The sequence below is a fragment of the Nostoc sp. FACHB-280 genome (assembly GCF_014697615.1).
Taxonomy (GTDB): Bacteria; Cyanobacteriota; Cyanobacteriia; order Cyanobacteriales; family Nostocaceae; genus Nostoc_B.
On sequence record NZ_JACJSD010000034.1, the window covers coordinates 1 to 57,671 of the forward strand.

Below are 57,671 nucleotides of genomic sequence, written 5' to 3' on the forward strand. Positions count from 1 at the left end.
TTTTGACAAATACTCAGCACTTTCTTGAACTTCTAGATTGAAAGGGCGTGCCATTGCTTCCTCATGAGTCTTTTTCTTCCATGTTCTTTATTCTACAGTTCTATGCACGCTCATTTAGACTTGGTATTAGCTGCTAAATTTGCTATCCATAAAAGTACATCATGTAAAGTTACTAACCATTGTTGTTCTAGGGTTAGTTGGTTCGATATGGTTTCACGTCCGGTTTCAGGAACCCTACTATGTCCTCCTCCATACATTGCTAAACGTGTTTGCCAATTTTGACTAGAACTATTATTTTGCTTGAGCAAAGCACCCCAATTTGTATTACTCAGATGATCAATGTGCGACCATTGTGATGGTTGATATTCATCTTGAATAAATTTGATGATTCCATCATAGAAAGCCTTGAGCAATTCGCAACGTTCAACCGTAATGTTGAGGCGTGTTGTAGTATTTCTAGCAGACATCCACGGCTCAATCCGAAATTGCACAAGTAAATCGCTCAAACTCTCAGCTATCAGCTCTACTTCACGACCTTCTTCATCTATGATCATTTTTGCGGGTAGTTGAAAATCTCGAATTTGCCCCAACCAAATGTACAATTCTTGATATGGATCGAATGTAGATGATGTCCAAATTTGAGTGCAAATATCATCAGTTTCTATACGGAGTAAAATCCATCCTCTGAGAACTTGATTATTCAAGGATTGGGTAAAAGTCACTCTCATTTTTACAACCAAGCTATTATCTTGGCATTTTCTGGTAATTTGGCGTTTTTCTGCCCAGCAACACGGGCTTGGATCACAAACACAGTCAGGGGAGTATTTAATAAATCTACGAGACTGACTTTACCTGCGATCGCCTTCACAGTATTTTTGGGTAATTCTTTGAACATCCAACGTCCTAATCGATGTCCATATTCTGCCAGCTTCAATTCTGGCATCAGTTCTATCCCATGTAATTCATGCAAATAGCGATTTGAACGTCCATAACGTCGCCACTGACTAGCCAGTTCTTTAAGTGTAGAACGATGGCGGTGCTGTACAGTTGCTTGGGGTGCAAACTCTAAACGCCCAAGATTTTGCCGCAAAATCCGCCAGCAGATATCTGCATCACCACCAGTAGTTAAATAAGGACGAAATAAGCCGGCTTTTTCTAAAGCGGTGCGGCGAATTGCTAAATTGGCAGTTTGTCCGTAAGCGCAAAAAGGGTGAGCTAATGTATGCTTTTGCGATAAGATATCCTGAAGTTCGGCGTATTGTTCTAATAAACTGTTACCAGGGAGTGCTGTAATTTCCCCAGCGACAATTACCACATCAGAATTTACAAATGGTTGAATGAGTGATTCTAGCCACTGGGGTTGGGGATGACAATCAGCATCGGTAAAAGCGATAATTTCGCCTGTTGCAGCACGAATTCCTGTATTCCTGGCAGCGTAGGAACTTTGAATTTGATTTTCGCTTAACGCACTAATTTTAATTGGAGAATTTACCGCCGCTTCTTGGAGTAAGTCTAAGGTGCGATCGCTACTGTTATTGTCTACCAACAAGTATTCTACTCGGTCTTGGGGGTAGGTTTGCGCCGACAAACAAGCAATCAACCCTGCTAAATCTGCTTCAGCATTATAAATAGGAACAACCACCGAAACCATTGGCAAAAATTTGGCGGCGGTGGTTGTATCAATTGACTGATGATTCATAAAAATTAGGGATTTTGGCAATCAGATTACTCATTATTATTCCCAATTCCCAAATTCTATGAAGGTTTCATCAGGTAGTTTTTTCACTCCAGCAATCTAGATTCACGAACCCTCATACATAAACCCACAACAAGAAAGAATTCAGAAGTCAGGAATTAGAATTCAGAATTGAGCTTTTGGTAAATGCTTAGAAGCCTTTATCCTACTTCACCTCATACTTTTATTCTGACTCCTGAATTCTTCAATCACTAGTACTTCAAGCTTTCAGCACTAGCACTCACAGGTGGAATGTTTTGAATCACAGAAGACTGAGCAAAACTGTTACTAGACAAAGCTGCGATCGCTCTTGCATACTGTGGATCGCTAGAAGTGCCGATTAAACCAGGGTTAGATGCTAACTGACGCTCTTGCGCTTCCGTTAAATCAATCTTGATATCGGGAGTAATACCCTTATGGTTAATATCAGTTCCCAGTGGGGTGTAGTAATGGGCAATAGTCACCGCTAAACCAGAACCATCAGATAGTTCATGTACTGATTGGACTAAAGCCTTACCAAAGGTTTGACTACCAATAACTACTGCGCGTTTATTATCTTTGAGCGCCCCTGTCAAAATTTCGCTGGCACTAGCAGAATTACCATCTACTAAAATTGCCAAGGGGAGTTTTGTTAAAGCAGTGCGATTTGCTCTGGTTTGTTCGCTGCTACCTTGACGATCAACTGTGCGGACAATCGAACCATTATCCATCCACATCCGCGCAATCTCAATACTAGCTTGCAACAAACCACCAGGATTGCCACGCAAATCTAAGACAAAAGCATCAACTTTCTTACCATTTAAATCTCGAATGGCTCGACGCATTTGATCGGCGGCGTGACCACTGAACTCTCTTAAGCGAATATAACCTACACGGCGATTACCTTCTTGCTTGAGGTTATAACTAACTGTTGGTACTTCAATGGTTGCTCTTGTCAACTTCAAATCAAAAGCACCTTGTCCACTTCTTTCCAAACGTAATGTGATGGGTGTACCTGCTTGACCACGAATTAGTTTAGAAGCATCATCCACCTTCAGCTTCAAAGTGGGTTTGCCATCAATTGCTAATATCTCATCCCCAGCTTTAATCCCTGCTTTCAACGCTGGCGAATTCTCTATGGCTTCGACAACCGTCAGCCGTTGAGTTTTTTCGTTCACTTCCATCCGAATACCAATACCAGAGACTTCCCCAGAAGTTTGACTGGTGAGAGCTTCATACTGTTTAGGGTCCATGAATCTTGTATATGGATCGCCCAATTTTTGTAAAGCTTCGCGGATAGCGGTGTAAGCTTCTTGTTTAGAAGCGTAATCTTTACTTAATAAGCTCTGCCTAGTTGCTTGCCAATCTTGTTGATTAAAATTACCATCAACATACTCACGATTTACCAGTTGCCACACTTGGTCAACTAAGGCTTTGGGGCTATCTTGTAGGGCGGCACGAACGCAGCGAGTCCAAGCAGGGCCGAATACGGACACGGTAGCGGTTGTGGCGATCGCTCCACCAATCATAGCTAGTTGGAGGGGCGAGTAACGTTTCGCAGATTGGTTCATGTATATTAACTGGAATGGTTGTTTTGTTGAAAGTTTAGCAATCAGACTTTTCAGAGATTTTTAAGTTTTTATAATCTATTTTCAGTTAAGCTTTCTTCATCATTTTCCCCTTGGAATTATCTTGATAATTTTGCCTTATTTACCGTTAGTGTCATCGCCATACTTCTGCTAAATAACTTAGCAGTCTTATCTCGCCCTATACAACTATTGTGACACTTTTAACCGTGTCATATTTACACCCTATATTAATTTTATAAGATAGCATTTTGTTGGCTGGGCTGCTGGCATTTTGGATATTATTTAACTCAGCTTTTTTTAGCTATCACATGAGACATAAATTTACTCGTATTTCATCATTTTTTTACCAGAGAAAAATACGACAATGGTTGCAATTGTTACAAAAAATATTACGTAGTTTATGCTTAATTTTGGGCTGCTGGCTAATTTTCATAACTATAACCTTAGTTCCGGCATCCTCCAAGCCAGTGGATGCTTTTTTTGTCCTTGGTGGTAGTATTCGCCGTGAAATCTATGTTGCCCAACAAGCCAAACAAAATCCCAAAATTCCAATTTTAATTTCTCGCGGTTCTCTCGACCCTTGTATAAAGCTGATTTTTCAAAGGGAGGCAGCAGATTTACAAAACGTGTGGTTAGAAAACTGCGCCAATTCTACCTTTGATAACTTCTATTACGGAATTCCGATTCTCAAACGCTGGAAAGTACATAAAGTTAAGTTAATTAGCTCACCAAGTCACTTTCCTAGAGCTAAATGGATGGCACAGATTCTTTTAGGGGCGCATGGTATTTGGGTAGAACCAGAAGTAGTCAAAGAAAAAGGTCGACCAGCAAATCAGGAATATTGGTGGAAAACTGGAGTTGACATCACACGCAGTTTATTTTGGGCTGTGATCAGTCAATTTGTTCAACCACAATGCTCATCTGTAACTGAACTAACACAAGTAGATATGCAGCTTTGGCAACGCCAAAATTTTGCCTGTGAACGACAAGGCGATTTGGGTGGGAGAGGGCGAGGCGGTGTTGGGGAAGAGAGGAGGGACAAGGGAGACAGGGAGGACAAGGTAGACAAGGGAAGGAATGGCCTTTGACTCAGCAAGTTGGTGCAACAGGAGTTAGGCATAAAGATAGTCTATGAAGAATGGGTGTGAGGGTGTAAGGGTTGTGGAAACCTACACTCTTACCCCCTGCCTTCTTCCTTGACTATCGTCCTAACAAATTGGGAATACCTTCACAACCGCCGGGAATGCTTGCTCTAGTTGCTTCTCCACCCCAAGCACAGCAGTAGTAACGGTTAGTTTCAGACATTCTTTGGGCGTTGGTGAAGTCGGCATTTTCAATGACAGCGCCTGTGTGTTCACCAGTTTCGTAGTTGGGTGGTTCTGTGCGGCTACGGGGTGAGGCTTTTTCTAAGGAGCCATAAAATAGCCGCACTCCATTGAGGTCTGCGCCCCTAAGATTGGCATCATATAAAATGGTGCGTGAGAGATTGGCTTTTACCAAGTCGCAATCACTCAGGTTGACACGGACTAAATTCGCTTCACTTAAGTCAGTCCAGCGTAAATCGGTTGCGGAAAGGTCTGCGGCGGCTAACATTACACCTAAGTCAATTACACGCACACCTTCTAGGCGGTCTTCTTCATAACCACCCATACCATTGAGAATGGCTCGACCTAAGCGCCGATCGCGTTTTAAGGGTGTGAGCAACTTAGAACGGGATAAAAAGCGGAGAATTTTGGCTTTACCACTACCATCAACACTACTAAAAATGGCGGCTGTGCGACCTTCTGCGATCGCTCTTTCTTGCGGCCAGTCTTCTAGTAAGCCTTCTTCATCTAACACCAAGTCAGAAACGCCCTGGAAATAAGAATCAATTGTCTGCTGTTGAGTAATGATATTTTGTTGAACTGTCAGCAAATTTTGTTGAATGGTCAGGTCTTTGGAAATTACATACTGTCGCCACGCTACATAAACAGCAATGATGGCGATTAAAATTTGCCCCAACGCCCCAAACCATTCTGCTAATGTGCCAGAAGCTTCCCAGTTGATTTTTCGCCCTAACATCAATAAGCGATCGCCTGTACCAGAAAATTTGATCAAGCCGACCAATGCGGCGATTAATCCTAAAAAACCCACAAACAAGGTTCTGTCTTCTGGTGTAAACCATTCTTTGAGGACATATTGCAACCAAGGCAAAAGCATCGCTAGAGATAATACCAAAGTCGCCAAAGTTCCCAAAATTCCGATTATCCAGTTATTGATGATTACTCCTAGCAAAGTCATAGCGATCGCTGCTACTGTGACAATTAACGCCCTGGGTTTAACTGTAAATTGCGGGGTAGAGCGTTGCTGCACCTGAGAACGGGCTTGCTGCATAACGGCGGTATTTTGCGATGATTGCAAAGATGAAATCGCCGCTAAAGCTTGTTGTGCCGTCAGTGCTTCTGGATTGACATGATTATCAATCAAGCCATGATCGAAATCATTTGGCTCTTCTTCGGGTAAATTTTCTGGGGTTTGGGGTTTGGGTGAGTTAGATTCAATGGACATGCTTTCTATTCTGCCCCAGTAGACTCTGTTCAACAGCTGTTTTATGTTAACTGCTAACTGGTAGAATTCGGCACAGGGCGATCGCTAGTATAACCACTACAATTTATTAAATCGGTGCAATCCCCTGCCAAATTGCCTCTATCAAACCCTGTACAAATGAAAACTCTAATTTTGGTTGCTGTTTTAAATCAAAGGCGTGAACAGCTTCAGTTTGGCAGCTATTTGGCGAGAACTGTATTTGCTCTGCAAGGACATAGTTCATCAAAGTTCCTACTAAAACATGAGCAATTATTTTGGCATTAACCGGACGCAATCTACTGAGACTAATTTCTTGTTCTAGAAAATCAGTTAGCACTTTCACATCTTGTACTGGCCCTTGTTCTTTGATCATGCAATTTTCTGGAATAGCATTGCCACGAGAACGCAACATCATAAACCTGGGCATGACTTCACTGTAAAATTCCAGAATCGCAAAACAGACTTGAATCAGATTTTCCTTGATATCCCCCTTACCGCATAAGTTTTCCAATTCTTTCATCCACACAGCTTTTTCGGGAAGTCCCATCGCTGCCAAAAACAATTCTTCCTTTGTAGAAAAACGTTTGAAAATTAAAGCCTCAGAAATACCAGCCAGTTGAGCAATTTCGATTGTGGAACCACCAAAACCTTGCTGAAGGAAAATTTCACGGGCAGCTTCTAAAATTTGCTGATTAGTAATTTTAGGTTTACGAGCCATAAATTAGTAACTACACACTGATGAATTTATGCTTGGTTCATGCGGATGTCAATACTGGGGAGATAGGAGGCAGAGACTAGGGGCTAGAGGCTAGGGACTAGGTAATTCTCAGCACTCAGCGAGAAGTTGCGTGCGCGGGTTCCCCGCGTTGAGTAAACTTCGGTGACTCAGCACTTTCTACTCAATTAAGCTAAGGTGATGAATACAGCCATTGCTAACGACTGTAAACTTGGCCTGTCAGCTAAAGTAGAGATCGTTTAAGCTAACTGACAGATTATTCGATTTGTGGTAAGAGGCGGTAGTGTGCCTAAACACGTTGGTTTGATTTCATTTCTGGTTGCCTGTAGTTTGTTGAGTTTACCCCAAGTGGCTCATGCACAGGCACTCGTTCCCCATACCCTGCAACTAGATCCAGCAAAACTGGAGAAGCAAGGGTTGGCTTTAGCTCAAGAAGCAGCGCAACTCGCTCAGTTTCAGCAGATTGATTTAGCTTTACCACGGGCGCGGTTGGCCAGCCAACTGGCTCCCAAAAATGATAAAGTTTGGTTTTTGTTGGGTGGTTTGCATTTACAAAATCGGGAATTTGAGCAGGCACTTGCGGCTTTGAAAAAAGCACAATCGCTCAACCCCAAAAATGCCGATGTTTTTTTTGCGATAGGGTCGGCTAATTTTCAACAGAAAAAGTATGATGCGGCAATTGCTAATTATCAAGCAGGTTTAAAACTCAAACCCAATGACCCAGAAGCTTTGTTTGATTTAGGTAATGCCTACTATATGCAGGGCAAATTACCAGAGGCGATCGCCCAATATAATCAAGCCGTTGCCCAAAATAAAAAATTCTGGGCAGCCATTAATAACATTGGCTTAATTCAATACGAACAGGGTAATACTGATGCCGCCATTAAGCAATGGCAAACGGCTGTATCTATCGATAAGCAAGCGGCTGAACCTTTATTAGCTTTAGCAGTTGCACTATATACTAAAGGCGATCGTCAACAAAGTTTGACATTGGGAGAAAATGCTTTACGTATCGATCAGCGTTATGCTGATTTAGATTTTTTGAAAGAAAATCTTTGGGGTGAACGTTTACTAACTGATACTAAGAAATTTTTAGAACTGCCTCGCATTCAAGCAGCTCTACAGCAACAGCCAACGCAGTAATGAGTGCTGAGTGCTGAGTAAGAAGACCGCTACGCGGTTTAAGGCATTTACCAAATATGATGGTTCTGATGATTAATCTCGATTCTTACTCAGCACTTAGCACTTTTTTCTCACTAGTACTTGCGGAAAACAGTATCTTATAGTACATCTATACTAAACAGCGTGAAAATATTCGCCCAAAAACAAAATAATTTCGGGCGAATATTCTTCACAGAGTTTAGTTAATTCCTAGCGGTCATGAATGGGGAAGCAGTGCCATGATTTGCTCAACAAATTGTTGGTGGTCAACAACAGGCTTAGAGATGTAACCGTCAGCGCCGCTTTGCTTGAGGAAGTTCTCGCGATCGCCTTCCATCGCGTGTGCAGTCACTAAAATTATCGGTAAGTTGGCTGTTTGTGGATCAGCCTTTAACATTTGGGTAATTTTGATGCCATCAACAGACTTACCTTGGTAGACACTTCTAGACAAAGAAACATCCATTAAAATTAAGTCCGCTTCCTTAGACTGAGCTATTTGGATTACTTCTTCGACATTTTCGGTATGTTTTACATCTAGTCCACCACGCTTAGTCAAAATTTTGGAAAAAACACGAGCATTAATTAGATCGTCCTCAACAATTAAAACTGTTTTCATGAGAATTTTATTAATAGAGGTTAAGGGAAGAATGCACTGAGCAGCAAAGTTGTCTAGCTCTTTTTTAATCACTAATGTATGTTCCCGTCATCAAGGATAATACTATTGCCGTTTATCCTGCGACTAACAAGATTGTGTTAGGAATGTCTTTCCATCCGTTATGCTGTGTTTGCTGCATTGTTCAGTTATAGAGATTTTTGTGTAGTTAACTTTCAGGGAAAAAACTCATGGCAAAACAGTTAAACCTTCTCTCAACGGGACAGGTAATTACAACAGCCTTGCACACCGAGATGCAAAGGTCTTACCTAGAATATGCCATGAGTGTGATTGTTGGGCGAGCTTTGCCAGATGTCCGCGATGGCTTAAAGCCTGTACATCGGCGCATTTTATATGCCATGCACGAACTAGGCTTAACACCAGATAGACCATATCGTAAATGTGCGCGTGTAGTGGGTGATGTACTAGGTAAATACCACCCCCACGGTGATCAAGCAGTTTATGATGCTTTGGTGAGGTTGGTACAAGATTTTTCCAGCCGTTATCCTTTACTAGCAGGACATGGCAATTTTGGCAGCGTGGATAATGACCCACCCGCCGCTATGCGTTACACCGAAACTCGTTTAGCACCCATTAGCCATGAGGGGATGCTGACAGAAATCGGTGAAGAAACTGTTGAATTTATCGGCAACTTTGATAATTCCCAGCAAGAACCCACAGTATTACCTGCACAGTTACCCTTTTTGTTACTCAATGGTTGTGCGGGAATTGCTGTGGGTATGGCCACGAATATTCCGCCGCACAATTTGGGGGAAATTGTGGATGGCTTAATTGCTTTAATCGACCAGCCAGATTTATCGGATGAAAAGTTATTAGAGTTAATTCCAGGGCCAGACTTTCCTACTGGTGGGGAAATTGTGGGTGATGCAGGAATTAGAGAAGCATACACCACAGGTAAAGGTGGAATTGTGCTGCGGGGAGTTGCCCAAATTGAAGAAGTTGCTGGCGGGAAGGGAACCAAACGCCGGACAGCCATTGTAATTACGGAATTGCCTTACCAAGTGAATAAGGCGGGCTGGATTGAAAAGGTCGCAGAGTTAGTTAACCAAAGTCGTTTACAGGGAATTTCTGATATTCGTGATGAAAGCGATCGCGAAGGAATGCGGGTAGTAATTGAACTCAAACGCGACACAAATCCCCAAGAAGTATTGCAACATTTGTATCATCAAACTGCTTTACAAACTAATTTTGGGGCAATTCTACTGGCAATTGTCGAAGGACAACCCCGGCAATTAAGCCTACGTCAATTGTTACAAGAGTTTCTCAATTTCCGAGAAGCAACCCTCAACCGTCGCTATAGTTACGAATTAGGTAAAGCTGAAAGTCGCTTGCATATAGTTGAGGGTTTACTCAAAGCCTTATCTCAAGTCGATGAAGTGATTAGTATTTTGCGCCAAGCTGCTGACGGTAGTACAGCCAAAATGAATTTGAGTAGCCAGTTAAATTTAAGTGAGACACAAGCAGATGCAATTTTAGCTATGCCTTTGCGTCGTCTCACTAGTTTAGAACAACAGAACTTGCAGCAGGAATTTGAGCAACTCACTTCACAAATTGCCTTATTGCAAAACTTACTTAGCGATCGCCGGGAATTGTTAAAGTCTTTGAAAAAAGATTTGCGATCGCTCAAGCGCAAGTATGGTGATTCGCGACGTACTAAGTTAGCCCCCAGCGTAGCCGAAGAATTGCCCAAAAGCAAAACAGCAGAAGGTTCTAGAAGTCGCAAAACCGAAGAAATTGAAGAAATTTCCACCGCCGAACAGCCTGCGGAAGAAGCAATTCTGGAGTTTACCCACCGGGGTTATGTGCGTCGCCTAGCAACCACAGGGAAAAAATCAAAAGTAGAAAACGGTCTTCCTGATAATGATTTCCTCATCCAAACTGAATTAACCGATACAAACCAAGATTTACTCATTCTGACCAGTGGTGGCAAAGTGTATCCTGTGCGAGTCGGCGAAATTCCCTTAACTACTGGCCGTTCTCCACGGGGAACGCCGTTGATTACCACACTCACCACTACAGCTCAAGGCAGTCAAGAACCTGTTGTCAGCCGCTTTTTATTACCAGCAGATTTCGACTCTAAGCAAATGATTCTCCTCACAAAACAAGGCAGAATCAAGCGGTTATCTTTGGCAGAATTTACCAACCTGACTCGTCGCGGAATTACAATTGTCAAACTCAAAGACGATGATGAATTGTTATTTACTCAATTCACCACTACAGGAGAGCATTTAATTTTAGCTAGTTCCGGTGGGCGGTTATTGCGGTTTGCAGTCAATGACGAACAGTTAACAGTTATGGGTAGAACCGCGATGGGTTTACAAGCTTTTCGATTGTTGCGAAATCAGCAGATGGTTGGCTGTGCAACTGTGGGTAAAGATGACCAATTGCTGTTAGTGACTCAACAAGGATACGCCAAGCGGATGCCCGCAAGTCAATTAAGAGCCGCAAACCGTGGCGATTTAGGTACACAAGCACTGAAGTTTGCGAGTAAAACCGACAACTTAGCCAGTATGGTGAAGGCAACTACCCCAGAAGTTGCACTAATCACAAATAAAGAGCGTGTAGTCCGGCTAACTGTAGATACAGTCCCGATTTTGACTAGAGACACAACTGGTGAAAGCATTCTGCAACTCAATCGAGATGAGAAAATTATTGCTGTCGTTGATGTGCGCTCTCATCTGACTCAGTCTTGATTTGCCAGAATTCATAATTCCGAACAAGAGTATGTAGCAAAATTTTGATTGCGTAACTTTTATCAAATTTATAGATAAATGATCAACCGGAAGAGAGATTTTTCCGGTTATTTGTTTTGTTAACCAATACATAATCTGCCCTATACCTTCATTGTTTATCAGAGCAAACAGTTGTTTGTCTCTACACAATTTATTGGTATGAAAATAGTTCGCTGCGATCGCACTCTCATAAATATCAACAAATGTTGCGTTTCTTAAAAAAGTTGTTATATTAGTTTACATAAGGCAATAAATCTTGAGTAAATCCAGTTTGGAGTTTTAACAATGACTAATACAACCACAAAAATCACCGCCCCTGTAGTGGAAGATCGCAATGCTTGGCGTTGGGGTTTTACTCCACAAGCAGAAATTTGGAACGGTCGTTTAGCAATGATTGGCTTTTTGGCTGCTGCATTGATTGAATTATTTTCTGGTCAAGGCTTCCTGCATTTCTGGGGCATTCTTTAAGTTTTAAGTAACGTAACTCACTTTTCTGAGAATATGAAAAATAAAAACCTGGTAGCGTTGAATAACTACCAGGTTGTTTATTTTCGTTATTTGTCCTTAGTTAATAGTCATTTGTCAACAACTTATGACTATTAATTGTTGAATCTCCAAATTTTAGATTTTAAATTTTGGACTTTTGATCATTAGTTCAGACCCCTTTTTTGGAGTTGCAGTAAATCTAAAATCCAAAATCTAAAATTGGTTGACTACCGAATATATTCTTTCAGGACGCTATTACGGTTGGGGTGGCGTAATTTGCGGAGGGCTTTGGCTTCAATTTGACGAATACGTTCGCGGGTAACGTTGAAAATTTGGCCAATTTCTTCCAGGGTTTTCATCCGTCCATCATCCAAGCCGTAACGGAGTCTGAGAACATCGCGTTCACGGGGGCTGAGGCTATCCAGAACTTTTTCTAAATCTTCACGCAACAAATTCTTAGAAACTTGATCTTCTGGGGTTTCACCATCAGATTCAATAAAATCACCCAAGCGAGAATCTTCTTCTTTACCAATGGGGGTTTCTAAGGAAATTGGTAGTTGTGCAGATTTAGCAATAAACCGCAGTTTCTCGATGGTCATTTCCATCCGAGTCGCAATTTCTTCTTCTGTGGGTTTGCGACCCATTTCTTGAGAAAGTAGCTTGGTGGTTTTCTTAATCCGGGATATGGTTTCGTAAAGGTGAACCGGTAGGCGGATAGTACGAGATTGATCTGCGATCGCTCTGGTGATGGCCTGACGAATCCACCATGTAGCGTAGGTGGAGAATTTGTAACCTTTTTCGTGGTCGAATTTTTCCGCAGCCCGAATCAAACCAAGGCTACCTTCTTGAATTAAGTCTTGGAATGATAAACCACGATTCATGTATTTCTTGGCAATAGAAACCACCAACCGGAGGTTCGACTGCACCATTTTATCTTTTGCTCTCCGGCCAATGTGCAGGCGATAACGAAAAGCTGGCAACGGCAATTGTACTGCTTCTGCCCATTCACTATCACGAGGATCGCGATCTAACTGTTCTGAAAGTCTTTCTCTGACTCTTTCTAATTCCAGTAAATCTGCGATTTTCCGTGCTAATTCAATTTCTTCATCAGCCCGCAATAAACGAATTCGCCCAATTTCTTGCAAGTAAAGACGAATAGAATCTTCGGTGTAATGCTTTTTCTTGCTTTGTGTGCGACGACGCGATTTAGCGGCTTTTCCAGACTTTGCGTCGTCCTCATCAGACTGAGGCTCTAAAAATTCATCCATGTCGCCGTCATCAACGAGAAGCAAGTCTTCCTCTTCTTCAATTAAGAGGTCTTCTAACTCCTCAAAATCAGGCTGATTTATTATTTCTAGGTCAGGCTGATAATTGCTTTCGAGTACGTTGTTAGCCTGGTTCATGCCGCGTTCCTCATGCTCCTTGCAGAATCAATTACTTCAATTACTCAAGATGTATTTAGCACTCTTTTGATGAGGGCTATTTAACAACCGAAAAATCGGGTTTTAGGCTGTTTTCCCTGAAAGCTTTTCGGTAGTTTTACTCCATTTTGGAGGAGTTTTTTATTGAAGTGTGAAAAGTCGCATTGACTGCTGACTTACTCACTTTATTAACAGTCGCGTGTTGCTGTCGCACACAACTTTTAACTTGTTTGTTTAAAACAGGGCTTGTCTTTGTCTTGATCAAAAATTCACCACTTCATATAAACAATTATGATTGCTGGCATATTTTCTTACAAAGACTGTTCCGATTGTAGCCTGTTTCACAAAAATTGCACTCTTTTTGTGTGTTAATCATGAAGTCATTAAGTAAGTTAAAGCCACTATTATCAAAAAGATATAAAAAAGGGTAGGTATTCCCTTAAATTTTCTTTAAACCTTTTTGGAATTACAGTGGACTTATCTTTACATTCAAAGGAAATTACTCTCACCTTCACACAATTTTAGGTATTAACTACAACATTAATTACCGAGAAACATTGTGCTTTATATTAACTTAGGCAAGAAGTCTTGAGAGGCATATTTTTACATTTCCTTTATAAATGACTCATCCCAAACAATTATGCAGTCAGTCCTGTTAGATAGAGCAGCTAGAAAGATGCTGCTAATATCAAGACACTAAACTTTGGTTGATGCCAGCTACCTTAACTGAGGAGTTGAGGTTAAGACAGATTCTGCCAGATGGCATTCAATAAAGTTTTAACTGAGTTGGTCTTATTCACACATTAGCGCACAGATGAGATTTCAACCCTATGAATCTTGACAAACTGCTCCTATTGTATACAAAGATATTTTAATCAATTTATAAAGAATTTGACAGTTGCTAATTTAGATATTTATCTGTTCATGGCAAAAGTTTATTAGATACAGACAAACTGGCTATGTTCGCTAAGACAACATCAAGATGTTTGGATATATATATTCCACAAATTTCTGCCGCTAGTAACTGGTGAGTTGAACATAAGTGAATTTAGCGCCTTGGTGGATAATCTAGTTCGTTAATTTTGCTCACGTACGCATATGTTAAATATACTACTGGTTTATGAAGAAAATAATGGCTTTGTGTAATCTTCAACATCCTTAGACACTTAACCAATTTTTTTGGTATACAAGATGAAGCTTCGCACCTCAAGGATAACAAATGCTTTTCTGGCTGGGATGAAATTTGAATACACAAATTCTTAATTAGAGATTTTTAATTTTGGCTAAATGTCAATGAAATTGACACTTAGGTATTAAACCCTCATTGTTCAATAGCTTGACAAAAAAAAGTTTTTATGCAGTTCTTGACAAAATGAAAACTAATAACCTTAGTAATTAATAATTATGTATTTTATCAAACAACTTTCAGAACCAGGAAATAATACTTATCAGAAATTTACGTAGAGACGGGAGATAGGGTGATATCTGGTTCGTAAAAGACTGGCAATTAAAGACCGCAGGGTTCAGGAGGCAGGAAGAGAAAGAGTTTGAGTCTTGTTTACCTTTCTTTACACAGGTTGGTTTTATTGCTCCGACTTACTTCATAGCCAGAATTTGATTAGACGTAAAAAAAGGTAACGAGCGATCGCCCATTACCTACCATTACTGCACATCAGGATAATTGATATTAGCTTGATATTATATATCAAGTTCTGCTAAATTGAGTTTAGAACCGTAAGTTTCGATAAACTCGCGTCGAGGTGCAACGCGATCGCCCATTAAAATGGTAAAAATGCGATCGGCTTCGGCTGCGTCTTCAATTTCCACTTGCTTGAGGGTGCGGGTTTCTGGGTTCATTGTGGTTGTCCAGAGTTGTTCGGGCATCATTTCACCCAAACCTTTGAAGCGTTGAATGGTATAGTTCGCATTAGCCGGGAACTTAGCAATGACTTCTTGCAGTTCTCTATCGCTATAGCAGTACTCGTGATTTTTGCCGCGTTCTACTTTATATAAAGGAGGACAAGCGATATATATGAAACCTTGCTCGATGAGCGATCGCTGATATCTGTAGAAGAATGTTAACAGTAATGTGCGGATGTGCGCCCCGTCTACGTCCGCGTCGGTCATGATGATAATGCGGTGGTAGCGCAGTTGGGTAGAGTCGAATTCTTCACCCTTTACCCCCAAACCCAACGCTGTGATTAGCGCCTGAATTTCGTTGTTTTTATAGATTTTAGAATCGTCAGTTTTTTCGATGTTCAGGATTTTACCACGCAGGGGAAGGATGGCTTGAGTGCGGCGATCGCGTCCTTGCTTGGCACTACCACCCGCAGAATCACCTTCTACAATATAAATTTCAGATTCGCCAGGATCACGAGAACTACAATCAGCTAATTTCCCTGGTAATGGCGAAGATTCTAAAACTGATTTGCGTCTGACTAATTCTCTGGCGTGACGTGCGGCTTCTGCGGCTTTAAAAGCCTGAATAGCTTTATCGAGGATAGAATCAGCAATGCTGGGGTGAAATTCCAAATACTCAGTTAATACTTCCCCGACGAGAGAATCAACAATTCCGCGTACTTCAGTATTACCGAGCTTGGTTTTGGTTTGTCCTTCAAATTCAGGATCAGGGACTTTTACAGATATTACTGCGGTTAAACCTTCACGGACGTGTTCACCACTGAGGTTCGGTTCATTTTCTTTGATTTTATTGCGTTTACGAGCGATCGCATTCAAGGTTCTCGTTAAGACTGCCTTTAAACCTTCTAAATGCGTCCCGCCATCAACTGTGCGGATATTATTGGCAAAACCTAGAACGTTATCTGTGTAAGCATCGGTACACCACTGCAACGCCACTTCGATTTGAACGTTACTACGTTCTCCCTGGACATAAATAATTTCTTCATGGAGTGGCTGCTTTTCCCGGTTCAGATAAGCGATATATTCTTTAATCCCACCCTTGTATTCATAAGTTTCGACCTTGGGTGTATCGCTTTTGAGAATTTCTAAACGATTGTCTGAAAAGGTAATTTTCACCCCAGCATTCAGATAAGCCAACTCTCGCAGACGGCCTGCTAGGGTGATGTAATCAAACTCAATACCAGTTGTAAAGATTTGAATATCGGGTTTGAAAGTTACAGAAGTCCCGGTTCTCGCTTCTTTATATGGCTTGGCTACCAATTCAGTTACCGGAATACCCCGTTCATAACGTTGGGTGTGAACCTTTTTATCCCGCCAAACTGTAACTTCGACAATTTCTGACAAAGCATTTACTACAGAAATCCCAACCCCGTGCAACCCTCCAGAAACTTTGTAGCCGCCACCGCCAAATTTACCGCCAGCGTGCAGCACTGTCATTACGGTTTCCAAAGCCGATTTCCCAGTCCGCGAATGAGTATCCGTAGGAATACCCCGACCGTCATCTGTTACAGTCACAGAACCATCCGCATTAATCTCTATCTCTATATGCGTGCAGTATCCTGCTAATGCTTCATCAACAGAGTTATCTACCACCTCATAAACTAAATGGTGGAGTCCTCGCGGCCCGGTAGAACCAATGTACATCCCCGGTCGTTTGCGGACGGCTTCCAGACCTTCCAGAACTTGAATCTGATCGGCACTGTAACTGCTCGTCATGAAAATTCTCCTGATGCGTGGGGTTGAAATCGCCAAAAGGCTGAAAAAGTAAAAACACACCAAAATTTTAACACAAAAGCCTTAGTGACGACTGTAGGGCATTTTTGTGAGAAGTTTATCTAGGGGATGTATCCCCATAAGTTTTCCCGATAGATAATCTAATTTTTTCCGAAATCACTTCTTTCAGCACTTATGGACACAGAGCATTTTTAAAGATGACTTTATAAAACCTCTATAAAAATACTTCTCTGAGAGGTTAACATGGTTCTCAACTATTGAGAATATAGTACAAATATACCATTATTGGGGAGCAAAGAACTATTGACTATTGACCAATGACAATTGACCATTAATCAATGACTAAATTAATTGTGATTTGTGGTGCAACTGCCACAGGTAAATCTGGTTTAGGTTTAACTTTAGCGCAAAGGTTGGGTTCTGTAATTCTCAGTGCAGACTCCCGTCAGGTTTACCGAGAGTTTAACATTGGCACAGCTAAACCAACGTTAGCAGAACAAAAATTAGTGCCACATTATTTAATAGATATCTGCGAGCCAACAGAAACAATGACGGTAGCAGATTATCAAGAGCAAGCACAGGCTTTGATTGCGTCTTCTGCTGTTGAACCAATTTTGTTAGTGGGTGGAACTGGTTTATATATCCGTTCAATAGTTCAAGGGATGAAAATACCAAGAGTTGCGCCTGATTATGAATTGCGATCGCAGTTAGAATCTCTCGGACAAAATCAACTTTATAGTATGTTGCGACAAGTTGACCCCGCCGCATCACAAAAAATTCATCCCAATGATCCCGTACGGACTTTACGCGCATTAGAAGTATTTTATATAACAGGGACTCCTATATCTGAACAGCAAGGTGAAAACCCGCCAAATTATCCGATTTTGCAGATCGGTTTAGATTGTGATGTGGAAAGATTAGACACACGCATTCACAAGCGGACTGAACAAATGATTGCTGATGGTTTAGTGGCTGAAGTGGAATATTTGTGTCAGAAATATGGTGAAGATTTATCTTTGTTAAACACTTTGGGATATCAAGAGATTAAGCAATATTTAGCGGGTAAGATTACTTTAAATGAAGCGAAAGAATTAACAGTTTTACATACAAGACAATTTGCCAAACGCCAGCGTACTTGGTTTAGAGCATATCCGCAAATTGAGTGGTTTAATGCAGATGATGTTGATTTAATAGAGAAGGTTTGGCTGCGTGTGAATGAGTTTATTAACTGAAATATTGCGCCTGGTAATCGTGTACTACTGCTACACTAAAGTTTACGAACCCCTCCAGGCGCAGAGAACACAGAGGAAGAGGAGCGATCGCCTGCTAAAATAAACATCTTATTGCTGTTGCAACCAAGCTACTAAATCAGCTTCATCAGAGAAATCTAGTAAAGCTTCTGCTAAATCCTCTAACTGAGTTAAAGATAATCCGCGCAGTTGTGCTTGTAATTCAGGAGTAATTGTACCAATGCGTCTTGTTAATTGACGCTGAATTACTTTCAATTCTCCTTGTTGCAGCCCTTGTTGAAGCCCTTGTTGTATCCCTTCCTCCATCCAACTGGTTACAATTTGCATAACTACCTCTTGTTGAGTTGGTTCAAATTGAGCAATTTCCGCCTGGAATATTTGATTTTCTTGGGCATTTAGCCGTAGGTAACTGTCAATAAAGCCTGAAATTAACTGCATCCGTGCTGGATCTAACTGCAATGTCGCTAATAGGCGCAGACACTCCGATTTTACTCTAGGACGGTCTTGTGGCGCTATGTTCATCTTCGCCATCAGCGCACTAGCCACAGGATTTTGCTGTTGTAGATACTCTCGCCAATTCAAGCGATTTAACTGAATCACATCATAGTTGAATTGCAAGACGACTTTATTGGGAAATGCAACTTGATGAAAATCTTGTTCGACTTTTTTGGGGCGATCGTAAGAAAATAAGGCAATGGGATAAACTGGCAAGCCGTATTTCTCGTACAATCTGGCAAAGTAGCGATACATCCGTAAATCAAATGCTTCTTGATAATAAGCTTGATGTTCGAGATGTATTAAGAAACAAGATTCCTGTCCTCTAAATTTTGCTTTGACTACTATGTCAGTTTCATATTTTTCGCCAGCCGTAACATCAGTAAATACTTCTTTATCAAGGAAGGTGATGCTGTCTCTTTCCAGGTAAGCAGTAATTTCTGGGAAGAATAACTCGATAAATTCCCAGAAGAAGGTGGTGAGTAGTTCTTTGAACAGGCGATCGTGGTCTATCATGATTAGATTTATATCATGTTACTGATGAGCGATCGCTCAATATTTGTGAAAATAGGAATGCGATCGCTTGTTGTCTTTTAGTGGATAATCCCATAAAAATTACTATTTCACGTTTGCATACCAAATTCTTCTGGGTCGATATCCCAATTCACCCAGCAAATTGCCTCCCTTGCTGATTTTATGTAAGGTGGAACTCGCAACACATAAATAAACCCAGTACTAGGGCAAGTCATTTTTAACAGATAAATTGCTTCAACATCCACAAAAGCATCTATTTTTAGTAGTACGTATTCATGCCAATAATCTAATTCAGTAGCTTGTAATTCTTGGCAGATTTTACTATATCCAATTCCTTGAATCAATACTCTCCTTAGTTCAGTATTTTTTTCTTCTAATAGCCATTTTGCTTGCCATTGATGAGGATGTAATTTTCCGTATCTTTCTGGTAGCGTAACACCATGATAAGAATAAAAACTATAGCTGTCAGCAAATCTAATTGCAGTTTCACCTTCAGCATGAAGACGGTTTTGAGAATCTAAATTTAAAACTATAGGGCGATTAACTACGAGTAAAATTTGATTGTAAGGAGGAATAATACAGCCAACTTCTTCAATCATAGACTGCATAATTTGCCATTTATTAAAATCATACTTACAGTTTAACACTGAGATACAATAGTCACATCTAGCTACACTTTGTACAAATATTCTCCATTGATACCAACCATAACCAATAGGAGATAATATTCTAAAGTGATGTAAATTCACCTTGAGTTTTATGCTGTGAATTCTAGATAATTGTCTTTCTGTTTGTTCTAAAATAGGATCATAGAATTCTCTGCTTAATTTACATTCTAAAGATTTGCTTATGTAGCAATTTATATTATTTAGCAGATATAATCTGAGTCTATCCAGTATATTTGTATCAATATTTAAGATTATTATTCGAGATAATTTATAGTATGTTATTGCAGATAAAACACAACCTAAAACAAATATTAATCCACTAAAGTAATCAGATTCAATTTGTAGTGAATAAAAACATACTAATACTGGAATAATAATAACAAATAAAGGAAAAAATAAATAGGTTACTTTCTTTTGCAAAGTGTATAAATTCTTTATATCTTCAAAAGCATTTAAGGGGCTACTGACAAACTTGATTTTAGGATTATTGATAATTCCACTATCAGCAAAAGCCTGCTTGATTATTTCGGTAGCTTTTTTAGTCTCAATTTGTTTATTTGACAATGCTATTTTTCGCCACTTATCACGATAAACGGGAATTAAGGCTTCTTGTTCTGGAGTCAGTGTTTCAATCATTATATGATTCTAAGTTTTACACACAAAAATTGTTAGCTGCGATCGCTCTACCAATATTATGGAAATATTCATTTGATAAAGCTCTGGGAAATTTAGCCATCATAAATACAGTTTGACGATTTCTACATATCCAGTAATCTTCTGAATAACCAAATTTACTCATAAGTGAGATTTTATATGTAGATAGCAAAATACTGATCGATTTACTAAGGTTAATTCTTGAGCAAGATTTGTTCTTAACTAATTTTTTAAGTGGTGAAACTCTCTGGTTAATTGAGTTTTGGTTTTACTTGCTCACTGCATAGCAATAACAATCTCGTGGTTCCTTGGCGATATTTGGATGAATGAACCACCGCCTTAATACACCTTCTCTGTGCATTCCAACTTTTTCCATTACTCGTACTGATGCCTCGTTTTCGACATCACAAAAAGCCCATACCCGATAGATATCATCCTGCCTTAATGCCCAATCAATGAGTGCCTGTACAGCTTCTGGCATATACCCTTTACCCCATTCTGACTTTGCAAGAACATATCCTAAGTCTGCTTTGTGCTTGTTCTGCCGAATTTCGATCATGCCAACTAGTTGAGTATCTCCTTTACGTATCAGTACATAAGGGAATTCAGAGCTATTAGTCCAAACCCAGATGCACCTATTGACAAAGTTAACTGTCTCTCCAATAGATTTGTGAGGTTGCCAACTTGTATACTTAGTCACATCTGTATCTTGTGCGTACTGCTCAAAGATTAATCTGGCATCATCAATAACTGGTTTCCTTAACAATAGTCGCTGAGTTTCTATAGTTTGCGGTGGTTTCATGACAAACAAAATAAAAAACTTGCCTCAGAAGCATCACACCTCCAAGGCAAGTCAATTTTCTAATTCTTGACTCTGTGCTCTCTGCGTCTTGGCGGTTCGTTTAAAGCTGCTTCACTTCCGAAACCAACTTCGCCACCATATCTTTCGCACTACCAAAAAGCATTGTGGTTTTATCTTTGTAGAACAACTCATTATCTACACCAGCAAAACCAGCACTCATCCCGCGCTTAATTACAATTGTTTGCTTTGCCCGATCTACTTCTAAAATTGGCATACCGTAAATAGGGCTATTAGCATCACTCCGCGCGGCTGGATTTACCACATCATTCGCGCCAATGACTAAAGCTACATCAGCTTGTTCAAATTGGGGATTGATATCATCCATATCGTACAACTGGGTGTAAGGCACATTCGCCTCTGCCAATAATACGTTCATGTGTCCGGGCATTCTTCCAGCTACAGGGTGAATGGCATACTTCACATCTACACCCATACGTTCTAATTGATCTGCCAATTCTCTTACACTATGTTGTGCTTGGGCAACTGCCATACCATAACCAGGAACAATGACGACGTTCCGGGCATAACCCAACATCATCGCACCTTCTTCGGGATCAATACTGCGGACGGTTTGATCTGTTGCACCAGCCGCCGCCGCACCAGCAGCACCACCACCTGAACCAAAAGCACTGAACAGCACGCTGAACAGAGAACGGTTCATGGCTTTACACATGATTTCCGTCAGGATGAGGCCAGAAGCTCCCACCAATGCGCCGGCGATGATTAACATATTGTTCATCACCACAAACCCCGCCGCCGATGCAGCGACACCCGATAAGGAGTTTAACAGCGAAATCACCACAGGCATATCGCCGCCACCAATGGGGATGACGAACATCACACCCAAGATTAAGGAAACAGTTGTAACTGCTAAGAATACGGGTAGGCTATCGGGTGTGACGATTAAATAGGCGCTACCTGCTATGTATAAACCAAGCAACAACAAGTTAAATGGTTGCTGGAAGGGAAATGTAATTGGTGAACCGCTAATTAAACCTTGTAATTTGGCGAAGGCGAGAAAACTGCCTGTGAAGGTAACACCACCAATTAACACATCCAACAACATAGAAATGTTGACATCTAAAGGGATTGGTTGGGAGTGTTCTAGTAAACGCCAAAATTCTGCCACAGCGACTAGGGCGGAAGCTGCACCGCCTAAGCCGTTGAGTAAACCCACCATTTGGGGCATTTCGGTCATTTGGACTTTGTAGGCTGCGATCGCACCAATGCCTGAACCAATCGCCAAGCCTAACAAAATCATTTCATAATTCAACACATGCTGATCCAGCATTGTCGCCACAATTGCCAGCAGCATCCCTACAGCCGCAATCACATTCCCATTCCGGGCTGTGGCTGGTGATCCCAGCTTTTTCAAACCAAAGATGAATAAGGATGCAGCGACTAAATACGTCAGCTGAATTCCAGTCGGTAAAAAGTCACTCACGCCTTAATCTCCTTTTTCTTGAACATTTGTAGCATTCTGTCGGTGACGAGAAAACCACCCACAACGTTGACTGTGGCGAGTACCACCGCAATTAAACCCAAAATTACCGAAACACTTGTTTCCTTAGCACCAGACGCTACTATCGCCCCCAGTACCGCAATGCCAGAAATCGCATTGGAACCAGACATTAAGGGCGTGTGTAGAGTTGGCGGAACTTTGTTAATGACTTCAAAGCCAATAAATGATGCCAACACAAAGACAAACAATGCCGCAAGTAACGCATCTGTCATGTTTAAAACTCCTTATATGAGGGGCTAGGGGCTAGGGGTTAGGAACTGTTTTCAAGCTATTTTTTTAGATCCCCCTAAATCCCCCTTAAAAAGGGGGACTTTGAGAAACTCTCCTTTTTAAGGGGGGTTGGGGGGATCGCAGAGTTTAAAAACACGATCTAGAGGCTAGATGTCGATGAGAAAACCAGTCCCTAGTCCCCAGCCTCTAGCCTCTAATTAACAGCAGGTTGTTGAGTATTGATAGTTTGCAGCGCATCCTTGACACGTTGATTGCGGATTTCGCCTGCGTGGGTAATGCAAGCCGCATCAATGATGTCGTCGGCAAAGTTAATCTGCAAAGCTTTTTCTTTGTTGATTAATAGTTGCAATAAAGATGTGAGGTTCTTGGAATACAGTTGGCTGGCGTGAACTGGCATAGATGAAGGGAGATTAATCGGCCCAATAATGGTTACGCCATTCCAGACAATATCTTTACCGGGATCGGTGCAGGCGCAGTTACCACCTTGTTCTGCGGCTAAATCGACGATGACTGAACCTGGTTTCATCTGTGCCACCATTTCCTCTGTAACTAACAGTGGCGCTTTTCTCCCAGGGACTTGGGCTGTAGTAATTACGACATCAGCGTTTTTGATATGTTCTGCTATAACTTCTTGAGTCCGTTGTTTGCTGGCTTCGGAGATTTCTTTGGCGTAACCACCTGCGGCTGTGGTTTCTTCGTCGAGTTTGACTTCCACAAATTTTGCGCCTAAGCTTTGGACTTCTTCTTTGACGGCGGGACGAATATCAAAGGCTTCCACAACAGCACCCAAACGTCTGGCGGTGGCGATCGCTTGTAATCCTGCGACACCTGCACCCATAATAAATACTTTAGCTGGGGCAATTGTACCTGCTGCTGTTGTCAGCATGGGGAAATATTTTGGTAAGGCGGCGGCGGCGATTAATACAGATTTGTAACCAGCAAGTGAAGCTTGGGAAGACAAAGCATCCATACTTTGCGCCCTGGTAGTTCTGGGGATCAATTCCATACTCAAGGCTGTAACTTTGCCCTTAGCTAACTGTTGAGCAACTACTGGATTTCCTAAAGGATTGAGAAAGCTAATTAAAACCGATCCTTCTCGCAATAAATCAATTTCTGAGCGGCCATCTTCTCGCTCTTGGGGGGGACTAACTTTTAATAAAACATCTGCTTGGTTCCACAATTGAGCAGTATCACTAATAATTTCTGCACCTGCGGCTTGATATGCAGCATCACTAAAAAATGAACGCTCGCCAGCACCTTTTTCTACCCATACTTCTAAACCTTGTTTGACAAGTCGTGCAACAGTTTCAGGATTTAATGCCACACGACGTTCGCAAACTTCTATTTCTTTAGCAACTGCTATTCTCATGAAATCTCCTAGAGATAAATACTCACATCTCTGCAAAACCTGTAAATACCCCAATTTTGGGATGACTTTTACTCACAGTGAAGCTGCAATTATTGCCAGCGATCGCTTGAATTTGTAGATTGAACCTTGAACTTTATCTTTCCTACTTTTAGTTCTCAGGCTAAAGCCAGATTTTGCCTTTATACAGGTCAAACTTGCCGATATTGACCTATATCTTACATATTGCTAATGCTATGTTGATTCCCAAGTTTACATCTTTAGTCTTTAGGTTATTTTCCAGATTGCAAAATTTTGCCTTAATTACATAGTGGAATCTACTTGAAATTTTTAAAGCTTAATAATTTGATTTATTTTTAAAGATTACTCTTTGATTGCTACTGACTTATTTTTATTAATCTAGCCCAATCTTCATAGCGATCGCTGATTTTATAGCTCAATTTTTATAACAAACCCCGCAAAAGTTATATACAGTTGTACATATTTAGCAACATCCACACATTTTCTAGTTCTGAGTACTGAGTTGAAAGTGTTGAGTAAAAATACTAATCATGAGGCTCTAGCCTCTCTAACTCCTCAGCTATGGCACTTTTTATTTTCCCTAATCGTCCATACTCAAGAATTCGGTAGTAAAGTTTAGTTAAGAATACTCAACAAGAGTATTTACATAAACAGGTTATATCTGCTAGAGGAGCCTAACTATGAAACGTCCACTGTTCAATCATCGGCTGATACGCAAGCCACAATTCGCAATTCTTTCTGCTTTAGCTGTAACTAGCTGCCTTTTAACAGGACTGACTACTCAAGTCTCCGCACAAAGCTTACCTGGATTAACATTATTTAGTGGTGTCAAAGCCGAAAATCAGTTACCTTTCCGCTTGGATTTTGGCGGACAAACAAACAGCAGAGATAGATATATTCTGAGGATTCCCCAACAAAAAATGAAATTGGCGGTGGCGCAATTTGCCATTACTTACCCTAACTACTACAAAGGCAGTTTTGATACCAAAAAAGTAGAAGTCAGGGTTAAAGGGAAAAAAGTACCAATTTCCGAAGTGAAATGGGATAAAGAAGCCCGCATCATTGAAATATTTCCCCAAGAACCAGTCCCCGCAGGTCGCACTGTGGAGTTAGTTTTATCTAATGTAGATAATCCTCCATTTGGTGGAGTTTTCTATTTCAACTGTCAAGTTCTTTCCCCAGGGGATACTCCATTACTACGCTACGTAGGAACTTGGATTTTGAGTATCACCTAAGTCTCAAGTCAAGGCTCAACGGTCAAGAGTTTTGGACGATAGACTTTTGACTCTTGACTAAAAGCAGTGGTAAGATTATAGATTGTGACTTTTTATAAGAATCGCCTTAGAGGACAGCAGTATGAAAAGAACCCTGCGTGGTACTTGCCGTAAGAGAAAAAGAACCTCCGGTTTTCGTGCCAGAATGAGAACACCAGACGGCAGAAACGTCATCAAAGCTAGGAGAAAAAGAGGACGTTATCGTCTGAGCGTTTAGAGCATTTTCAGCAACTAGAGGGGCTGTGGCTTTGCCCAAGGCGAATCGACTAAAATCTCGCAAAGATTTTCAGGCAGTTTTCCGAGAAGGAATTCGGCGACAAAGCTCTCATTTCACTTTGAGAGCTTTAAAACCAAAAGCTACTCCAGAATCTGCTGGAGATACTGCCACTACAACTAAACTAGCAACTGATACCAAAAAAGTTGATAGTACAAAAATTGGCATATCGATCAGCACGAAAGTCAGTAAAAAGGCTGTCGTGCGTAACCGCATTAAACGACAAATGGCAGCAGCCTTGCATCAGTTGTTGCCAAAATTATCTCCAGGATGGCGGTTGGTATTTGTGGTAAAACCAACAACAGCAGAATCTAAGTGCGGAAGCCAACAATTTCTGCAAGAATTAGAGCAGTTGTTGGCACAAGCTGAGGTATTAAATGGGCATTCGTGAAGAAATTTATTATGAAGGCGGGCCTCACGTTGGGGACTTAATTCTCAACTTGCTGATTGGACTGACTGTTGTTGGTATTCCTTTAACAGTTGGAGCGATTGTCAGAGCATTGTGGCTGCGCTATCGCATTACAGACCGACGGATTTCAGTAACTGGCGGTTGGATGGGACGCGATCGCACTGACATTATTTACTCAGAAATTGTCAAAATCGTCAAAGTTCCCCGTGGTGTTGGCATTTGGGGAGATATGGTAGTCACCCTCAGAAATGGCAGTCGCTTGGAAATGCGGGCAGTTCCGAATTTCCGCGAAGTATATGACTACATCAATGAAAAAATCGCTGCCAAAAATCCTACTTACAGCGCAGCTCAATAAAAGAAAGGGAGTAGGGGAGGCAGTGCCGTGCGGAGGTTTCCTCCGTTGAGGCGACTGGCATAGTAGGGAGTAGGGAATTCTGTATAAAATAAAAAATTCAAAACTTCCCACATATTAAAAACTGCACACCACTCCCGACTTCCTACTCCCAAATTTTGCCCTGGTGCGGCTATCCGTAGCGAGAGATAGTCGCAGCCGAATCACGATTTAGATAAATTAGATTCAGTTAAATTTACAGTACCTCAGGTTGAATTCAGAATAATGGACTTTGGTATCGGCTTCCTCTCAAACAACGTCATGTTGCCAATCATAGACTTTTTCTACGGCATTTTGCCGAGCTATGGATTGGCGATCGTGGCCTTGACATTGATAGTCCGCTTTGCGCTTTATCCCCTGAGTGCTGGTTCAATCCGCAATATGCGGCGGATGCGAATTGTGCAGCCTCTCATGCAAAAGCGGATGCAAGAAATCAAAGAACGCTATAAAGACGATCCGCAAAAGCAACAAGAAGAAATGATGAACGTCCAAAAGGAGTTCGGCAACCCCTTAGCAGGATGTTTACCATTACTGTTGCAAATGCCTGTATTGTTAGCTTTGTTTGCCACTTTACGGGGATCACCGTTTGCAGGCGTAAATTACTCCGTCAACCTGCAAATCTTGCCATCTGAACAAATCGAACGAATTCAACCACAAGCCTTTGCTACTCCCCCACAAAACATCTACGTTGCTGATGGGGAACACCATAAAGTAACTGCTATTCTCCCTGGCGGTAGCAAACTAGCCGTCGGAGAAAAAACCAAAATCCAATATCAGACCTTAGAAGGTAAGCCTTTTGATGTCTTATTAACAGAACACCCAGAAACCAAACTCACGCCCGAATGGAAAATCACCAAAGGCGAAGAAAGAATCAAAATCGATGCTGAAGGTAATATTGAAGCCTTACAACCTGGAGATGTGACACTGCAAGGCACAATTCCTGGACTAGCAGCCGACAAAGGATTTTTATTCATTGATGCCTTGGGTAGAGTTGGCGCAATCGATCCCGACGGTACCATCCACTGGGATATTGTAGCGATGGTCATTTTCTTTGGGATCAGTCTCTACGTCAGCCAAATTCTTTCCGGGCAGAACTCCAGTGGCGGCAACCCCCAACAGGATACAGTCAACAAAATCACCCCTGTCATCTTTTCTGGGATGTTTTTATTCTTCCCCTTACCTGCTGGGGTGTTGATGTATATGGTAATTGGTAATATTTTCCAAACTCTGCAAACTTACATTCTCTCTCGTGAACCCTTACCAGAGGAACTACAAAAAATCGTAGCCATCCAAGAGAAAGAAGCAGCAGTGGCAGAACAAAAAGCATTACCTTTTGAACCAAAAAGTTCTAAGAAAAAGCCTACAGGTTGATAGATGACTAACAGTTCCATGCAGCGAGGTCAGCAGTGGTTAAAATCACTGCTGGAACTCACTGGGGTCTCTGCGGAGATTGGAGGCAATATAGAAGTAGCCCAGCCTCACGATGATGATGATGCCCCAGAACCAGATAATTACTGGTTGACAATTGACGAAGCTAACTTAACACCAACGCAAATCAAAGTTCTGATTGGTGCTGATGGCTCTGTTTTGGACGCAATTCAGTATTTAGCTAATTCTGTCCTTAACTTGAACCAACCACCGGAAGAACAAGCATCCTACACCATTGAGTTGAATGGTTATCGGGTGAAAAGACAAGCGGAAATTCGCGCTTTAGCGGAAGCAGCAGCTGATGAAGTGCGAAGTTTTGGTCAAGAAGTGGAAATTAAATCTCTCAGTTCAGCTGAACGGCGGCAAATCCACACATTTTTGAAGGAATTTTCTGATTTAGAAACCTTCAGCCGTGGCAAAGAACCACACCGGAATTTGGTTGTGCGTCCGGCTATGGAGTTATGAAAGCTCACTCAGTCAACAGTTGGGACTGTGCTAAGAGCTAAAATCAAAATGTAGTATCAGCAAAATCGCTGATTAGTAACATAAATTTGAGTGAGGGTATCTCACAAATCCTATGGACGCAATTTTTATTCCGCAGCTCACTAAAGCACCGGAGCGGACAGAGGAAATTCAGGTTCAAGAGTTTCTGCCTGGACTAGAAACATTAACACCAATTCGAGGTCGTATTCGTGTACAGCATCACGGTAATTACCTGGAAGTATCCGGTCAGGCAGAAACAATTATTACCTGTACATGTAACCGATGTTTGCAGCAGTATAATCACCGTTTAGCGGTGAAGACGAAAGAAATTATTTGGTTGGATGAGGTCGCTAATCAACCACAAGACTTGCCTCTAGAAAGAGAAGTAGCTATGGAAGACTTAGTAGAAACCTTGTCGCCCAATGGATATTTTTTTCCTAGTGAATGGCTGTATGAGCAGATGTGCTTAGAAATGCCTCAGCGTCAGTTGTGTGACTTGAATTGTCCAGGTATTTTGGACAGTGTGGATGAGAAGCCAGAAAAGCCTGTTGATAGCCGTTGGGCTGGCTTAGAAGCTTTGAAAAAGCAACTCCCTGGATAGTGCGGAACTTTTGTAGCCAAGGGTGGGAGAAAAATCAATTAGCACCACTTGTTCAGCGTGCTAATTGTTTATAAAAATATACAAATAGGTTTGCAGAGAAAAGTTTGGGCGATCGCACTTTAAAATAAAATTTTGCTCAAGTTATACACATGTTTGTTGCATTAATCTCTAACTATCGTTAGAGTGACAAACCCTAGCTCTAAAATATGATGAATTAACAGCAATTTCTGGAAAAATCAGCACTCCTTATTTAAGGAGTATAAGTATACTTAATCATTTATTGCATCTTATACCGGTTTAGGTTTTAGATTGGGAATTATGATTTTAGTTTTACCAAAACTGTTGTCTGTTCTCTGCCATCAAAATTAACTGGCGAATTGGCAACATACCTATTCTCGGTTTAGTTATTCTCTGGTTTGTGTCTAGAGATAGTTGGGTAAAAAATTATCTTAGTGACTCAGAACACTTTTTGTATCAAAATTTTCTGCCAAGCTATTAATATTCCTGCTACTCAGCATCTCACCTCTGCAAGTTTTTCTACAAAACTCCATATATTTATTTAGGAGGTCTCACAATTTATTACCTAACCCTTGAGTCATACCAAACTTAGAGTTAACGATACTCTCAGTTGACTACCCAAGCAAAGGCGTAAAGAACATTAAAGGGGATTCAAGCTTTTGCTCTTCATAGGTTAGGCTACACATAGCTGGTAAACGCGATATCCGTAGCTTTTCTGTGGTTGACTAGTACCAAATTTGGGTTACTCTTAAAGCGGATCGCTGCAAGCTACCATTTTTGATGACAGAAGTATATGAAGAAACAATAATTTTTAAAGTTCTGTCTGAAAAGTTAAACTTGCAAACTGAATAGTTTGATACGGCAAACTGAACAGTTATCTCATACCCTAAGCTATGTAGTTAATTAACTACTGCAAATATAACCAGGAATTGTAATGAATAGTTTACAATACCAGTGGGTAAGAAAATCTAAAAAAAATATAAAAGTGATTAAAATGACTGTGGTGTCTGGAGGACAAACGTGTTTCTGAGATTAGCACATCAACATCGGCAATTCGTTCAAGACTTAGTAATGAACCTACAAGCCTTGGCAATTGTACTAGAACGGCGCGGTTATCCTGCGTCTTGTTATACCTGTGGCGACCAGATGAATAGTGCTTCGTTTATGGTGAGCCTGGGAAATAACCATCTGATTCGATTTTTGGTATCAGATTATGGGATTACTTGGACAGAAATGCGGGATGACCGCGAATTAATGAAATTAGAAGGAGCGGAAGCAATTAACCAGTTACAGGAACTGGCCAATCTTGTGAAGCAATCTGTACCAGCTTATGCAAGTGGTAAGACCTTAGCCAAGAAGAGTTAAGGATTTCTGGATCTGATGGGTTATTTTCAAACAAACTCCGAGAATAAATTGCTCATTAACAATGGCTCACTGGTAATTGGTAATTGGTAATTGTGGCAGGGTTTTTCATCCTCCATTACCTATTCACCATTACCTTCAATAAGATTGGTGAATGGTTAGGTTGTGAAACGTTTTGTTTCTGTGAACTGAAAATAGAAACTGTTTTTCAGATTTTGTGCATCTGCGACATTAATTGAAAAAAATTGGGAATTGACCAAGCAAAAAGCCCTTGGTGATGTCATTGTTCTGTGTGACATTTAAAAACATTGAATTGTTGGTTGCTACATTTGTGATATGAGAGTCAGGCAACTGAGAGATATTTTGGCTGATGTGATTTAAATTATGATATGCGATCGCAGGATGATTTTCGCAGTTCTGTGGCATAGATGTCTCATTTTTGTGATATTCCAGAGGTGGAAAACCATAGTTAGTCACAAACTGGAAAATGTCTGAATCACAACCAAACCCAGCACTACCACCAACCGATGCTATTGAAGTTACAGAGAGTCGTGCGTTTGAGAGTTGGTTTGAATATCCAATTAGAGTGCAACCCCATCATACTGACTATGCAGGTATTGTCTGGCATGGTACTTATTTAACTTGGATGGAAGAAGCAAGGGTAGAGTGTTTGCGCTCTATCGGGATTGAATTTGCTGATTTAGTAGCACTAGGCTGTGATTTACCAGTGGTAGAAATTTCAATACGCTATCACCGTTCCATTCAATTGGGTATGCAGGCTATTGTCAAAACTCGGATGACGGAAGTCACTGGTGTGCGGATTAACTGGGATTATGCAATTGTCTCCGTTGATGGACAGCAATTGTATGTCACCGCTAAAGTCACCTTAGTCGCACTAGATAGAGAAAGAGGTAAGATTATGCGCCAGCTACCTGCAAATGTTAAGGATGCGCTGGCGAAGATTGCAGGATTACATGGTAATTAATCAGAACTAAGGCGCAAATATAATCTGTGGAGACTGGGTGTAGGGTGTAAGGGTTTTGAATAAGGAAACCTCACACCTACATCCTTAGATCCAACCTGTTTGGACAATCTTGGCACGTAAGTCCTGAGATAATTGCGCCTGTATTCTGATTATTTATTCAGGCGAATTTGCGAAAGATTTTGAGTAAACTGAATGATCTGATGCCAAATATCCATCGGTGTAATGCCAAAACCTACCTGTAATAAAATAATAATTGCCGCAATAGTCAGTGCATTACTCACGGTAGTTTTGACAACTTTCCATAATATTGTAAATACAATCCAAGCAATAATTAAAGTTGGAATCATGGTAATTCTTAAAGAAGAATTCAGGATAAATTAGGGGATAAAATTAGGTAAAAACTATTGTGGTAATGATAGCGGAAATTACCGAGTAAATTTCTGTTTACGGCTATTCTTTAGAAAAAATTTATAAAAAACAAGATACCAGACTTATCAAAGAAGCCAGGTATCTGAATTACAGAATTGTTACAAATCAAAGGATTGTTATATCTGAGTTTTTAGTGCAGAGAAATCATCTGTGGGGAAGTTGCTAAATTTTTAGTTGCACTTAAAACTTCTTGTCTTGCCCATTGATCTGCTGCCAAAATGTCATCTAAAGAAGGATTTGTACAGTTATCATTTTGATGGCGATCGCATACCCATTCAATACACCGGGGAATATCTAAAAAGCTAATTTTCTCTGCTAAAAATAAAGCTACAGCTTGCTCATTAGCTGCATTCAACACGGCTGGCATCGAACCACCTGCTTTACCTGCGGCATAAGCTAACTGCATACAAGGATATTTTTGATGATCTGGCTCACGGAAAGTAAAACTGCCAGCTTTGACTAAATCGAGGCGTTCCCAATCAGTGTAAATGCGATCAGGCCAAGATAAAGCATATAACAGGGGTAAACGCATATCTGGCCAGCCAAGTTGGGCTAATACAGAGGTGTCTTGTAACTCAATTAACGAGTGAATAATGCTTTGAGGATGGATGACGATTTCGATATTGTCGTAATCTAAGCCAAACAAAAAGTGAGCTTCAATTACTTCCAAGCCTTTATTCATCAAAGTCGCCGAGTCTACTGTAATTTTTCTGCCCATTGACCAGTTAGGATGTTTAAGGGCATCAGCGACAGTCACTTCTGGTAACTTTTCTACAGGCCAATCACGGAAAGCACCACCAGAGGCTGTCAGCAAAATTTTCCGCAGTCCCCCTTGGGGAACACCTTGCAAGCATTGAAATATGGCTGAGTGTTCAGAATCAGCAGGTAAGAGTTTTACCCCATGTTTTTCTACCAAGGGGAGAACTACAGGGCCGCCGGCAATTAAGGTTTCTTTGTTGGCGAGGGCAATATCTTTACCGGCTTCAATGGCGGCGATGGTGGGTAATAAACCAGCACAACCAACAATCCCGGTAACAACAGTCTCAGCATCGCCATAACGAGCAACTTCAATCACTCCGGCGGTGCCAGCCACTAAAATGGGTTGGGGATTGAGGTCTTGGATGGCGGCTTGCAGTGCAGGTAATTTATCTTCAGAGGCGATCGCTGCTATACTCGGTCGAAACTGCCGAATTTGATCCGCCAACATCTCGACATTATTACCTGCTGCCAATCCAACAATCCGAAACTTATCTGGGTACTGAGCGACAATATCTAAAGTCTGAGTACCGATGGAGCCAGTGGAACCAAGAAGAGTAATAGCTTTCACAATTGCTTAATAATTTACAGATAACTCCCACTATAAATTGCTTGGGACTGATCTATAACAGCGATCGCCACAATCAATCATGAAAAATGCTGAGTTATGAAACTGCATTTGCAGTACAAAAAAGTGTGAAAATATTGGCATTGTTACTCACACACCAAATTTTGGTATGGATAAAAATTTTTATCTCAAGTATGCGGCTGTTGAGGATCAACATTGGTGGTTTGTCGGCCGTCGCCAAATTGTAGAAAAATTGATTCGTCAACTCAAACTGCCAAACAATGCCAAAATTCTGGAGGCTGGCTGTGGTACTGGTGGCAATTTAAGGATGTTGGCGCGTTACGGCGAAGTTGCCGCGATGGAGTTTGATGAAACAGCTTGTCAGTTAGCGAATGAAAGGCAAGTTACCACAGTTCAACAAGGTAGTTTACCTGATCAAATTCCTTTTAACGACCAGTATGACTTAGTTGTGATTTTAGATGTTTTAGAACATATTGATGATGATTTAGCCGCTTTAGAAGCATTGTCTAGCAGATTAAAACCAAATAGTTGGTTATTAATTACAGTGCCGGCTTATCAATTTTTATGGAGTTACCATGATGAAATTAACTATCATAAACGTCGCTATACATTGAACAGATTAAAAAGAGTTGTGAAACTAGCTGGTTATAATATCCGCTATGGCAGCTATTTTAATACTTGGTTATTTCCCTTGGTGGCTGGAGTACGTTTATTAAAAAATCTGCTCAAACTTGATAAAAAATCAGATGCCAGTGGTGATTTAAATTTACCCGCGCAACCCATCAATCAATTTTTAACTTTTTTATTTGCCAGCGAACGTTATTTAATTAATCGATTCAGTTTACCTTTTGGTGTATCTGTTGTGCTAATGGCACAAAAAAATCAGTCAAATTTATAAAATTAGTCAAATATTTTTTATGCGATCGCCTGCAAGTAATTCTGTATTTTTGATGACGGGTGTAAGTGCATTAATTTTATTTGCATCCAGTATTTTACGGCATGAATTGTTTCAATCGACTGCTTTTGATTTAGGAATTTTTGACCAAGCAGCATATTTAATTAGTCAAGGAAAACCACCAATTTCAACATTCATGGGTTATCACATTCTGGGTGATCATGCAGCATGGATATGGTATCCTTTAGCTTTACTTTATAAAATTTATCCTAGTGTATACTGGCTATTCGCAGTACAAGCAATTGCTTTAGCATCAGGCGCTTTACCTACTTGGCAATTAGCACGTCAAGCTGGATTAAAAGAAAGCCAATCAGTAGCAATGGCGGCTGTTTATTTGTTATATCCTTTAATATTTAATGTCAATTTATTTGATTTCCATCCAGAAGTAATTGCTTTACCTTTATTTTTAGCGGCAGTTTTGGCAGCACGTCGTAATCAAATAAGATGGTTTTGCTTATATATATTCCTCATACTAGGGTGTAAAGCTGTGCTTTCATTCACAGTTGCCGCGATGGGGTTTTGGTTATTGGTGTTTGAAAAGCGGCGTTTATATGGTGCGATCGCTCTTACTGCTGGTGTAGCTTGGTTTTTGATCGCATCTAGAATAATTATTCCTACTTTTAGTGGTGCCGAGCCAGCAGCAGTGGGGCGTTATAGTTATTTAGGTAACTCAGTTCCAGAAATTGCTAAAAATCTAATTTTGCAACCAGGAATAATTTTAGGGAAAGTATTTGTATTAAGTAACTTAGAATATTTATTACTGCTATTACTACCTGTAATTTGGGGTTTTTCACTTGCAGGGATAAAACCTTTGGTAGCTGCTATCCCTTGTGTGGCGCTTAATATAATTGCTGATTATCAACCACAAAAAGATTTAATCCACCAGTATTCTCTCCCCGCTTTGCCATTTATCTTGTTAGTTTTAATTTCGAGTTTGGCAGCCGGAAAAGGATTAATCCAAGACAAACGCAGAATTATTATATGGTCGTTAGTAGGATTTTTATGTCTAGCAAAATATACCCATTTTTTTGGTAGATATCTTGAGTCTCTTGATACTTGGAAAGCTACACGAGAAGCGATCGCTCTCGTGACAACTCAAGGTAGTGTTTTAACAACAGCTAAAATTTCTCCCCATTTAAGTCATCGCCCCAGCATTAATTTAATTCAAGATAATTTGCCTTTAACACAAATAAATACATTTGATTATATCCTACTTAATACACGCCATCATGATTTATCTGGTAATCAAGAGTTAAATCTTCAATTATTAGATAAACTCAAAAATGACAGTAATTTTAAATTAAAATACCAGCGTGATGATGTATTTCTATTTAATAAAATTACCAAAAATTAATTTATAGTTTTACCAGAATCAATAGCTATGGTGCAACTAAACTAAAATTTTCAGCACTACCTAAAATTTTACTCATAGGTAAATTTAAGTTTTTTAATGTAGCATGATCTAAAAGTAAATAATCATTATTTGCCCACTTTTGTTGCAGAATTGGCGTGGTTTCTGGGATAACTTGACAATCACAATAAAAATTTAAACTAGGACGACCATTAGCAAATGATGTATAAATTTTTGTCCCTGGGGAGACATGGCTGCGAATTAAGGCGGCGACTGGTTTAACTGGGAATGCTTCATTTAATTCCCAAATCCAAGATTGGGAACTCATCAATAGTAATAGTACTAAATACATCCCAGAAAATAACACAGGAATAAATCTGCGATCGCATTTATAAATCAACCATGCTGCTAAACTCATACTTATCGTTAAAACAATAGCCATCGCAACTAATACAGGCTCTTCTTGGGCAAGAATAAAGTAAACACAACCTCCTAAACCAGCCAGTGCCATCACAACTATAAATATTCCCCAAACTCGCCGATTAATTACTTGCTTTCGCCAAACTTCACTAAATTCTGCCCCAATTGCCAAGGCTAAAAATGGATATATAGGCATAACATACCAAGGCAATTTTGTAGTTATTAAAGAGATAGCTACCAAGTAAACAATGGTACCAATTAAAATTAAGCGACTCCAAATAGCATAACGTTTCTTCCAAGCTAGATAAAATCCGGCTGGCCAAAATAATAACCAAGGGAAAGCATATTTCAATAACTCAATTAAATAATACCAAGGAGCGCCTGTATTACCCTCAACCGGTTGGGCAATACGGTCAAATGTTTGCGCTTGTAAATTTATCTGTAAGAAATTACTACCATAATATTGCCATTGGGCAACATACCATGAGATCGCAGGCGCAATTCCTAATCCAATTCCAGCCCACAAGTAAGGGTTGTTGAAAACAATTAACGGCGATGAAGCCAAGATAAATAAACCTGCAATACCTCCCAGTAACAAAACCAGCATCCCTTTAGTCAGAGTAATTAACCCTAAACAAAATCCCACACCTAAAGCCCAAGGTTTTTGCTGACGTGATTTTAATAAACAAAATAATAATAGTAAGAAAAACGTAATACTGGCACCATCTAGCATTGCCAAGCGTCCATGACGCACTACAGGTAAAGTTGTTAAATAAACTAAAGCCGCAAACAAAGCAGGTAAACTATCGTTAAACAACAAAATTCCTACTAAATACAATAACGGTACTCCCACAGCAGTTAATAAAGCACCCGGTAGGCGTGTTGTCCATTCATTTACACCGCCTAGAGAGTAACACCAAGCAATTAATAAGTGCATCAGAGGTGGCTTATTATGATAAGGTTCACCACCTAAAGTTGGATAAAGCCAATGCAGAGAACCAAAAGCAGCACGCCAAATTTCCCTGGCGACTTGTGCTACTGTACCTTCGTCCCAGTCGCGTAAGGAGGAATTTCCTAAACACAGCAACCACAGCAGTAAAGCGCCTAGTAACAAGGTAAATAGCCATTCTGTTTCTCGGAATGGGCGCATAGAGAAATTTAGTTTAATTATTTTATTGATTGTTGATTGATTACGATAACTAGATATAATTTTAAGGAATTTTATATCAGGAACGACATCACCAAGTTTATAGTATATATCTATTTGAATCTGGCCTTTTCTTGCTGTCTTGATGAAATAATCTGATAAAAACTGTGATTCAACCAATATACTCTTTGGTCATTCCTATTTATAACGAAGAAGAGAATATCACGGAAATGTACCGTCGGCTGCATCATGTAGCAGAACAGTTAGATGGTGAGGTGGAATTTATTTTAGTCGATGATGGTAGCCGCGATCGCTCTTTGAGTATGATTCGAGAACTCCGCCATCGTGATAGTCGAGTTCGTTACCTCAGTTTTGCGCGAAACTTTGGCCATCAAACTGCTGTTACGGCTGGGCTAAATTTTGTCCAAGGCAGATGTGCAGTTATTCTAGATGCGGATCTCCAAGATCCCCCAGAACTAATTTTTCAGATGGTGGAAAAATGGCAACAGGGCTACGAAGTAGTCTACGCGCAACGTTTAGCTCGGAAACAAGAAAGTTGGCTCAAACGTTTTACAGCCTATGCCTTTTATCGCATTCTCCGACGTTTATCTCATGTGGATATCCCCACAGACACCGGAGATTTTTGTTTACTAGACAGGCAAGTTGTCGATATTCTCAATGCTATGCCCGAACGTAACCGTTATATTCGAGGTTTACGCGCTTGGGCGGGTTTTCGCCAAACTGCTGTAATGTTTGAACGAGAACCGCGTTTTGCTGGCAAAGTTAAGTATACCTTCGGTAAATCTTGGGCTTTGGCTGTGGATGGAATTATTTCCTTTTCTACAGTGCCATTAAAACTGGCAACCTACTTAGGTATGGTAGCAGCTGCGATCGCTTTGTTAATGATCGTATTAGTATTGTATTGGCGTATATTTGACCATGCTAGTCCTTTGATTGGTTACAGTTTGATTACAATTGCTATCTTTTTTCTCGGTTCTGTGCAGTTGATCTGTATGGGAATTTTAGGCGAGTATATCGGTCGAATTTATGAAGAAGTCAAAGCCCGCCCCATATATACTGTCAAAGAAACTGGTGGTTTGATCAAAGTCTCAGAAATGCAGTCTAAATAACCACTGTCAGACATATCAAGTTACGAAACAGTAATTAAAATGCTAACTGTTTCACACTTAACTACGCCAATTTATATTTTCTATTTACCTGTGTCTGCTTATGACCCCGCAAGAATTTAGTTTATTAATTGTATCAATCATCATCAGCACAGCCGGACAATTTTTTTTGAAAATAGGTGCAAATAAATTAGGCAGGGTTAACTTAGGCAACGCAATTACTCACATTCTTGGTATTATTACAATACCAGAACTATTAATTGGATTAACTTGCTACGGTTTTGGCGCTATGTTTTATATCCTGCTACTCTCCAGAGTTAATCTGAGTGTTGCTGGCCCATCTGTATCTATAGGATATATTTTCTCTGTATTGCTTGGCTATTGGATATTGAAAGAACCTATACCTTTAATACGCTTAGTAGGTTTAAGCTTTATTGTTCTGGGTGTAATTTTAGTTGTTTGGCGCAAATAAACTGTTTATAGGACTGATATTTGATGTTTCAAACAAATCTGCACAACTAAAAAGTACTGTTTAATACTTTATTACTTCCCGCCTACCATCACAACTGATTCCTATGTTGGATTCTGTTATTCTAGAATGATAGACTGAGTTTTTATATAGTTTTTCCTAGTCTGCTAAGTTACGATTTTATCTGTTTCCATCTGCGGTTAATTATTCTTGTTTGTAGCTTATTAGAAAGAGAACCAATATAACCTAAATCATAAAGATTGATAATTATTTTCTCTAATTATATACATTGATGCAATCAATATTAAATTTTTTTGAAGTTTTTTGTAAAAATTATAGCTAAATAGTAGTATTACTATACTAAATATGATTAACATCATGGATTACTCATATAATATGAGATTAATAATTAAAGAGTATAGAAATTAACGGCTTAATATTCCTTGATAATGAGAAACTAGCTTTTGTTGATTAACACTATATCAATCTGTGAAAAGCAAAGGTAAACTATTATTTATGGAAAAAGTTAGTTTTTTATACAATAAAAAAGAATATTTTGTAGCAGTAAAATATACAATATTAAATACAACTTGCGTAGGGCAAATAACCTATCCAAGTAATTAGTAACTATAGATAAACTTGTGTAGATCATGTGTTGTTTGTATAAATCTTATAGGAGGCTTCTTGAAGGTCAATAAAATGATTAGTAGCCTAATACGAGCAGACTGTTATTACTATCAGTATTGGCAGTCTTAATGTAACGATAAAAAGTAGAAATACTTAAGTAGACAAATTTGTTCTCAGCGATCGCTTTCAGAGAGATTACTGATAACCTGACCCGCCTCTTACCAAAGAAAACTCCCAGATAAAATTCTGTAAAACTGAGGCATATTTTCAGGATTATTAGAAACTAATTGGGAATCTAAATTTTAGAGAAAAGTGTGCTATAAATTACCGTCAGAACCATGCAAAATGGTTCGACCCTTGAAGGAGCTATGAAGTGGAAAACAATAAATCGTTACTTTGGCCGCAAGGTATATTGATTGCTTTACTTGCCTTGGGTGCCACATTAAGCATTGCTATGATGATGCTTCTGAGACCCAATGCTTCTGAAGCCCAAAGCAGCCAGAATATAAATATCAATAACAATTTAGTGGCCAAAGTAGGTACGCAAAAGCGTATTGAAGGATTAAAAGCAGCAATGCTGACAACTTGGCAACAAGAAGCACAAGCTAAAGGCCTTGGTTATGCTTTAGCGAAACGCTTTCAAGGAGCAGTGATTAAAGAGGCTAAACTCAGTCCTAATCAAAAAGTTATTGCACTAACCTTTGATGATGGCCCTTGGCCTGAAAGTACTGCTCAAGTACTGGACATTCTCAAGCAGAATAATATCAAAGCCACATTTTTTGTTGTTGGTCAAAACGTCAAAAACTATCCCGACTTACTCAGGCGGGTAAGTGCAGAAGGTCATGTTGTTGCTAACCACACTTGGCATCACTGGTATCATTTCATGAATCAGCAGGCAGCCGCCTATGAAATTGAGCATACAACAGACATAATTTATAAAGTTACAGGTGTCAAAACAAATTTGTTTCGCCCACCTGGAGGAATCATGCACAATGGTGTAGCTGCATACGCTAAAAATGCCAAGTATGCCATTGTGATGTGGTCAACTGATTCTGTAGACTATTCTCAGCCTGCTGTACCCAAATTGATTAATAATGTCTTTCAACTAGCTAAACCAGGTGGGATTGTTCTGATGCACGATGGTGGTGGAAATCGCTCCCGTACTGTGCAGGCTTTACCAGAAATTATTAATAGATTTCGGAAGCAAGGATACAGCTTTGTAACTGTTCCAGAACTTTTAGAAATGGAAGATAAAGCACAAAGTGTAGTTGCCCAGAAAAAGTAATAGTTAAATTACTAATTAGTGATTATTAATATAGTAATTAGTTTTGATTTTTAAATTATGTGTAGGGTGGTCATGTTCATGATTGACAAATGCCCACCTTACAAATATCTAATTTTTTGAACAATCAAATATGAGTCCTAATACTAAACTTATAGAATGCGATCGCAACACTCAGATGTAGGGTGGGCAATTTCCATAACTTAAAAGTGGAGTTTTAAATGATTTTTGATGCTCACCCAGCTTTAATTGCTATCAAACCGCTTATGCAAAATCACAACTAAGCAAGTTTCTATCGCTTTAATTGCTGTTGCCATTCATCTAAACTGATGTATTTATTCTCAATTACATCCAGAACTTCTATCAGACCATTGTTATTAAACACACGAAACCAATAAATAGTTGAATCATAATCTGATTGATTTTCAAATATGCGAACTGTGTAGTAAGGCTCATTGACAGTAGGAGAACCATCAACTACCGCCCCTAATTTAATTGTCCCTCTAGAAAGCTTGGCGATTTCTCTGGCTTTGCGTTGTACTTGTGGCAGCTTCCAAACCAAATTCAAAGCCGTTTCTTCATCAATTTTGTTAGTCAATTCAGCAACTTTCACAATATTAGCTGGGTTTAACTCAGATAATTTTTGTGCAGTAATTAACCCCGGTTTAACATCATAGTTGGAACTTTGAGAAAGAGCTACTTGGCATCCCACACTCATCAATAAAGAAGACATTATCGGTACGCAAATGAATCTTTTCATGGAGCAATCCCTGAGTGTTATGCTGTCGTTCACTTCATGTCATATATACATTAGGGTAACAGTCATCACCCCATATTTGAGGTGATTAATCATTTCTTCTTATTAGTATTAGTAATTATACTGAGTTCACATACATCAGATCCCCGAATTATTTGAAAAATCGAGGATATTGCACTTTACTAATAATTCATAAATGTAAAATCACTACTTTAACGGGATTTTTGCCTGTAAAAATATTTAATCAACTGTAAATTCTAACCCTGGAAACAGAGCATATTTTAGTATTTTATCTCCCATATATGTTTGTGGTGCTGCATCTGAGAAAAACACAGTAATACTTCTGGCTTTGCTATCAACTACCCACACTCGCAGAACTTTGGCATCTAAATAATCTTTGGCTTTAGCTATCATCTGATCAAAGTTTGCCCTGGTGAAATTATTTCAATAACCAAATCTGGAGGAACTGGACAAGCTTCATCTTCATTCCAGTTAGCTGGTAAACGCTCATAAGAAATATATACAACATCTGGTGTGGGTACCCAGTCACGTCCTCGACGTTGTAAAACCACAGACCATTCTGGACAGACGATCCCCTGTTCTTTGTTCCATTGTTCGATTAACTCTAAAAAGACGTAAGTCAACTTGGCGTGAAAAAACTTTGGTGACATTTTAGGAATAGCTTGACCATCCACAAGTTCATAGGTAGTATCTCCCTCACGTGGATGAAGATGCAAGAACTCTTGTAAAGTTAATTGATTTTTGCTTTGAAGTATCATGGCGCAAACCAGCTATTAGCTAGTTTAATTGTAACTAACCAGTGTATTCCTTTACAGGAATAGTAAATCAACTAAATGCTATGCTGCTAATAGCCAAAATAGCTTAAATGACACAATAAAAACCTTTAGTGCTATAGAGATAGTGCAGCCCGGAAAGCACTGAGAAGCTCTAAGTCTTACAGCAGGTTAGTTTACTTAAATGTTCTGTACTCTAAAAAAAATATATGAACTGGATAGAGTTTCTCGATCCTGAAAAACTTAAACCGCTCCAAAGCTGGTGGGATACAGTTAAAAGCTCCCACGAAAGTGGGAACTATTTTCCTCTATTAGTTTCGCTTGTTATTGGTCTTTTCTTTTTTCTTAGACCTAGCAATTCAGGAGAAGAACAAACGGGGGGCATTATTTACCCCTATTTAATCGAGATTATTCCTTTACAATCTCGCTCTAGTTTTCTTATATGGTATCGCGGTTGCTTTTGGCTTATTGAGTTATTTCTTGTAATTTTAGGTTTCATTTTACTCTTATTTTCTAAATATATTTCCTTTATTTTATCAGTATTTTTTTTTAATTATAATTGTAGGAATATCTGCGTTTTTTAGGCAAAGAATTTGGAGATTTTTAGATAACATAACAAGGCATATTCAATATCGAAAATATCGAAGTATATTTTTTATTTTTCTACTATTTTTGTTTTTGGGAACATTAACATGGGCAAAACTAAGTAATAGTGACCAGAAAATTCTAGATGATCCCTCTTATTCTAAGCACTTCAGTTCAGGAGATTCCATCTTAGTGAATAAGTATCCTTGGTTAAACAAAACAGATAATTCAGAGAAATGGAAAGATACATGCCAACAACATTGGAATTTAAAAACAGAAAAAAAATTTAAAAAATTTATTGAACAATGTCCTAATGATTCAGAAGCAAGAATCTATCTAAATAACTCTGAAGCTGCTGATATGGCAGCTAAAAGTTCAGGAAATGTGCTGGTTAAAGTGGGGGTTAGTGTTCCCATTAGCAGAGATAATGGTCAAGGAGTTTATGATTCTCTTGAAATCTTGAGAGGAGCTTCGTTCGCTCAACAAGAAATAAATAAAGAAGGCGGAATTCAAATTGGTGATATAAGACTTTTTATACAAATCAATATCGTTGATGATGGTAATAGAGATAGTTCTATTTATGACATAATACAAGCTGAAAGAATAGAAGCCCGAAAAGCTGCTAAGTTTTTGGCAACTAAAGAAGACATCACTGGAATAATCGGTCATTTTAGTAGTGACGCAACTGAAGCAGCATCGGAGATTTACAGAAATTATGGGCTTATTTTAATTTCTCCTACCAGTACTGCGGTCAGAGCAACCGGGAATTTATGGGGATTTCTCCCATTTAAATTTAAATAAAATGAACTTGACCTTAACTCAAATGTGTTTCGCGTTGCTCCTAACGACCGCATAGCAATTGATCAAATAGTGCAATATATCATTCAGTATAATAAATCGAACCCCAATAATCTCATTAGTAGTATAGCTGTTATTTACGAAAAGAATAGTAGATATGGTGAGCTTTACAAGCAGTATTTCCAAAAGGCTTTTGAACATATAAATGGCAAAGTTATAAACAATAAAGACCCTAATCAAGATGAATGTAGAATCAGCATTGGAGCCGCAGTAGCTATAGATTGTATGGACAAAGTGGCAAAAAATGCAGATGCACTTTTACTAGTCCCTAGCACAGAAAAGTCTGTTTACTTAGATGACGTTATTAACGAAAGGAATAATATTGATAAAAAAAGAAAATTGCATTTATTTGGTGGAGACAGTATGTACAAGCAGCCATTTCTTTCACAAAAAACTCAAGGGATGGTAGTTGCTGTTCCATTAGCTAACTTCACTTTGAATGGTTTAGAAATGAATTGGCGAGCAGCAATGTCATATGATGCTACTCAAGCTTTAGCTAAAGGTGTAGAAATGGCATCTATTAAGTGTCTATCTAAGTCAGTTCAGTTTGATAAATGCGTTCGCCAAGAACTTCAGAGCATTCTATCGTCTGCAAGTTTCAAGGCAAAGGGAATTTTAGGTAATGAGACAGTGCAATTTGATAATTTTGGAGATCGAAAAATAAAGGATAAACTAGGGGTACTTGTTTGTGTAAAACACCAGGGAGACCAATACATCTTCAAGCCTTTGAAACCTGGAGAACTATGCTCGTAAGAGCAGTAGATCGTATAAGCTTTGAGGCAGTCAAGTTTCTGTTTTGTTCGCAGTCTAATACCAATTCACGAAATGACTGATACAAATTACTTCCTCTGCAACTCTACTTCCGGTCGCCGAGCGAAGTCGAGGCGCTGTATCTGTATCATGTTTAAAGTGAAATGGTATAACATCTCGCTCTGAACCTAACAGCAGAACCAAATATATAATGAAGTGACGTATTCTCTATAGCAAGCAATATGTCGCTGAACGAACTGTTGCCAACTGTTAATCAGTTATCTCATCAAGATAAACTTCGATTGATCCACTTTCTTCTCTTGGCAGTTGCCAAAGAAGAAGGGTGCAGCCTAGAACCATCTGGAGAAGCAGACCCGGCAAATTTGCTCCTCCAGCAACTTGCATCCACTGAAGCTGTGGTATGGTCGCCTCAAGCCGATAGTACATCCGTTCAAGCATTGTCAGATATCTTGGTTGCCGCAAGGGAAGCATCCAATGCTTAACGGACAACGTTATTCATTCACCGAACGAATTGATAGTTTTGGGAGATCGGTGATCATGCCGTATATCCCTTTAACTCTCACACTGGGTAATCGCTCTCTAGAAGTGACAGCATTGTTAGACACAGGTGCAAGTGTCAACGTTCTGCCCTACGAGATCGGTCTACAGCTAGGGGCAGTCTGGGAAAATCAAACAGTTTCGATTCCATTGAGTGGAAATTTGGCTCGGAGTGATTCGCGCGGTTTGGTTGTGACAGGTATAATCGCACAGTTTCCTCCGGTTTTACTTGGGTTTGCTTGGACTGAAATGAGGGATATACCTGTAATTCTTGGACACATGAACTTCTTTGCAGAGTTCAATGTGTGTTTTTATCGACATGAGTTGGCTTTTGAAGTTTGCCCGAAGAAAGGATGAAGTTGGTAGGTCACGCAGCCAACAGCCTAACACTATGGTCGATTAGCTAATCTATTGCATTCCTTGTAGTACTTGCTGGATGACATCTGCTGGTACTTGGTCGGTAACTGTGACTACACCAATTTGGGTTGGTAACACAAACCGTACTTTACCTGCTTTGACTTTTTTATCTAGTTGCAGTGCGTCAATAATTGCGGCAATATCTACACCCGCAGGTAATTTTGTGGGTAAACCTGCTTTTTGAACGATCGCATTTTGTCGGTCAGTTTCGGCTTGTTGCCACATACCTAAATTGACAGCAATTTGTCCAGCCGCTACCATACCGATCGCAACTGCTTCGCCATGATTCACTAATCGATAACCAGTCAAACTTTCAATAGCATGACCGATGGTATGTCCATAATTGAGAATTGCCCTGAGTCCGCCTTCTTTCTCATCTTTGCCGACAACATCGGCTTTGGCTTGGCAAGAACGAGTTAATATTTCATTCAACAATTCCGGCTTCATGTACCGGAGTTGATTGAGATGTTTACTGGCTTCCATTTGGGTAAATAATTCTTCATCCCAAATCACACCATACTTGATAACTTCTGCCATACCTGCACGAAACTCACGCACAGGTAAAGTTTTTAATACTTCTGGGTCAACTAAAACTAAACGCGGCTGATGAAATGCGCCAATTAAGTTTTTGCCATTGGGATGATTTACGCCTGTTTTGCCGCCGATAGCAGAGTCTACCATTGCTAATAAAGTGGTAGGTACTTGGACGACGTTAATTCCCCGCAGCCAAGTTGCAGCAGCAAAACCAGTCATGTCACCAATTACGCCTCCCCCCAAAGCAACCATTGTCGAGGAACGTTCTAGGCGATTTTCTAAAGCAACATCGTAGAGTTTTTGAATTGAATTAAGGGTTTTGTAGCGTTCCCCGGCTGGTAAGCAATAACTCGCTACGTTAAATCCTGCGGATTGTAATGATGCGATCGCTCTTTCGCCATAATGTTTAAAAATAGTGGGATTCGATACTACAAGTACTTTCTGCCCTAGCTTGAGATTGGCCAGACTTTGACCAAGTTGATCTAAACTTGCAGGTGCGATCGCAATCTCATAAGACTGCTGCGGTAAATTAACGTTAATGGTAGAAGTCATTGCCCAACCCTAAAAAGCGCCCGTGGGGTTGTATTTTAGCGCAATCTGGGTTGGAAGTATAAAGTCTGAATTATGAAGTCTGAAATTTTATGCTTGAGTCTATTGACCATTAACCCTTGACCATTGACCCTTGACTAATGGTTCAATAGATTTAGTAAAGTATTGTGGAGACACATTAAAATGTTTGCCGTAGTTGCTTACATCGGTTTTTTGGCTTTATTTACTGCGATCGCAGCAGGTTTATTATTCGGTCTACGTTCTGCTAAAATCCTCTAAAAATTAAGGGTATGGGGGTGTAAGGGTAGAACTGAGGCAGAATTCCCTTACATCCTCCTACCCTCTTGAAGTTATCCCACAGCCGCAGGACTAGCCACCTGATTTACTCTTTGGACAGGTGGACGCATTTCTAAGCCCAGCAAATTCAACATTTCCTGGTCAGCATCATAATCTGGACAAGGTGTTGTGACAGTCAGCATTTTATTATCGTCGCTGGAAAAGATAGAATTAGCTCCTGCCATAAAACAAAAAGCTTGCTCAACTTGGGAAAGTCTGGCGCGGCCTGCACTCAAACGCACATCAGAAGTTGGCATGACAATACGTGCTGTTGCAATCATCCGCACTACATCCCAAATCGGGACATCTGGTTGATTTTCTAGGGGTGTACCTTCAACTTGGGAAAGAATGTTAATTGGGACTGACTCTGGATGTGGACTGAGATTTGCCAGAGTGCATAACATCGATACACGGTCTTCCGCAGTTTCGCCCAAGCCCAAGATGCCACCAGAGCATACAGTGACATTAGTTTGACGAACATTATCAATTGTATTGAGGCGATCGCTATAAGTCCTTGTGGTAATAATTGTGCTGTAATAGTCCTCGGAAGTATCTAAATTATGGTTGTAAGCATACAACCCGGCTGTTTCTAATCGCTTGGCTTGGTCGGCTGTCAACATTCCCAAAGTACAGCACACTTCTAAACCCATATCGGTCACTTCTTTGACCATGTCCAACACTGTTTCAAATTGGGAATTATCCCGCACTTCTCGCCAAGCAGCACCCATACAGACACGACTGACACCTTTTTGTTTAGCTGTTTGGGCAATATTGACTACGGTCTCTTTGGAAAGAAGTGCTTGGGGTTTTACTTCTGTTTTGTAATGAGAAGATTGAGCGCAGTAGCCACAATCTTCAGGGCAACCACCTGTTTTAATGGATATCAGTTTACAGACCTGTATCTTTTTGGGGTCATGATATTGGCGATGTACACTAGCAGCTTGATAAACCAGCTCTAGCAATGGCATGTTGTAAATCTGCTGAATCTCTGCTTCCTGCCAATCGTAGCGTATTACCACCGACATTCAATAAATCCTTCTTGTTGACTGGATTGATTAATATCTGTCTTGTTGCTGGATCTGTTGAAGTACTGCTTTCAATCCTAAGGCCGTAGACATTAGACATCAGCTTATCAAGATTTTGCTTGGATGGCAGATGAATACATCAAGAATAGTTGAAGAAGAATTCAAGATTCAGAAGTCAGAATCAGAATAAGCTCTATACCTAAACTTGAGACTGTAAATATACTAAGAACATAGAACCCCGACTTTTAAGAAAGTCGAGGTTATAGAATCTGACAAGTTGAATCGTCCGAGTTAGCTGTAAGGTGAGGCTATCTAATATCTAGAGCCAGAACGTACTTCATTAGGATCGCGGTATGTTGTGGGTTCTTGGCGCTTACGAGCTAAACCTGCTAAACCTGCTAGACCTAGTAAACCTAACCAACCCCAATTGGAATTGCGATCGCCCCTCACATCGCTAGTTCCTTGGTAAGATGTAGTGCCTGTATTGTTGGTTGTGTCTGTACCTGTGCCTGTAGTGCCGGAACCTGTACCATAAGTACCTGTAGTACCTGCACCTGTTCCTGTGGTTCCAGTGCCTGTACCGTCAGTACCTGTAGTACCCGTTCCTGTAGTGCCAGAACCTGTACCGTAAGTACCTGTGGTACCTGCACCTGTTCCTGTGGTTCCAGTGCCTGTACCGTCAGCACCTGTAGTACCCGTTCCTGTAGTGCCAGAACCTGTACCGTAAGTACCTGTGGTTCCAGTACCAGTACCGTCAGTACCTGTAGTACCCGTTCCTGTAGTTCCAGAACCTGTACCGTAAGTGCCTGTAGTACCCGTTCCTGTAGTGCCGGAACCTGTACCGTAAGTACCTGTGGTTCCAGTGCCAGTACCGTCAGTACCTGTAGTACCCGTTCCTGTGGTTCCGGTACCTGTACCGTAAGTGCCTGTAGTACTTGTACCTGTTCCTGTGGTTCCGGTGCCACTAGTGCCTGTACTAGTTCCAGTTCCGCTACTTCCTGAACTACCTGTACCACTACCTCCTGTTTGAGCATAAATAGGAGTAGATAGTGCAACGACACAACTTACAGCGAATAAACTCACTAAAACAGACTTGGGCAAATTAAGAGATTTCATGCTTTTAATTCCTTGTTGTCTCTAAATATTCTTGTTTGTTAGCTTTCACAAATCCTAGGTATTGCTTAATTTTGTAAATCTACAATGATGCTAAATATGTAAAAATAGCACTTATTTTCATCAGCCATAAACTAGTTGTATTCCCAGGAATAAAGTACCTTAAAACTATCTTTCTGATTTTTAATTCATGCAAATCAAACTATCAAAGTTTGGGTGATAAACATTATTTTGTTTCTTTTGGAAAACGTCAGTTATTTATGAGTATTTTGTAATTGGCTTCTCCAAAAATAATGTCAAACTATATAATGCTGTGGAATAATTAAATTGTTGCAAAGGAGTAACTCACTAACCTCTTTCTTGAGGTATAAGTTGAAATTACTAAAATAACCACAAAATGGGGGATTAAATTTTTAATTCCCTTACTCAAATTGACTAACCAATTTATTCAATATTTTGAATTTATTAACAAGATTTTTGTCAGTTATCTCAGTTCAGCTATTCATACTGAGCGATTAGTTTTAATTCTTCTTTGATAGATAAAGGTTGATATCCTAAACTGAAGGCTTTAGAACTATCTAAAGAAACATCTGTTGGTCTGGGTGCGGACATTTTTACATCTTGTTGTCTACAGATTTTTATGCCTGTGGAGGGTAGTTTGAAAACTTCCACTAATAGCTGTCCAAAGTCATAACGTGAAATCCTCTCTTTCCCTCCTAGGTGAATGATTCCATTTACTTTTTGTAAAGCTAACAATAAGCCTTTAGCGGCTGTGCTACCACTGGCTGGTGTACGGAATTCATCAATAAATAAATTTAATTCTTTTTCTTCCTTTAAAGTTTTAATAAATGGTTGAATAAAACTTTGTGCTGTGGGTGTGGCGATACCAAACAGTAAGGGCATTCGGCAAACTGCGGTCATGGGATGTCGCTCTAACATGCCCATTTCAGCCATGACTTTTTGTTCACCATAAATATTGATGGGGCATACTGGTGAAGCTTCATGATAAGGAGCATTTAAGCCATTAAAGACTTGATCTGTTGATGTAAATGCACAAGGAATCGAGTAATCTGCACATAGTCCAGCTATGTTGCAAGATGCGGTGACATTGATGAGGTGTGATTCTTGAGGATGAATTTGGCAAAAATTAGGTTGTGAGTGGGCTGCTGTATGAATAACTGCGTCTGGATGAATTGTTATAAATAGTTGTTTTAATTCTTGAAAGTCTGTTAAATCGACTTTCACCATTTTGATTCCCGGAATCTCTAGCAAATGAGAATGATAAGCTCCATAAACTTCCCATTCTTGTTTTGCTAGTTGGCAAAGATGCCATCCTAAAAAGCCACTGGCTCCGGTAATCAATAACTTTTTCATATATGATTTTTGATTGCAGGCAGCAAAGCAATGCAGAGATTAGATTTAGTTCATCCAAATCATACCCTGTAACTTGCAACAGCGAACAGATAAAAGCTTATACAGAATGGTTAACAAAATCTGCTATTGGATTAATTTTTGAAATCTTTGATCACTACGTACTTTCTTAAAATCTGGGTCGGTTTTCGCTAATTGTTGGTATTTTTCTGGCACGAGGCGAATGGCGAATTTTAAGTTTGCAACTGCTAAGTCTACTTTGCTTTGTAAGGCATAATTACAAGCTCTATTGTAATAGGCTTCTGGCTTGTTTGGATTGATAGCGATCGCTTGATCATAAGATGCTAGAGCCTCTGGATAACGTTGTAATTTTGTCAAGGCGATGCCTCGATTAATCCAGGCTTCTTGTTTATTTGGTTTAATGGCGATCGCTTGATCATAAGCTGCAACTGCGGCTGTATAACTTTCCAACGATGCTAAAGCATTCCCTCGGTTGTACCAAGCTTCATCTTTATCAGATTTGATAGCGATCGCCTTATCATAAGATGCTAGTGCGTCTGTATGTTTTTGCAACTTTGTTAAAGCGATACCTCTGTTAATCCAAGTATCTGCACTATCTGGGTTGAGAGCGATCGCTTTATCATAAATTGCTATAGCATCTTGGTATTTTTGTGCATCTAATAATTTATTGCCCTGATGAAATAAATCTTCTGCCTTTTGACTTGTATTTGCTTCTGTCAGCAACTGAGAAACATTAATTTCTTGTACCACTTGCTGAGTATTTTTGATTGATGATTGGGCTTTGCTATCGCAACCAGATATCAAGCAAACAATTAAGCCAGAGGCAGCTATGCAGCGCCAAAAGACCATGCTGTACCTACAGAACTCTAGATTTGATGTTAAATCATTTTGACAATTCTTAATAGTATCATAAAAGACTGTTGTTTTTTACTTAATTTGCTTATCTGGGCAATTACTAAATTTTGCCATTCACTAACACTAATAAATTAAATACAAGTTTGACCTTGACTGTGCAGGAGTTTTAGCTGATTTTAAACTCAATTAATTTCAGTAAAATCCACAAGAATATAACGCAGTCTTATTTCATATCTGAACAAAAAAAGAGACAAGAAAGATTAAGTAAAGATCAGGGAGACAAGGTGGACAAGGGAGACACGGAAGCAATCTTTCTACCTTGTCTACCCCCTCTCCCTTGTCTAATCCGACTCAGCACTCAGCACTCCTGAATTGAGACAGCCTCCCTTCTCACCCATTTAGGTGAAGGCGGTTAAAATTACTAAAGAGTAGTATTAAGGAACGTTAATTAATCTCTGTCCGCTTTTTTCAATAGCGATTCCCCAGGCTCAAAGTATAGATTAGACCGTGATTATGAACACTTACATAGAAGTTCCCGTGATTGGTAAAGTTTATCACCCATATCGCTGGCTAATTGGGTTGATAGCCACGGGTGCTGTTGTGGCGGGTGTTGCGACGACGGTTAATATGGTGAATCGGGGAGCTGGTCAACAAGATATTACACAACTAACTGTACCTGTAGAAGCAAAAAATGTAACTTTAAAAATTACAGCCAGTGGTAAGGTTGTGCCTGTGCAGAGTGTGAATATCAGTCCGAAAAATCCTGGGGTGCTGGCAGAATTATATGTGGAACAAGGCGATCGCGTACAGCAAAATCAAGTTATCGCCCGAATGGATGTCGGTGATTTACAAGCCCAGATTCTGCAATATCGCGCCAACTTAGCCCAAGCTCAAGCGCAGTTAGATGAAGCTTTAGCCGGGAATCGTCCCCAAGAAATTTCTCAAGCCAGGGCGCGGTTGCGACAAGCCGAAGCCCAATTAGCCCAAGCGCGTGCTGGGAATCGTCCCCAAGAAATTTCTCAAGTGCAAGCCCAAGTAGATGCAGCCCAAGCCAGGGTAAATTACACTACTGAACAAGTTAAACGTTACCAATATCTTTACCAACAAGGGGCAGAAAAAAAGCAATTATTAGATCAAGCCGTGAGTGATGATAAATCTGCTAAAGCTAATTTAGAAGAAGCACGTCGGCGGTTATCACTGATGGAAAGTGGTTCTCGCAGTGAAGAAATTGACTTGAAAGAAGCTGCTGTCACTGAAGCCAGAGCCGCTTTAGTTTTATTAGAAAATGGTACACGTAAAGAAGAAATTGCCCAACGCCAAGCCGCCGTCAAAGCCGCCCAAGCACAGTTAGCGGCTGCTAACGTCAAAATGGAAGAAACTGTGATTCGCGCCCCATTTGCGGGGATTGTGACGCAAAAATATGCCAACATCGGTGCATTTGTAACACCAACTACCTCTGCTTCTAGCAGTGCATCAGCAACTTCTAGTTCGATTGTGGCGGTTGCTAAAGGGTTGGAAGTATTAGCACAAATCCCCGAAGCCGATATTGGGCGAGTGAAAGTGGGACAAGAAGTCGAAATTGTGGCGGATGCTTATCCTGATCAAGTATTTAAAGGTAATGTACGCTTGATTGCACCAGAAGCAGTGGTGGAACAAGGTGTGACATCGTTTCAGGTGCGGGTAGCTTTGGATACAGGCACAGATAAACTGCGTTCTGGGTTAAATGTCGATTTAACTTTTTTGGGCGATCGCGTCAGCAACACCTTAGTATTACCCACAGTAGCCATTGTCACCGAAAAAGGTAAAACTGGTGTTCTGGTTCCCGATGCCAAAAATCAACCCCAGTTCCGGGAAATCACCACAGGCGCACAAATTCAAGACCAAACTCAAGTTTTGTCAGGAGTAGAAGCAGGCGATCGCGTGTTTGTTGACTTACCCAAGGACTATAAAATCAAGAAGGCGCAAGAGCAGCAGAATTAAGATGGCAGGGGGGCAGGGAGACAAGGGAGATAGGGGGGACACGGGGGACAAGGGGGACAAGGAAGCAATCTTTCTCTTTCTACCTTGTCTACCCCTTTTACCTTGTCTACCCCCTCTCAGCACTCAGCACTCAGCACTCATTTAATATAACTAAGCACTTTCTACTTACTTATGAACTTTTTAGAAAGCGTACAAATGGCAGGTAAAACTCTGCTGTCGAATAAGTTGCGTAGCGCCCTGACCATGTTGGGTATAGTAATTGGTAACGCTTCGGTAATTGCCATGATTGGCATTGGGGAAGGCGGACAGAGATACATTGCCAAACAATTAGAATCTTTGGGGCCGAATGTGTTGTTTGTCATTCCTGGGAATCAAGAAACCGAGCGGATTTCCCGTGATACCCCAAAAACTTTAGTTTTAGAAGATGCTAAAGCGATCGCTACTCAAGTCCCCACCATAGCAGATGTAACGGCGGAGTTAAATAGTCGCCAGGTGGTGACAGTAGGGAATAAAAACACCGATGTCAATATTATTGGTACAACTCCCAGCTTTTTGACAGTGCGCGACTTTACTACCGACAAAGGGCGATTCTTTTCGGAAGTGGATATGAAACGCAGTAACCAAGTGGTGGTGCTGGGGGCAAAATTAGCCCAAAGACTTTTTGCTACTAGTAACCCGGTGGGACAGCAGTTACGCATTAATAATACGAGCTTTCGGGTGATTGGAGTATTAGTTGCCAAAGGTTCTAATTTGGGTGTGGATTATGATGATGCGGCTTTAATCCCGGTAATTACAATGGCTAACCGTATAGTCGGACGTACTTCTCCTTATGGATTAGAGTTAAGTTATGTTGTCGCCTCAGCTAAAAACGCCGATAGTGTAGATGCAGCCGTTTTTCAAATTACCAATTTGCTGCGCCAACGCCACAAAATCATCGGTGAAGATGACTTTACTATCCGCACCCAAAAAGACGCTTTGCAAACTGTCGGACAAATCACAGGTGCATTAACAATTATGCTGGCGGCGATCGCGGGTATTTCTCTATTCGTTGGCGGTATCGGTATCATGAATATTATGCTGGTTTCCGTCACCGAGCGTACCCAAGAAATCGGACTCAGAAAAGCAATTGGCGCAACCGAACAAGATATATTACTCCAGTTCATGATTGAAGCTGTGATTGTGTCAGCAATTGGCGGTTTATTGGGAACTGCCGTTGGGGTGAGTGGAATTATGATTGTTGCCAGTCTGACACCCCTAGAAGCAGGTATTTCTCCTGTAGCTATTACTACCGCCGTTGGTGTTTCTGGTGCAATCGGTTTATTCTTTGGTGTCGTTCCCGCCCGCCGCGCGGCTAAACTAGACCCGATTGTGGCATTGCGGAGTGCTTAGGAAGTGCTGAGTGCTGAGAGGGGGTAGACAAGGGAGAGGGGGTAGACAAGGTAGAGAGGGGAGACAAGGTAGAGGGGGTAGGCAAGGTAGAAATATTGCTCCCTTGTCCCCCTTGTCCCCCTTGTCCCCCTTGTCGCCTTCCCTCACTTCCGCCGAATCAGTTTAGCGATCGCAATTGCTAAGTCAACGGGATCAACGGGTTTGGGAATATGTCGTTGAAAACCTGCCGCCATTGCTTGTTTGTAGTCGATTTCTCCAGCATAGGCGGTGAGGGCAATGGCTGGGATTTGTCCGCCTTGATCTGGGGGTAATTGCCTCAATTGGCGCAGCAACATATACCCATCCATGATCGGCATTCCAATATCACTTAATAAAATATCTGGCTGTAATTGGGCTAGGGCTGCTAATGCTTCTGCGGCGGAGGCGACTGCTGTCACTTCTGCCCCATACTGTTCTAAGGCAAAACTGAAAAACTCCAAAACATCCGCTTGATCATCCACAAATAAAATTCGCACTCCCGCCAATAATGAATCTTGGGTTGCCAAGTCCATCTGTGCAGTCTCAGCATCCCGTAAAGTGGCATCGGCACTTTTATGCAGAGGTAGCCGCACAGTAAAAGTTGCCCCTTGTCCTTCACCTGGACTTTCTGCCCAGACTATACCACCGTGGAGTTCTACCAAATGGCGGACAATTGCCAGTCCTAATCCCAACCCACCAAAGACTCTGGTGGTTTTGCCATCGGCTTGGCGGAAGTATTCAAAGACGTAGGGTAAAAATTCTGGTGTGATGCCTTTACCATTATCAATGACTTGAATTTGCGCCTCCATCCCGACTTGCTCTAACCGCAATTCTACTCGTCCGGCTGACGGTGTGAATTTTACAGCATTGGATACCAAATTCCAAACAATTTGTTGCAAGCGATCGCCATCACCCATCACCTCAACGTTATGCTGGGGAAGAGAAGTTTGCAGTTGAATAGACTTGGCTTCGGCGGCTAAACGCACTGTTTCTAAGGCGGCAGTGATTGTGCTATTTAAATCTACGGTGCGGATATGCAGACTTAACTTACCCCGCAAAATCCGCGATACATCTAATAAATCTTCAATCAGTTGGGCTTGTAACTTGGCGTTGCGTTCAATGGTTTCCAAAGCCCGAACTATTGTGGCTTCGTCGTTTCTGCGGGTGCGGAGTAATTTTGCCCAGCCCAAAATCGGGTTGAGGGGAGTTCGTAGTTCATGGGAAAGCACCGCCAAAAATTCATCTTTGATGCGGTTGGCGGTTTCGGCTTCGGAACGGGCAAGGCGTTCGGCTTCGTAGAGTTGAGCGCGGGCGATCGCTTGACCACATTGCTGCCCCAATGTCAACATAAATCCTTGATCGGCTTCCGAAAAAATTTGGGTAGTGGCAAAACTCCACCCTAATGCCCCAATCACTTGTTTCTCTACAATCAAGGGAATAGAAGCAAAGCCTGAATTTCCAGTCACTGATGACAACTCGGCTAAATGGGGATAATTAGCTGCTAAAGCGGCTGGACTTTCGAGAAAAATTGCTTTGCCTGTTCGCACGGTTTCCGCTAGAGGTACAGCCGCCGTCACCGGAAAAGTTTTCCACCCATTCAGCACTGATTCGGGATAGCCAGTGGCTTGCACTACTTTCAAATAACTGCCATGTTCCACTAACAAACTCACAGAACCCCCACTTGCGCCTAAAGCTGCAATTCCCTGATTCACCACCACATCAGCTACTTGTTGCGGGGTGATAGCTTCAGAAAGGGCTGCGGTGATTTTTTGTAAACGCACAGTACGACTGACTGCTAACTCGGCGGCTTGTTTTGCTTGCTGGGTTTTTTGGTAAAGTTTAGCGTTATCAATCGCCGCCGCCACTCTATGGGCTAAATCTTCTGCTAATGCCAAATCTGCGGCATTATAAGCACAACTGGATGCGCCTCTTGCTAAAGAAATTACACCAAATATTTGCCCGCGCAAATGTAGGGGAATAATAATCAAAGAACTTATACCCAGGCTTTGGAGTAATTGTAGATGTTCTGCGTCTTCAGCGAGTTGGGGAAGAAGTTGGGATGGAAATTCAGGATAAAAAACTGATGCGCCGCGTAATAAGGTTTCTCGAAATGGGTTGTTGTCTTCGTATTTGGGCGGATAACGTCGGCGCAGTTCTGAGAGGATTTCTTGTTTAGCCGGAATCGTTGCCACCATTGCGATTTGTTGAATCGTATAATCTTCGCCCAGTACATCAAAAACGCACCAATCAGCTAAAGTAGGCACTACCAAATTAGCTACATTATGGAGAGTGACTTGATAATCTAGAGAGGCGGCTAGTAAGCTACTGGCTTCGACTAAAAAGTTTTGTGCTAGTTCGGCTTGTTTACGTTCGCTAATATCTTCGATAATGCCGACTGCATACTTGGCTTGTCCATGAATATCCCAAACAGCAGAAGAAGTCAGATTTACCCAAACTGGGGAACCATCTTTGCGAATGTAGCGTTTCTCTAAGGAATAAAAGTTAATGTCCTTTGCTAACACCCTCCTAGCTTGTTCCCAATCAACTGTCACATCATCAGGGTGGGTGATATCTTGAAAGTTCATTTGCATTAATTCGGCTGGGCTGTAACCGGTAATATCACACAACGCCGGATTTACTTGCAAAAATTTGCCATTCAAACCTACCAAAGCAATACCCACTGCGGCTTGGTTGAACATAGCGCGGAATCTCGATTCACTTTCACGCAAAGCAATTTCGGCAACTTTGGTAGCTGTGACATCCGAGAAAATAATCCCAATCCCTACAGTTTCATTGAAACTATTGCGGACTGGATAATAGTTACCTAGCCAATAACTATAAATTCCTGGTTTTCCTGGTACTTCCCCGCTAATTTCCACATTCAGCAGGGGTTCACCAGTTTCTAACACCTGTTGTAATTGCGCTTCAAATTGCGTTGCCATTGTGGGGAACATCTCGCTAAATTTCCGCCCCAGATGGGCTTCCACAGGGAAACCGTTAATGTCAGCTAAAACTTGATTAATTCGGATATAACGCAGTTCTTGGTCTAA

52 protein-coding genes and 1 pseudogene (1 of these 53 running past the window's edge) are annotated in these 57,671 nt (G+C 40.6%); 26 read left to right on the plus strand and 27 right to left on the minus strand.

Annotated features, from left to right (window positions below):
• Positions 1 to 110: 110 nt before the first annotated feature.
• From H6G75_RS22130 to ctpB, 3 genes are all read right to left on the minus strand, one after another.
• Positions 111 to 728, minus strand: a complete 618-nt coding sequence (locus H6G75_RS22130; RefSeq protein ID WP_190982142.1) for a hypothetical protein — start codon at positions 726 to 728, stop codon at positions 111 to 113.
• A gap of 2 nt (positions 729 to 730) precedes the next feature.
• A complete protein-coding gene (locus tag H6G75_RS22135; protein ID WP_190982143.1) occupies positions 731 to 1,699 on the minus strand; it encodes a glycosyltransferase family 2 protein in 969 nt (322 codons plus the stop codon).
• A 248-nt stretch (positions 1,700 to 1,947) separates the two neighbouring features.
• On the minus strand, positions 1,948 to 3,285 hold the full coding sequence (gene ctpB / locus H6G75_RS22140; RefSeq protein WP_190982144.1) for a carboxyl-terminal processing protease CtpB: 1,338 nt from the start codon (positions 3,283 to 3,285) through the stop codon (positions 1,948 to 1,950).
• A 326-nt stretch (positions 3,286 to 3,611) separates the two neighbouring features.
• On the opposite strand from ctpB, the gene H6G75_RS22145 reads away from it, so the two are divergent.
• Positions 3,612 to 4,391 carry a YdcF family protein gene (locus tag H6G75_RS22145; protein WP_190982145.1) on the plus strand — a complete coding sequence of 260 codons (780 nt, stop codon included), beginning with the start codon at positions 3,612 to 3,614 and terminating at the stop codon, positions 4,389 to 4,391.
• A gap of 112 nt (positions 4,392 to 4,503) precedes the next feature.
• Here H6G75_RS22145 and H6G75_RS22150 read toward each other — a convergent pair whose 3' ends face one another.
• The gene (locus tag H6G75_RS22150; protein ID WP_190982146.1) at positions 4,504 to 5,850 is read right to left on the minus strand and encodes a pentapeptide repeat-containing protein; all 1,347 of its coding nucleotides are present in this window, start codon (positions 5,848 to 5,850) and stop codon (positions 4,504 to 4,506) included.
• A gap of 106 nt (positions 5,851 to 5,956) precedes the next feature.
• Positions 5,957 to 6,586, minus strand: a complete 630-nt coding sequence (locus H6G75_RS22155) for a TetR/AcrR family transcriptional regulator (RefSeq protein WP_190982147.1) — start codon at positions 6,584 to 6,586, stop codon at positions 5,957 to 5,959.
• Positions 6,587 to 6,889: 303 nt separating this feature from the next.
• Here H6G75_RS22155 and H6G75_RS22160 point away from each other — a divergent pair, with 303 nt between their 5' ends.
• Positions 6,890 to 7,747, plus strand: a complete 858-nt coding sequence (locus H6G75_RS22160) for a tetratricopeptide repeat protein (RefSeq protein ID WP_190982148.1) — start codon at positions 6,890 to 6,892, stop codon at positions 7,745 to 7,747.
• Positions 7,748 to 7,982: 235 nt separating this feature from the next.
• Here the strand turns inward: H6G75_RS22160 and H6G75_RS22165 are convergent, their stop codons facing one another.
• The gene (locus tag H6G75_RS22165; RefSeq protein WP_190982149.1) at positions 7,983 to 8,381 is read right to left on the minus strand and encodes a response regulator; all 399 of its coding nucleotides are present in this window, start codon (positions 8,379 to 8,381) and stop codon (positions 7,983 to 7,985) included.
• 227 nt (positions 8,382 to 8,608) lie between these two features.
• On the opposite strand from H6G75_RS22165, the gene gyrA reads away from it, so the two are divergent.
• Positions 8,609 to 11,131: a DNA gyrase subunit A gene (gene gyrA, locus H6G75_RS22170; protein WP_190982150.1), complete on the plus strand. Its 2,523-nt coding sequence runs from the start codon at positions 8,609 to 8,611 to the stop codon at positions 11,129 to 11,131.
• Positions 11,132 to 11,455: 324 nt separating this feature from the next.
• Positions 11,456 to 11,638, plus strand: a complete 183-nt coding sequence (locus tag H6G75_RS22175; protein ID WP_190969351.1) for a chlorophyll a/b-binding protein — start codon at positions 11,456 to 11,458, stop codon at positions 11,636 to 11,638.
• A gap of 245 nt (positions 11,639 to 11,883) precedes the next feature.
• Here H6G75_RS22175 and rpoD read toward each other — a convergent pair whose 3' ends face one another.
• Together rpoD and gyrB are read right to left on the minus strand one after the other, a co-directional pair.
• Positions 11,884 to 13,059 (minus strand): RNA polymerase sigma factor RpoD, encoded by a 1,176-nt coding sequence (gene rpoD / locus H6G75_RS22180; RefSeq protein WP_190982151.1) that lies wholly within the window; start codon positions 13,057 to 13,059, stop codon positions 11,884 to 11,886.
• A gap of 1,716 nt (positions 13,060 to 14,775) precedes the next feature.
• Positions 14,776 to 16,713, minus strand: a complete 1,938-nt coding sequence (gene gyrB, locus H6G75_RS22185; RefSeq protein ID WP_190982152.1) for a DNA topoisomerase (ATP-hydrolyzing) subunit B — start codon at positions 16,711 to 16,713, stop codon at positions 14,776 to 14,778.
• Positions 16,714 to 17,069: 356 nt separating this feature from the next.
• On the opposite strand from gyrB, the gene miaA reads away from it, so the two are divergent.
• Positions 17,070 to 17,963, plus strand: a complete 894-nt coding sequence (gene miaA / locus H6G75_RS22190; protein WP_190982153.1) for a tRNA (adenosine(37)-N6)-dimethylallyltransferase MiaA — start codon at positions 17,070 to 17,072, stop codon at positions 17,961 to 17,963.
• Positions 17,964 to 18,071: 108 nt separating this feature from the next.
• Here miaA and H6G75_RS22195 read toward each other — a convergent pair whose 3' ends face one another.
• From H6G75_RS22195 to H6G75_RS22225, 7 genes are all read right to left on the minus strand, one after another.
• The gene (locus H6G75_RS22195; RefSeq protein ID WP_190982154.1) at positions 18,072 to 18,992 is read right to left on the minus strand and encodes a DUF4351 domain-containing protein; all 921 of its coding nucleotides are present in this window, start codon (positions 18,990 to 18,992) and stop codon (positions 18,072 to 18,074) included.
• Between the two features lie 107 nt (positions 18,993 to 19,099).
• Positions 19,100 to 20,314 (minus strand): DUF6745 domain-containing protein, encoded by a 1,215-nt coding sequence (locus H6G75_RS33105; RefSeq protein ID WP_190982155.1) that lies wholly within the window; start codon positions 20,312 to 20,314, stop codon positions 19,100 to 19,102.
• A 16-nt stretch (positions 20,315 to 20,330) separates the two neighbouring features.
• Positions 20,331 to 20,477, minus strand: coding sequence for a hypothetical protein (locus tag H6G75_RS22205; protein WP_190982156.1), 147 nt, complete (start codon positions 20,475 to 20,477; stop codon positions 20,331 to 20,333).
• A gap of 123 nt (positions 20,478 to 20,600) precedes the next feature.
• Positions 20,601 to 21,134: a GNAT family N-acetyltransferase gene (locus tag H6G75_RS22210; protein ID WP_190982157.1), complete on the minus strand. Its 534-nt coding sequence runs from the start codon at positions 21,132 to 21,134 to the stop codon at positions 20,601 to 20,603.
• A 100-nt stretch (positions 21,135 to 21,234) separates the two neighbouring features.
• Positions 21,235 to 22,638 carry an NAD(P)(+) transhydrogenase (Re/Si-specific) subunit beta gene (locus H6G75_RS22215; RefSeq protein WP_190982158.1) on the minus strand — a complete coding sequence of 468 codons (1,404 nt, stop codon included), beginning with the start codon at positions 22,636 to 22,638 and terminating at the stop codon, positions 21,235 to 21,237.
• Positions 22,635 to 22,928, minus strand: coding sequence for an NAD(P) transhydrogenase subunit alpha (locus H6G75_RS22220; protein WP_190589243.1), 294 nt, complete (start codon positions 22,926 to 22,928; stop codon positions 22,635 to 22,637). The genes H6G75_RS22215 and H6G75_RS22220 overlap by 4 nt, the downstream gene beginning before the upstream one ends.
• A gap of 212 nt (positions 22,929 to 23,140) precedes the next feature.
• Entirely contained in the window at positions 23,141 to 24,316 is a 1,176-nt protein-coding gene (locus tag H6G75_RS22225) for a Re/Si-specific NAD(P)(+) transhydrogenase subunit alpha (protein WP_190982159.1), read from the minus strand.
• Positions 24,317 to 25,014: 698 nt separating this feature from the next.
• On the opposite strand from H6G75_RS22225, the gene H6G75_RS22230 reads away from it, so the two are divergent.
• The 8 genes from H6G75_RS22230 (at position 25,015) to H6G75_RS22265 (ending at position 30,577) form a co-directional block, all read left to right on the plus strand.
• Complete coding sequence (locus tag H6G75_RS22230) at positions 25,015 to 25,569, plus strand: DUF2808 domain-containing protein (protein ID WP_190982160.1); 555 nt, start codon at positions 25,015 to 25,017, stop codon at positions 25,567 to 25,569.
• A 121-nt stretch (positions 25,570 to 25,690) separates the two neighbouring features.
• Positions 25,691 to 25,825, plus strand: a complete 135-nt coding sequence (gene rpmH, locus H6G75_RS22235) for a 50S ribosomal protein L34 (RefSeq protein WP_190589250.1) — start codon at positions 25,691 to 25,693, stop codon at positions 25,823 to 25,825.
• A 25-nt stretch (positions 25,826 to 25,850) separates the two neighbouring features.
• Positions 25,851 to 26,273: a ribonuclease P protein component gene (gene rnpA / locus H6G75_RS22240; protein WP_190982161.1), complete on the plus strand. Its 423-nt coding sequence runs from the start codon at positions 25,851 to 25,853 to the stop codon at positions 26,271 to 26,273.
• On the plus strand, positions 26,260 to 26,646 hold the full coding sequence (locus tag H6G75_RS22245) for a PH domain-containing protein (protein WP_190982162.1): 387 nt from the start codon (positions 26,260 to 26,262) through the stop codon (positions 26,644 to 26,646). Before rnpA ends, H6G75_RS22245 begins: the two co-directional genes overlap by 14 nt.
• 261 nt (positions 26,647 to 26,907) lie before the next feature.
• Positions 26,908 to 28,053, plus strand: coding sequence for a membrane protein insertase YidC (gene yidC, locus H6G75_RS22250; RefSeq protein WP_190982163.1), 1,146 nt, complete (start codon positions 26,908 to 26,910; stop codon positions 28,051 to 28,053).
• A 3-nt stretch (positions 28,054 to 28,056) separates the two neighbouring features.
• Entirely contained in the window at positions 28,057 to 28,575 is a 519-nt protein-coding gene (locus tag H6G75_RS22255; RefSeq protein WP_190982164.1) for a R3H domain-containing nucleic acid-binding protein, read from the plus strand.
• Between the two features lie 112 nt (positions 28,576 to 28,687).
• Entirely contained in the window at positions 28,688 to 29,194 is a 507-nt protein-coding gene (locus H6G75_RS22260; protein WP_190982165.1) for a DUF177 domain-containing protein, read from the plus strand.
• A gap of 1,038 nt (positions 29,195 to 30,232) precedes the next feature.
• The gene (locus H6G75_RS22265) at positions 30,233 to 30,577 is read left to right on the plus strand and encodes a DUF1815 family protein (RefSeq protein WP_062297529.1); all 345 of its coding nucleotides are present in this window, start codon (positions 30,233 to 30,235) and stop codon (positions 30,575 to 30,577) included.
• Positions 30,578 to 30,805: 228 nt separating this feature from the next.
• On the opposite strand, the gene H6G75_RS22270 is transcribed toward H6G75_RS22265, so the two are convergent.
• On the minus strand, positions 30,806 to 31,000 hold the full coding sequence (locus H6G75_RS22270) for a hypothetical protein (protein WP_206757377.1): 195 nt from the start codon (positions 30,998 to 31,000) through the stop codon (positions 30,806 to 30,808).
• A gap of 61 nt (positions 31,001 to 31,061) precedes the next feature.
• Between H6G75_RS22270 and H6G75_RS22275 the strand changes: the two genes are divergently transcribed.
• The gene (locus H6G75_RS22275; RefSeq protein ID WP_062297527.1) at positions 31,062 to 31,559 is read left to right on the plus strand and encodes a thioesterase family protein; all 498 of its coding nucleotides are present in this window, start codon (positions 31,062 to 31,064) and stop codon (positions 31,557 to 31,559) included.
• A 149-nt stretch (positions 31,560 to 31,708) separates the two neighbouring features.
• On the opposite strand, the gene H6G75_RS22280 is transcribed toward H6G75_RS22275, so the two are convergent.
• Both H6G75_RS22280 and dxr read right to left on the minus strand, forming a co-directional pair.
• Positions 31,709 to 31,906: a hypothetical protein gene (locus tag H6G75_RS22280; protein ID WP_190982167.1), complete on the minus strand. Its 198-nt coding sequence runs from the start codon at positions 31,904 to 31,906 to the stop codon at positions 31,709 to 31,711.
• Between the two features lie 212 nt (positions 31,907 to 32,118).
• Positions 32,119 to 33,315 (minus strand): 1-deoxy-D-xylulose-5-phosphate reductoisomerase, encoded by a 1,197-nt coding sequence (gene dxr / locus H6G75_RS22285; RefSeq protein ID WP_190982168.1) that lies wholly within the window; start codon positions 33,313 to 33,315, stop codon positions 32,119 to 32,121.
• Between the two features lie 166 nt (positions 33,316 to 33,481).
• Between dxr and H6G75_RS22290 the strand changes: the two genes are divergently transcribed.
• Both H6G75_RS22290 and H6G75_RS22295 read left to right on the plus strand, forming a co-directional pair.
• Positions 33,482 to 34,231, plus strand: a complete 750-nt coding sequence (locus tag H6G75_RS22290) for a bifunctional 2-polyprenyl-6-hydroxyphenol methylase/3-demethylubiquinol 3-O-methyltransferase UbiG (RefSeq protein WP_190982169.1) — start codon at positions 33,482 to 33,484, stop codon at positions 34,229 to 34,231.
• Between the two features lie 19 nt (positions 34,232 to 34,250).
• Positions 34,251 to 35,642 carry a DUF2079 domain-containing protein gene (locus H6G75_RS22295; protein ID WP_190982170.1) on the plus strand — a complete coding sequence of 464 codons (1,392 nt, stop codon included), beginning with the start codon at positions 34,251 to 34,253 and terminating at the stop codon, positions 35,640 to 35,642.
• Between the two features lie 25 nt (positions 35,643 to 35,667).
• Here the strand turns inward: H6G75_RS22295 and H6G75_RS22300 are convergent, their stop codons facing one another.
• Positions 35,668 to 37,209: a glycosyltransferase family 39 protein gene (locus H6G75_RS22300; RefSeq protein ID WP_190982171.1), complete on the minus strand. Its 1,542-nt coding sequence runs from the start codon at positions 37,207 to 37,209 to the stop codon at positions 35,668 to 35,670.
• Positions 37,210 to 37,373: 164 nt separating this feature from the next.
• Between H6G75_RS22300 and H6G75_RS22305 the strand changes: the two genes are divergently transcribed.
• From H6G75_RS22305 to H6G75_RS22315, 3 genes are all read left to right on the plus strand, one after another.
• Entirely contained in the window at positions 37,374 to 38,336 is a 963-nt protein-coding gene (locus H6G75_RS22305; RefSeq protein ID WP_190982172.1) for a glycosyltransferase, read from the plus strand.
• Positions 38,337 to 38,436: 100 nt separating this feature from the next.
• Complete coding sequence (locus tag H6G75_RS22310; RefSeq protein WP_190982173.1) at positions 38,437 to 38,805, plus strand: EamA family transporter; 369 nt, start codon at positions 38,437 to 38,439, stop codon at positions 38,803 to 38,805.
• A gap of 997 nt (positions 38,806 to 39,802) precedes the next feature.
• Entirely contained in the window at positions 39,803 to 40,714 is a 912-nt protein-coding gene (locus H6G75_RS22315) for a polysaccharide deacetylase family protein (RefSeq protein WP_190982174.1), read from the plus strand.
• Between the two features lie 289 nt (positions 40,715 to 41,003).
• Here H6G75_RS22315 and H6G75_RS22320 read toward each other — a convergent pair whose 3' ends face one another.
• Both H6G75_RS22320 and H6G75_RS22325 read right to left on the minus strand, forming a co-directional pair.
• On the minus strand, positions 41,004 to 41,471 hold the full coding sequence (locus H6G75_RS22320) for a hypothetical protein (protein WP_190982175.1): 468 nt from the start codon (positions 41,469 to 41,471) through the stop codon (positions 41,004 to 41,006).
• A gap of 237 nt (positions 41,472 to 41,708) precedes the next feature.
• A pseudogene (locus tag H6G75_RS22325) lies at positions 41,709 to 42,247 on the minus strand (Uma2 family endonuclease).
• 693 nt (positions 42,248 to 42,940) lie between these two features.
• Between H6G75_RS22325 and H6G75_RS22330 the strand changes: the two are divergent.
• From H6G75_RS22330 to H6G75_RS22345, 4 genes are all read left to right on the plus strand, one after another.
• Positions 42,941 to 43,648 carry an ABC transporter substrate-binding protein gene (locus tag H6G75_RS22330; protein WP_206757378.1) on the plus strand — a complete coding sequence of 236 codons (708 nt, stop codon included), beginning with the start codon at positions 42,941 to 42,943 and terminating at the stop codon, positions 43,646 to 43,648.
• 24 nt (positions 43,649 to 43,672) lie between these two features.
• Positions 43,673 to 44,458, plus strand: a complete 786-nt coding sequence (locus tag H6G75_RS22335) for an ABC transporter substrate-binding protein (RefSeq protein ID WP_190982177.1) — start codon at positions 43,673 to 43,675, stop codon at positions 44,456 to 44,458.
• Between the two features lie 239 nt (positions 44,459 to 44,697).
• Positions 44,698 to 44,958 carry a hypothetical protein gene (locus H6G75_RS22340; protein ID WP_190982178.1) on the plus strand — a complete coding sequence of 87 codons (261 nt, stop codon included), beginning with the start codon at positions 44,698 to 44,700 and terminating at the stop codon, positions 44,956 to 44,958.
• Complete coding sequence (locus H6G75_RS22345; RefSeq protein WP_190982179.1) at positions 44,951 to 45,370, plus strand: hypothetical protein; 420 nt, start codon at positions 44,951 to 44,953, stop codon at positions 45,368 to 45,370. Before H6G75_RS22340 ends, H6G75_RS22345 begins: the two co-directional genes overlap by 8 nt.
• A gap of 51 nt (positions 45,371 to 45,421) precedes the next feature.
• On the opposite strand, the gene aroB is transcribed toward H6G75_RS22345, so the two are convergent.
• A complete protein-coding gene (gene aroB / locus H6G75_RS22350; protein ID WP_190982180.1) occupies positions 45,422 to 46,516 on the minus strand; it encodes a 3-dehydroquinate synthase in 1,095 nt (364 codons plus the stop codon).
• 180 nt (positions 46,517 to 46,696) lie between these two features.
• Here aroB and petL point away from each other — a divergent pair, with 180 nt between their 5' ends.
• Positions 46,697 to 46,792, plus strand: coding sequence for a cytochrome b6-f complex subunit PetL (gene petL / locus H6G75_RS22355; RefSeq protein WP_062295558.1), 96 nt, complete (start codon positions 46,697 to 46,699; stop codon positions 46,790 to 46,792).
• Between the two features lie 71 nt (positions 46,793 to 46,863).
• Here petL and bioB read toward each other — a convergent pair whose 3' ends face one another.
• The 4 genes from bioB to H6G75_RS22375 form a co-directional block, all read right to left on the minus strand.
• Positions 46,864 to 47,874, minus strand: a complete 1,011-nt coding sequence (gene bioB, locus H6G75_RS22360) for a biotin synthase BioB (RefSeq protein ID WP_190982181.1) — start codon at positions 47,872 to 47,874, stop codon at positions 46,864 to 46,866.
• Positions 47,875 to 48,186: 312 nt separating this feature from the next.
• Positions 48,187 to 48,990, minus strand: coding sequence for a WGxxGxxG-CTERM domain-containing protein (locus tag H6G75_RS22365; RefSeq protein WP_190982182.1), 804 nt, complete (start codon positions 48,988 to 48,990; stop codon positions 48,187 to 48,189).
• 495 nt (positions 48,991 to 49,485) lie between these two features.
• Positions 49,486 to 50,361: an NAD(P)-dependent oxidoreductase gene (locus tag H6G75_RS22370; protein WP_190982183.1), complete on the minus strand. Its 876-nt coding sequence runs from the start codon at positions 50,359 to 50,361 to the stop codon at positions 49,486 to 49,488.
• A gap of 123 nt (positions 50,362 to 50,484) precedes the next feature.
• Positions 50,485 to 51,228, minus strand: coding sequence for a tetratricopeptide repeat protein (locus H6G75_RS22375; protein WP_190982184.1), 744 nt, complete (start codon positions 51,226 to 51,228; stop codon positions 50,485 to 50,487).
• Positions 51,229 to 51,747: 519 nt separating this feature from the next.
• On the opposite strand from H6G75_RS22375, the gene H6G75_RS22380 reads away from it, so the two are divergent.
• The gene (locus H6G75_RS22380; protein ID WP_190982185.1) at positions 51,748 to 53,214 is read left to right on the plus strand and encodes an efflux RND transporter periplasmic adaptor subunit; all 1,467 of its coding nucleotides are present in this window, start codon (positions 51,748 to 51,750) and stop codon (positions 53,212 to 53,214) included.
• A gap of 171 nt (positions 53,215 to 53,385) precedes the next feature.
• Entirely contained in the window at positions 53,386 to 54,603 is a 1,218-nt protein-coding gene (locus tag H6G75_RS22385; protein ID WP_190982186.1) for an ABC transporter permease, read from the plus strand.
• Positions 54,604 to 54,746: 143 nt separating this feature from the next.
• Here the strand turns inward: H6G75_RS22385 and H6G75_RS22390 are convergent, their stop codons facing one another.
• Positions 54,747 to 57,671, minus strand: partial view of a PAS domain S-box protein gene (locus H6G75_RS22390; protein ID WP_190982187.1) — the 3' portion only. 2,121 nt of this gene lie beyond the right edge of the window; 2,925 of the gene's 5,046 nt are visible here — the last part of the coding sequence; the start codon falls outside the window, past its right edge; its stop codon occupies positions 54,747 to 54,749.

What these genes read in the sequence shown, in the direction of transcription:
- petL (WP_062295558.1), top strand. Translation starts at nt 46,697, where the DNA reads ATGTTTGCCGTAGTTGCTTACATCGGTTTTTTGGCTTTATTTACTGCG.
- H6G75_RS33105 (WP_190982155.1), bottom strand. Translation starts at nt 20,314, where the DNA reads ATGATTGAAACACTGACTCCAGAACAAGAAGCCTTAATTCCCGTTTAT.
- rpoD (WP_190982151.1), bottom strand. Translation starts at nt 13,059, where the DNA reads ATGAACCAGGCTAACAACGTACTCGAAAGCAATTATCAGCCTGACCTA.
- H6G75_RS22155 (WP_190982147.1), bottom strand. Translation starts at nt 6,586, where the DNA reads ATGGCTCGTAAACCTAAAATTACTAATCAGCAAATTTTAGAAGCTGCC.
- H6G75_RS22275 (WP_062297527.1), top strand. Translation starts at nt 31,062, where the DNA reads ATGTCTGAATCACAACCAAACCCAGCACTACCACCAACCGATGCTATT.
- H6G75_RS22310 (WP_190982173.1), top strand. Translation starts at nt 38,437, where the DNA reads ATGACCCCGCAAGAATTTAGTTTATTAATTGTATCAATCATCATCAGC.
- H6G75_RS22130 (WP_190982142.1), bottom strand. Translation starts at nt 728, where the DNA reads ATGAGAGTGACTTTTACCCAATCCTTGAATAATCAAGTTCTCAGAGGA.
- H6G75_RS22150 (WP_190982146.1), bottom strand. Translation starts at nt 5,850, where the DNA reads ATGTCCATTGAATCTAACTCACCCAAACCCCAAACCCCAGAAAATTTA.
- H6G75_RS22300 (WP_190982171.1), bottom strand. Translation starts at nt 37,209, where the DNA reads ATGCGCCCATTCCGAGAAACAGAATGGCTATTTACCTTGTTACTAGGC.
- gyrB (WP_190982152.1), bottom strand. Translation starts at nt 16,713, where the DNA reads ATGACGAGCAGTTACAGTGCCGATCAGATTCAAGTTCTGGAAGGTCTG.
- H6G75_RS22320 (WP_190982175.1), bottom strand. Translation starts at nt 41,471, where the DNA reads ATGAAAAGATTCATTTGCGTACCGATAATGTCTTCTTTATTGATGAGT.
- gyrA (WP_190982150.1), top strand. Translation starts at nt 8,609, where the DNA reads ATGGCAAAACAGTTAAACCTTCTCTCAACGGGACAGGTAATTACAACA.
- H6G75_RS22220 (WP_190589243.1), bottom strand. Translation starts at nt 22,928, where the DNA reads ATGACAGATGCGTTACTTGCGGCATTGTTTGTCTTTGTGTTGGCATCA.
- ctpB (WP_190982144.1), bottom strand. Translation starts at nt 3,285, where the DNA reads ATGAACCAATCTGCGAAACGTTACTCGCCCCTCCAACTAGCTATGATT.
- H6G75_RS22205 (WP_190982156.1), bottom strand. Translation starts at nt 20,477, where the DNA reads ATGAGTAAATTTGGTTATTCAGAAGATTACTGGATATGTAGAAATCGT.
- bioB (WP_190982181.1), bottom strand. Translation starts at nt 47,874, where the DNA reads ATGTCGGTGGTAATACGCTACGATTGGCAGGAAGCAGAGATTCAGCAG.
- H6G75_RS22210 (WP_190982157.1), bottom strand. Translation starts at nt 21,134, where the DNA reads ATGAAACCACCGCAAACTATAGAAACTCAGCGACTATTGTTAAGGAAA.
- aroB (WP_190982180.1), bottom strand. Translation starts at nt 46,516, where the DNA reads ATGACTTCTACCATTAACGTTAATTTACCGCAGCAGTCTTATGAGATT.
- H6G75_RS22270 (WP_206757377.1), bottom strand. Translation starts at nt 31,000, where the DNA reads ATGCCACAGAACTGCGAAAATCATCCTGCGATCGCATATCATAATTTA.
- H6G75_RS22260 (WP_190982165.1), top strand. Translation starts at nt 28,688, where the DNA reads ATGGACGCAATTTTTATTCCGCAGCTCACTAAAGCACCGGAGCGGACA.
- rpmH (WP_190589250.1), top strand. Translation starts at nt 25,691, where the DNA reads ATGAAAAGAACCCTGCGTGGTACTTGCCGTAAGAGAAAAAGAACCTCC.
- H6G75_RS22165 (WP_190982149.1), bottom strand. Translation starts at nt 8,381, where the DNA reads ATGAAAACAGTTTTAATTGTTGAGGACGATCTAATTAATGCTCGTGTT.
- miaA (WP_190982153.1), top strand. Translation starts at nt 17,070, where the DNA reads ATGACTAAATTAATTGTGATTTGTGGTGCAACTGCCACAGGTAAATCT.
- H6G75_RS22380 (WP_190982185.1), top strand. Translation starts at nt 51,748, where the DNA reads ATGAACACTTACATAGAAGTTCCCGTGATTGGTAAAGTTTATCACCCA.
- H6G75_RS22295 (WP_190982170.1), top strand. Translation starts at nt 34,251, where the DNA reads ATGCGATCGCCTGCAAGTAATTCTGTATTTTTGATGACGGGTGTAAGT.
- H6G75_RS22245 (WP_190982162.1), top strand. Translation starts at nt 26,260, where the DNA reads ATGGGCATTCGTGAAGAAATTTATTATGAAGGCGGGCCTCACGTTGGG.
- H6G75_RS22195 (WP_190982154.1), bottom strand. Translation starts at nt 18,992, where the DNA reads ATGATAGACCACGATCGCCTGTTCAAAGAACTACTCACCACCTTCTTC.
- H6G75_RS22175 (WP_190969351.1), top strand. Translation starts at nt 11,456, where the DNA reads ATGACTAATACAACCACAAAAATCACCGCCCCTGTAGTGGAAGATCGC.
- H6G75_RS22225 (WP_190982159.1), bottom strand. Translation starts at nt 24,316, where the DNA reads ATGAGAATAGCAGTTGCTAAAGAAATAGAAGTTTGCGAACGTCGTGTG.
- H6G75_RS22370 (WP_190982183.1), bottom strand. Translation starts at nt 50,361, where the DNA reads ATGAAAAAGTTATTGATTACCGGAGCCAGTGGCTTTTTAGGATGGCAT.
- yidC (WP_190982163.1), top strand. Translation starts at nt 26,908, where the DNA reads ATGGACTTTGGTATCGGCTTCCTCTCAAACAACGTCATGTTGCCAATC.
- H6G75_RS22345 (WP_190982179.1), top strand. Translation starts at nt 44,951, where the DNA reads ATGCTTAACGGACAACGTTATTCATTCACCGAACGAATTGATAGTTTT.
- H6G75_RS22375 (WP_190982184.1), bottom strand. Translation starts at nt 51,228, where the DNA reads ATGGTCTTTTGGCGCTGCATAGCTGCCTCTGGCTTAATTGTTTGCTTG.
- H6G75_RS22365 (WP_190982182.1), bottom strand. Translation starts at nt 48,990, where the DNA reads ATGAAATCTCTTAATTTGCCCAAGTCTGTTTTAGTGAGTTTATTCGCT.
- H6G75_RS22255 (WP_190982164.1), top strand. Translation starts at nt 28,057, where the DNA reads ATGACTAACAGTTCCATGCAGCGAGGTCAGCAGTGGTTAAAATCACTG.
- H6G75_RS22290 (WP_190982169.1), top strand. Translation starts at nt 33,482, where the DNA reads ATGGATAAAAATTTTTATCTCAAGTATGCGGCTGTTGAGGATCAACAT.
- H6G75_RS22385 (WP_190982186.1), top strand. Translation starts at nt 53,386, where the DNA reads ATGAACTTTTTAGAAAGCGTACAAATGGCAGGTAAAACTCTGCTGTCG.
- H6G75_RS22340 (WP_190982178.1), top strand. Translation starts at nt 44,698, where the DNA reads ATGTCGCTGAACGAACTGTTGCCAACTGTTAATCAGTTATCTCATCAA.
- H6G75_RS22230 (WP_190982160.1), top strand. Translation starts at nt 25,015, where the DNA reads ATGAAACGTCCACTGTTCAATCATCGGCTGATACGCAAGCCACAATTC.
- H6G75_RS22280 (WP_190982167.1), bottom strand. Translation starts at nt 31,906, where the DNA reads ATGATTCCAACTTTAATTATTGCTTGGATTGTATTTACAATATTATGG.
- H6G75_RS22145 (WP_190982145.1), top strand. Translation starts at nt 3,612, where the DNA reads ATGAGACATAAATTTACTCGTATTTCATCATTTTTTTACCAGAGAAAA.
- H6G75_RS22135 (WP_190982143.1), bottom strand. Translation starts at nt 1,699, where the DNA reads ATGAATCATCAGTCAATTGATACAACCACCGCCGCCAAATTTTTGCCA.